At 49.6% G+C, this 54,977-nt stretch carries 70 protein-coding genes and 1 other annotated feature (1 of these 71 running past the window's edge); of the genes, 11 read left to right on the forward strand and 59 right to left on the reverse strand.

Annotated features, from left to right (window positions below; translation table 11 throughout):
• The first annotated feature begins 291 nt into the window (after positions 1-291).
• Complete coding sequence (locus AC0YNU_RS26890) at positions 292-621, forward strand: hypothetical protein (RefSeq protein ID WP_475762030.1); 330 nt, start codon at positions 292-294, stop codon at positions 619-621.
• A gap of 631 nt (positions 622-1,252) precedes the next feature.
• Here AC0YNU_RS26890 and AC0YNU_RS26895 read toward each other — a convergent pair.
• Together AC0YNU_RS26895 and AC0YNU_RS26900 are read right to left on the reverse strand one after the other, a co-directional pair.
• On the reverse strand, positions 1,253-1,762 hold the full coding sequence (locus AC0YNU_RS26895; RefSeq protein ID WP_475762032.1) for a DinB family protein: 510 nt from the start codon (positions 1,760-1,762) through the stop codon (positions 1,253-1,255).
• Positions 1,763-2,136: 374 nt separating this feature from the next.
• Positions 2,137-2,601, reverse strand: coding sequence for a hypothetical protein (locus AC0YNU_RS26900; protein ID WP_475762034.1), 465 nt, complete (start codon positions 2,599-2,601; stop codon positions 2,137-2,139).
• A 294-nt stretch (positions 2,602-2,895) separates the two neighbouring features.
• On the opposite strand from AC0YNU_RS26900, the gene AC0YNU_RS26905 reads away from it, so the two are divergent.
• The 3 genes from AC0YNU_RS26905 to AC0YNU_RS26915 are packed head-to-tail and all read left to right on the forward strand — an operon-like array spanning position 2,896 to position 6,038.
• On the forward strand, positions 2,896-4,272 hold the full coding sequence (locus tag AC0YNU_RS26905) for a hypothetical protein (protein WP_475762036.1): 1,377 nt from the start codon (positions 2,896-2,898) through the stop codon (positions 4,270-4,272).
• Positions 4,273-4,299: 27 nt separating this feature from the next.
• Positions 4,300-4,935: a hypothetical protein gene (locus tag AC0YNU_RS26910; protein ID WP_475762037.1), complete on the forward strand. Its 636-nt coding sequence runs from the start codon at positions 4,300-4,302 to the stop codon at positions 4,933-4,935.
• Positions 4,936-4,937: 2 nt separating this feature from the next.
• Entirely contained in the window at positions 4,938-6,038 is a 1,101-nt protein-coding gene (locus AC0YNU_RS26915; protein WP_475762039.1) for a hypothetical protein, read from the forward strand.
• Between the two features lie 45 nt (positions 6,039-6,083).
• Here the strand turns inward: AC0YNU_RS26915 and AC0YNU_RS26920 are convergent, their stop codons facing one another.
• From AC0YNU_RS26920 to AC0YNU_RS27040, 25 genes are all read right to left on the reverse strand, one after another.
• Positions 6,084-7,013 (reverse strand): GH25 family lysozyme, encoded by a 930-nt coding sequence (locus tag AC0YNU_RS26920; protein ID WP_475762041.1) that lies wholly within the window; start codon positions 7,011-7,013, stop codon positions 6,084-6,086.
• Positions 6,991-7,500, reverse strand: a complete 510-nt coding sequence (locus AC0YNU_RS26925) for a phage holin family protein (protein ID WP_475762043.1) — start codon at positions 7,498-7,500, stop codon at positions 6,991-6,993. The genes AC0YNU_RS26920 and AC0YNU_RS26925 overlap by 23 nt, the downstream gene beginning before the upstream one ends.
• 54 nt (positions 7,501-7,554) lie before the next feature.
• A complete protein-coding gene (locus AC0YNU_RS26930) occupies positions 7,555-7,692 on the reverse strand; it encodes a CD1375 family protein (protein WP_475762045.1) in 138 nt (45 codons plus the stop codon).
• Between the two features lie 53 nt (positions 7,693-7,745).
• The gene (locus AC0YNU_RS26935) at positions 7,746-7,886 is read right to left on the reverse strand and encodes a CD1375 family protein (protein WP_475762047.1); all 141 of its coding nucleotides are present in this window, start codon (positions 7,884-7,886) and stop codon (positions 7,746-7,748) included.
• Positions 7,883-8,206: a hypothetical protein gene (locus AC0YNU_RS26940; protein WP_475762049.1), complete on the reverse strand. Its 324-nt coding sequence runs from the start codon at positions 8,204-8,206 to the stop codon at positions 7,883-7,885. The genes AC0YNU_RS26935 and AC0YNU_RS26940 overlap by 4 nt, the downstream gene beginning before the upstream one ends.
• 1 nt (position 8,207) lies before the next feature.
• Positions 8,208-9,911 (reverse strand): hypothetical protein, encoded by a 1,704-nt coding sequence (locus AC0YNU_RS26945; protein WP_475762051.1) that lies wholly within the window; start codon positions 9,909-9,911, stop codon positions 8,208-8,210.
• A gap of 11 nt (positions 9,912-9,922) precedes the next feature.
• The gene (locus AC0YNU_RS26950; RefSeq protein ID WP_475762053.1) at positions 9,923-10,462 is read right to left on the reverse strand and encodes a putative phage tail protein; all 540 of its coding nucleotides are present in this window, start codon (positions 10,460-10,462) and stop codon (positions 9,923-9,925) included.
• Positions 10,455-11,513 (reverse strand): baseplate J/gp47 family protein, encoded by a 1,059-nt coding sequence (locus AC0YNU_RS26955; RefSeq protein WP_475762055.1) that lies wholly within the window; start codon positions 11,511-11,513, stop codon positions 10,455-10,457. The genes AC0YNU_RS26950 and AC0YNU_RS26955 overlap by 8 nt, the downstream gene beginning before the upstream one ends.
• On the reverse strand, positions 11,497-11,949 hold the full coding sequence (locus AC0YNU_RS26960) for a DUF2634 domain-containing protein (RefSeq protein ID WP_475762057.1): 453 nt from the start codon (positions 11,947-11,949) through the stop codon (positions 11,497-11,499). Before AC0YNU_RS26960 ends, AC0YNU_RS26955 begins: the two co-directional genes overlap by 17 nt.
• Entirely contained in the window at positions 11,949-12,209 is a 261-nt protein-coding gene (locus tag AC0YNU_RS26965; RefSeq protein WP_475762059.1) for a DUF2577 family protein, read from the reverse strand. The genes AC0YNU_RS26960 and AC0YNU_RS26965 overlap by 1 nt, the downstream gene beginning before the upstream one ends.
• Positions 12,206-13,195: an XkdQ/YqbQ family protein gene (locus tag AC0YNU_RS26970; protein WP_475762061.1), complete on the reverse strand. Its 990-nt coding sequence runs from the start codon at positions 13,193-13,195 to the stop codon at positions 12,206-12,208. The genes AC0YNU_RS26965 and AC0YNU_RS26970 overlap by 4 nt, the downstream gene beginning before the upstream one ends.
• Entirely contained in the window at positions 13,196-13,621 is a 426-nt protein-coding gene (locus AC0YNU_RS26975; RefSeq protein ID WP_475762063.1) for a hypothetical protein, read from the reverse strand.
• Between the two features lie 9 nt (positions 13,622-13,630).
• A complete protein-coding gene (locus tag AC0YNU_RS26980) occupies positions 13,631-15,805 on the reverse strand; it encodes a phage tail tape measure protein (protein ID WP_475762065.1) in 2,175 nt (724 codons plus the stop codon).
• Between the two features lie 185 nt (positions 15,806-15,990).
• On the reverse strand, positions 15,991-16,392 hold the full coding sequence (locus AC0YNU_RS26985; RefSeq protein ID WP_475762067.1) for a phage tail assembly chaperone: 402 nt from the start codon (positions 16,390-16,392) through the stop codon (positions 15,991-15,993).
• A gap of 45 nt (positions 16,393-16,437) precedes the next feature.
• Positions 16,438-16,863 (reverse strand): phage tail tube protein, encoded by a 426-nt coding sequence (locus tag AC0YNU_RS26990; RefSeq protein WP_475762068.1) that lies wholly within the window; start codon positions 16,861-16,863, stop codon positions 16,438-16,440.
• Between the two features lie 15 nt (positions 16,864-16,878).
• Positions 16,879-17,958, reverse strand: coding sequence for a phage tail sheath C-terminal domain-containing protein (locus tag AC0YNU_RS26995; RefSeq protein ID WP_475762070.1), 1,080 nt, complete (start codon positions 17,956-17,958; stop codon positions 16,879-16,881).
• Between the two features lie 5 nt (positions 17,959-17,963).
• Complete coding sequence (locus tag AC0YNU_RS27000; RefSeq protein WP_475762072.1) at positions 17,964-18,401, reverse strand: phage tail terminator family protein; 438 nt, start codon at positions 18,399-18,401, stop codon at positions 17,964-17,966.
• The gene (locus AC0YNU_RS27005) at positions 18,402-18,833 is read right to left on the reverse strand and encodes an HK97 gp10 family phage protein (protein WP_475762074.1); all 432 of its coding nucleotides are present in this window, start codon (positions 18,831-18,833) and stop codon (positions 18,402-18,404) included.
• Positions 18,830-19,162, reverse strand: a complete 333-nt coding sequence (locus tag AC0YNU_RS27010) for a phage head closure protein (RefSeq protein ID WP_475762076.1) — start codon at positions 19,160-19,162, stop codon at positions 18,830-18,832. Before AC0YNU_RS27010 ends, AC0YNU_RS27005 begins: the two co-directional genes overlap by 4 nt.
• Before the next feature lie 3 nt (positions 19,163-19,165).
• Positions 19,166-19,444: a head-tail connector protein gene (locus tag AC0YNU_RS27015; protein WP_475762078.1), complete on the reverse strand. Its 279-nt coding sequence runs from the start codon at positions 19,442-19,444 to the stop codon at positions 19,166-19,168.
• Entirely contained in the window at positions 19,434-19,718 is a 285-nt protein-coding gene (locus AC0YNU_RS27020; RefSeq protein WP_475762080.1) for a hypothetical protein, read from the reverse strand. Before AC0YNU_RS27020 ends, AC0YNU_RS27015 begins: the two co-directional genes overlap by 11 nt.
• A gap of 43 nt (positions 19,719-19,761) precedes the next feature.
• Positions 19,762-21,054, reverse strand: coding sequence for a phage major capsid protein (locus AC0YNU_RS27025; RefSeq protein ID WP_475762082.1), 1,293 nt, complete (start codon positions 21,052-21,054; stop codon positions 19,762-19,764).
• Between the two features lie 11 nt (positions 21,055-21,065).
• Complete coding sequence (locus AC0YNU_RS27030; RefSeq protein WP_475762084.1) at positions 21,066-21,713, reverse strand: HK97 family phage prohead protease; 648 nt, start codon at positions 21,711-21,713, stop codon at positions 21,066-21,068.
• Positions 21,703-22,944 carry a phage portal protein gene (locus AC0YNU_RS27035; RefSeq protein ID WP_475762086.1) on the reverse strand — a complete coding sequence of 414 codons (1,242 nt, stop codon included), beginning with the start codon at positions 22,942-22,944 and terminating at the stop codon, positions 21,703-21,705. Before AC0YNU_RS27035 ends, AC0YNU_RS27030 begins: the two co-directional genes overlap by 11 nt.
• A gap of 4 nt (positions 22,945-22,948) precedes the next feature.
• On the reverse strand, positions 22,949-24,436 hold the full coding sequence (locus AC0YNU_RS27040; RefSeq protein ID WP_475762088.1) for a terminase large subunit: 1,488 nt from the start codon (positions 24,434-24,436) through the stop codon (positions 22,949-22,951).
• Here AC0YNU_RS27040 and AC0YNU_RS27045 point away from each other — a divergent pair.
• Positions 24,353-24,643 (forward strand): hypothetical protein, encoded by a 291-nt coding sequence (locus AC0YNU_RS27045; protein ID WP_475762320.1) that lies wholly within the window; start codon positions 24,353-24,355, stop codon positions 24,641-24,643. The genes AC0YNU_RS27040 and AC0YNU_RS27045 overlap by 84 nt on opposite strands.
• Before the next feature lie 14 nt (positions 24,644-24,657).
• On the opposite strand, the gene AC0YNU_RS27050 is transcribed toward AC0YNU_RS27045, so the two are convergent.
• The 17 genes from AC0YNU_RS27050 to AC0YNU_RS27130 all read right to left on the reverse strand — a co-directional run bounded on the left by AC0YNU_RS27050 (position 24,658) and on the right by AC0YNU_RS27130 (position 35,314).
• A complete protein-coding gene (locus AC0YNU_RS27050) occupies positions 24,658-24,984 on the reverse strand; it encodes a hypothetical protein (protein ID WP_475762090.1) in 327 nt (108 codons plus the stop codon).
• Positions 24,985-25,104: 120 nt separating this feature from the next.
• Entirely contained in the window at positions 25,105-26,094 is a 990-nt protein-coding gene (locus AC0YNU_RS27055; protein ID WP_475762092.1) for an HNH endonuclease, read from the reverse strand.
• A gap of 1 nt (position 26,095) precedes the next feature.
• Positions 26,096-26,431, reverse strand: coding sequence for a nucleotide pyrophosphohydrolase (locus AC0YNU_RS27060; protein WP_475762094.1), 336 nt, complete (start codon positions 26,429-26,431; stop codon positions 26,096-26,098).
• Positions 26,432-27,084: 653 nt separating this feature from the next.
• On the reverse strand, positions 27,085-27,708 hold the full coding sequence (locus AC0YNU_RS27065) for an HNH endonuclease family protein (RefSeq protein ID WP_475762096.1): 624 nt from the start codon (positions 27,706-27,708) through the stop codon (positions 27,085-27,087).
• Positions 27,709-27,769: 61 nt separating this feature from the next.
• Positions 27,770-28,519, reverse strand: coding sequence for a phage terminase small subunit (gene terS / locus AC0YNU_RS27070; protein WP_475762098.1), 750 nt, complete (start codon positions 28,517-28,519; stop codon positions 27,770-27,772).
• A gap of 204 nt (positions 28,520-28,723) precedes the next feature.
• The gene (locus AC0YNU_RS27075) at positions 28,724-29,320 is read right to left on the reverse strand and encodes a tyrosine-type recombinase/integrase (protein ID WP_475762100.1); all 597 of its coding nucleotides are present in this window, start codon (positions 29,318-29,320) and stop codon (positions 28,724-28,726) included.
• Between the two features lie 551 nt (positions 29,321-29,871).
• Positions 29,872-30,258 (reverse strand): hypothetical protein, encoded by a 387-nt coding sequence (locus AC0YNU_RS27080; protein WP_475762102.1) that lies wholly within the window; start codon positions 30,256-30,258, stop codon positions 29,872-29,874.
• A gap of 142 nt (positions 30,259-30,400) precedes the next feature.
• The gene (locus AC0YNU_RS27085; RefSeq protein ID WP_475762104.1) at positions 30,401-31,090 is read right to left on the reverse strand and encodes a DNA cytosine methyltransferase; all 690 of its coding nucleotides are present in this window, start codon (positions 31,088-31,090) and stop codon (positions 30,401-30,403) included.
• A 13-nt stretch (positions 31,091-31,103) separates the two neighbouring features.
• Complete coding sequence (locus tag AC0YNU_RS27090) at positions 31,104-31,379, reverse strand: hypothetical protein (protein ID WP_475762106.1); 276 nt, start codon at positions 31,377-31,379, stop codon at positions 31,104-31,106.
• Positions 31,366-31,671, reverse strand: a complete 306-nt coding sequence (locus AC0YNU_RS27095) for a helix-turn-helix domain containing protein (RefSeq protein ID WP_475762108.1) — start codon at positions 31,669-31,671, stop codon at positions 31,366-31,368. The genes AC0YNU_RS27090 and AC0YNU_RS27095 overlap by 14 nt, the downstream gene beginning before the upstream one ends.
• A 91-nt stretch (positions 31,672-31,762) precedes the next feature.
• On the reverse strand, positions 31,763-32,695 hold the full coding sequence (locus tag AC0YNU_RS27100) for a DnaA ATPase domain-containing protein (RefSeq protein ID WP_475762110.1): 933 nt from the start codon (positions 32,693-32,695) through the stop codon (positions 31,763-31,765).
• Positions 32,592-33,506: a hypothetical protein gene (locus tag AC0YNU_RS27105; protein WP_475762112.1), complete on the reverse strand. Its 915-nt coding sequence runs from the start codon at positions 33,504-33,506 to the stop codon at positions 32,592-32,594. Before AC0YNU_RS27105 ends, AC0YNU_RS27100 begins: the two co-directional genes overlap by 104 nt.
• A gap of 94 nt (positions 33,507-33,600) precedes the next feature.
• On the reverse strand, positions 33,601-33,852 hold the full coding sequence (locus AC0YNU_RS27110; RefSeq protein WP_475762114.1) for a hypothetical protein: 252 nt from the start codon (positions 33,850-33,852) through the stop codon (positions 33,601-33,603).
• 15 nt (positions 33,853-33,867) lie between these two features.
• Positions 33,868-34,374, reverse strand: a complete 507-nt coding sequence (locus tag AC0YNU_RS27115) for a helix-turn-helix domain-containing protein (protein WP_475762116.1) — start codon at positions 34,372-34,374, stop codon at positions 33,868-33,870.
• 111 nt (positions 34,375-34,485) lie between these two features.
• On the reverse strand, positions 34,486-34,629 hold the full coding sequence (locus AC0YNU_RS27120) for a hypothetical protein (protein ID WP_475762118.1): 144 nt from the start codon (positions 34,627-34,629) through the stop codon (positions 34,486-34,488).
• A 31-nt stretch (positions 34,630-34,660) separates the two neighbouring features.
• Positions 34,661-34,990, reverse strand: coding sequence for a DNA-binding protein (locus tag AC0YNU_RS27125; RefSeq protein ID WP_475762120.1), 330 nt, complete (start codon positions 34,988-34,990; stop codon positions 34,661-34,663).
• Between the two features lie 66 nt (positions 34,991-35,056).
• The gene (locus tag AC0YNU_RS27130; protein ID WP_475762122.1) at positions 35,057-35,314 is read right to left on the reverse strand and encodes a helix-turn-helix domain-containing protein; all 258 of its coding nucleotides are present in this window, start codon (positions 35,312-35,314) and stop codon (positions 35,057-35,059) included.
• Between the two features lie 164 nt (positions 35,315-35,478).
• Here AC0YNU_RS27130 and AC0YNU_RS27135 point away from each other — a divergent pair, with 164 nt between their 5' ends.
• The 5 genes from AC0YNU_RS27135 (at position 35,479) to AC0YNU_RS27155 (ending at position 38,479) form a co-directional block, all read left to right on the forward strand.
• Entirely contained in the window at positions 35,479-35,892 is a 414-nt protein-coding gene (locus AC0YNU_RS27135) for a helix-turn-helix domain-containing protein (RefSeq protein ID WP_475762123.1), read from the forward strand.
• Between the two features lie 39 nt (positions 35,893-35,931).
• Positions 35,932-36,174 (forward strand): hypothetical protein, encoded by a 243-nt coding sequence (locus AC0YNU_RS27140; RefSeq protein ID WP_475762125.1) that lies wholly within the window; start codon positions 35,932-35,934, stop codon positions 36,172-36,174.
• Between the two features lie 71 nt (positions 36,175-36,245).
• A complete protein-coding gene (locus tag AC0YNU_RS27145) occupies positions 36,246-36,863 on the forward strand; it encodes an ImmA/IrrE family metallo-endopeptidase (protein ID WP_475762127.1) in 618 nt (205 codons plus the stop codon).
• A complete protein-coding gene (locus AC0YNU_RS27150) occupies positions 36,856-37,257 on the forward strand; it encodes a hypothetical protein (protein ID WP_475762129.1) in 402 nt (133 codons plus the stop codon). Before AC0YNU_RS27145 ends, AC0YNU_RS27150 begins: the two co-directional genes overlap by 8 nt.
• A gap of 1 nt (position 37,258) precedes the next feature.
• Positions 37,259-38,479 (forward strand): tyrosine-type recombinase/integrase, encoded by a 1,221-nt coding sequence (locus AC0YNU_RS27155; protein WP_475762131.1) that lies wholly within the window; start codon positions 37,259-37,261, stop codon positions 38,477-38,479.
• A 79-nt stretch (positions 38,480-38,558) separates the two neighbouring features.
• Here AC0YNU_RS27155 and groL read toward each other — a convergent pair whose 3' ends face one another.
• The 8 genes from groL to AC0YNU_RS27195 form a co-directional block, all read right to left on the reverse strand.
• Positions 38,559-40,196: a chaperonin GroEL gene (gene groL, locus AC0YNU_RS27160; protein WP_475762133.1), complete on the reverse strand. Its 1,638-nt coding sequence runs from the start codon at positions 40,194-40,196 to the stop codon at positions 38,559-38,561.
• A gap of 70 nt (positions 40,197-40,266) precedes the next feature.
• Positions 40,267-40,548, reverse strand: a complete 282-nt coding sequence (gene groES, locus AC0YNU_RS27165; RefSeq protein ID WP_475762135.1) for a co-chaperone GroES — start codon at positions 40,546-40,548, stop codon at positions 40,267-40,269.
• Between the two features lie 201 nt (positions 40,549-40,749).
• Positions 40,750-41,490 carry a twin-arginine translocase subunit TatC gene (tatC, locus tag AC0YNU_RS27170; protein WP_475762314.1) on the reverse strand — a complete coding sequence of 247 codons (741 nt, stop codon included), beginning with the start codon at positions 41,488-41,490 and terminating at the stop codon, positions 40,750-40,752.
• 196 nt (positions 41,491-41,686) lie between these two features.
• Positions 41,687-41,917: a twin-arginine translocase TatA/TatE family subunit gene (locus tag AC0YNU_RS27175; RefSeq protein WP_161698580.1), complete on the reverse strand. Its 231-nt coding sequence runs from the start codon at positions 41,915-41,917 to the stop codon at positions 41,687-41,689.
• A gap of 64 nt (positions 41,918-41,981) precedes the next feature.
• Positions 41,982-43,049, reverse strand: a complete 1,068-nt coding sequence (locus AC0YNU_RS27180; protein WP_475762137.1) for a molybdopterin-binding protein — start codon at positions 43,047-43,049, stop codon at positions 41,982-41,984.
• Positions 43,046-43,540 (reverse strand): MogA/MoaB family molybdenum cofactor biosynthesis protein, encoded by a 495-nt coding sequence (locus AC0YNU_RS27185; RefSeq protein WP_475762139.1) that lies wholly within the window; start codon positions 43,538-43,540, stop codon positions 43,046-43,048. The genes AC0YNU_RS27180 and AC0YNU_RS27185 overlap by 4 nt, the downstream gene beginning before the upstream one ends.
• A 57-nt stretch (positions 43,541-43,597) precedes the next feature.
• Positions 43,598-44,074: a cyclic pyranopterin monophosphate synthase MoaC gene (gene moaC / locus AC0YNU_RS27190; RefSeq protein WP_475762141.1), complete on the reverse strand. Its 477-nt coding sequence runs from the start codon at positions 44,072-44,074 to the stop codon at positions 43,598-43,600.
• Positions 44,055-44,699 carry a 5-formyltetrahydrofolate cyclo-ligase gene (locus AC0YNU_RS27195; RefSeq protein WP_475762143.1) on the reverse strand — a complete coding sequence of 215 codons (645 nt, stop codon included), beginning with the start codon at positions 44,697-44,699 and terminating at the stop codon, positions 44,055-44,057. Before AC0YNU_RS27195 ends, moaC begins: the two co-directional genes overlap by 20 nt.
• A 207-nt stretch (positions 44,700-44,906) precedes the next feature.
• On the opposite strand from AC0YNU_RS27195, the gene AC0YNU_RS27200 reads away from it, so the two are divergent.
• The gene (locus AC0YNU_RS27200) at positions 44,907-46,847 is read left to right on the forward strand and encodes an ABC-F family ATP-binding cassette domain-containing protein (RefSeq protein WP_475762145.1); all 1,941 of its coding nucleotides are present in this window, start codon (positions 44,907-44,909) and stop codon (positions 46,845-46,847) included.
• Positions 46,848-47,953: 1,106 nt separating this feature from the next.
• On the opposite strand, the gene AC0YNU_RS27205 is transcribed toward AC0YNU_RS27200, so the two are convergent.
• The 7 genes from AC0YNU_RS27205 to AC0YNU_RS27235 form a co-directional block, all read right to left on the reverse strand.
• Entirely contained in the window at positions 47,954-48,436 is a 483-nt protein-coding gene (locus AC0YNU_RS27205) for an HIT family protein (RefSeq protein ID WP_475762147.1), read from the reverse strand.
• A 75-nt stretch (positions 48,437-48,511) separates the two neighbouring features.
• Complete coding sequence (locus AC0YNU_RS27210; protein WP_475762149.1) at positions 48,512-50,107, reverse strand: 2-isopropylmalate synthase; 1,596 nt, start codon at positions 50,105-50,107, stop codon at positions 48,512-48,514.
• 117 nt (positions 50,108-50,224) lie between these two features.
• Positions 50,225-50,529 (reverse strand) — a binding site (T-box leader).
• 542 nt (positions 50,530-51,071) lie between these two features.
• The gene (locus tag AC0YNU_RS27215) at positions 51,072-51,902 is read right to left on the reverse strand and encodes a protein kinase family protein (protein ID WP_475762151.1); all 831 of its coding nucleotides are present in this window, start codon (positions 51,900-51,902) and stop codon (positions 51,072-51,074) included.
• 274 nt (positions 51,903-52,176) lie between these two features.
• Positions 52,177-52,962: an MBL fold metallo-hydrolase gene (locus AC0YNU_RS27220; RefSeq protein ID WP_475762153.1), complete on the reverse strand. Its 786-nt coding sequence runs from the start codon at positions 52,960-52,962 to the stop codon at positions 52,177-52,179.
• A gap of 19 nt (positions 52,963-52,981) precedes the next feature.
• Entirely contained in the window at positions 52,982-53,755 is a 774-nt protein-coding gene (locus AC0YNU_RS27225) for an SDR family NAD(P)-dependent oxidoreductase (RefSeq protein ID WP_475762155.1), read from the reverse strand.
• Positions 53,756-53,783: 28 nt separating this feature from the next.
• A complete protein-coding gene (gene dgoD, locus AC0YNU_RS27230) occupies positions 53,784-54,902 on the reverse strand; it encodes a galactonate dehydratase (protein ID WP_475762157.1) in 1,119 nt (372 codons plus the stop codon).
• 17 nt (positions 54,903-54,919) lie between these two features.
• Positions 54,920-54,977 carry the final stretch of a carbohydrate ABC transporter permease gene (locus AC0YNU_RS27235; RefSeq protein ID WP_475762159.1) on the reverse strand. Its footprint extends 1,256 nt past the window's final position, so 58 of the gene's 1,314 nt are visible here — the last part of the coding sequence; the start codon falls outside the window, past its right edge; it ends in the stop codon at positions 54,920-54,922.

Below are 54,977 nucleotides of genomic sequence, written 5' to 3' on the forward strand. Positions count from 1 at the left end.
CCCATCTTGGAGCCTTTTTTGTTAGGCTTCACAGCCGTTCGTTCCGACCTATAAGACCAACGCTAACCATAAATAGAGGCCTGAACTTACCGCACATTTTCGGCGATGAACGAAATTTTTGTGAGTTTTTTCGTGAGGTTTGTGAGTTTTCTATAAAATCCAATACTTTTGTGGGGCATTGTTATTATAGAAGGAATAAAATCAGGCCTCAGTACTTTCCGATATCTTGGTTGATACAAGAACAATTGTTCGCATATAATAAGAGCATCTACTTTAAAGGGTGATAACTCAATGTATGATCCAATTATCGCTTTAAATGTGCATATTGCTTTGTTGGCAGTTTTGGAAAGCGCAAAGGAACGAATGGAAAAAACCAGAGGATTAACGCAAGCTATAGTTAAGCTAGTCGGGCAAACTATTGTTTCAGAACTCGAGAAGTCAAAACGGACAATGAAGGAGAATGGAATGTGGATTTCGGAAACACCGATATATGGGCAACGCTACCGTTATTCGCTAAGCGGGCGCCGCGCCGAACATGAAATTTCGCAAGCCGATTTGGACTTGCATGTGGGAATCGTTCTCCGCACTCTTGAGCACAAAATAGAGAAAGTCACCAAATAAAATTTTGAACATTGAAACAGTGGTAGCTTTTCACTGAAAAATAAAGTACTTGGCTACCGCAATGACGTTCCTTGAACTTTCGATCGAATTACCAACTACGAAGATACTTTCCCCAAGGACCCAATTCAGCAACTGCTCTTTCAATTAAATTAATGAAGTCCCAATCCACTTTCCTACAACCCTTGCACGGAATCGGATAGTACTTCGGATCATCATTTACAGAGAATAACGTTAAGAATTTTTTTGAATGATCCTCTGGATCAAAATAAAGTAAACAATGTTCATCATTATGAACGTATTGTTCAGAGCAATCAGCACAAACGAAGACCACGAAGTCTGCATGTCTGTTGAGGGGGGAATTGATATCAAATTTCCCGTTATCCACTCTTATTAAAGGCAAAATCTCACCCACTTATGTAGCAAATTTAAGTCGGCTGAATCGGTGTCTTTATTTAGCTAACGTTCCCCGTTAGCTGAATGACTTTTTCTTGTTTGAGATTATTATTTGCTATTCATTTTTAGACAAGACTCCAGTCAGCAACCAATCGCTGCTGTTTTTTTCAACCCGTCTTGTCCTCTCTTCATATCAGTCTATGAACGGGGCGGGAAGGGTGCCATAAAGTAAGGACGACTAATTCAAGTAACGATTTCGGATGACCCCCATGTGATGAAGCTCGTGTCCTGCGATGCCGTAAGCGAGGGCGCGCGCCGTAATGCTTACGTTGTTGGCTGTGCCCTTGCGGGACCACGCCTCCGTCGGTAACCCGCGCAGCAGTGTGATCGTCGATTGCCGTACGGCCCGGTAGTCTTCGGCCAATTGCGCGGTTGTCCAGCTTCCGAAAGGAGGAATGAACAATTCCTGGTCGAAACCGGGCAGAGGCGTCTGATCCCCTCTTGCAAATCGGAGCAGGCGGTAGGTCATGACGCGTTCACTGTCTGCGATGTGGCCCACGACTTCTTTCAGCGTCCACTTTCCTTCCGCATACCGATAGGCGCTCTGGCTTTCGGTCAACGATGCCAGCAGCTCGGTCATTTGCTTTTCCTGGGTGAGCAGAATGTCGATGATGTTGCCTTCCGGCACCAACCGGATATACTCGCCGGCGTCCCCGGCGTATTCTTCTTCTGACGGTCTTTGGTTCATGCGTAATCACCTTTCTATGAAGATATAGAAAACTAAAATGCTCTTTCCAATGCTTTACCGCGATTTTTTTACGAAATTCGTAACTTCGGCATGTCTAATGAATTCGCGAAAGAATAGAACTTTCCTTCCAACAATTGAGAGTAAGCAACCACTTAGTTGGTTGGCCGCCACGCTAAACTGCCCTTTAGCTTAATGAAAAATGGAGCAGCTGCCACCGGCAACCTGCTCCATGATTCGTTGAACTAACGTTCCCAGTTAGCGTAACTACAATTTCGTGAAAGCCTGAAGATAAAAGGTCTTTCTCGATCTGTTGTCCAACATCCTCGGTTCTAGGTGGAGAATGAATCCGGTTCCCTACTTCCTCCAAACATCACTTAAGCCTTCTTTACCAAAGCCAATGCTTTTGGGGCTCCCCAAACCGCCAAACCGAATGTCAACGCGATGACAATGGTCGTAGACCACCTTCCCCTACCACTCTCCGACGTCGCATCGTTCTTTGTTTCCTTTGAATAGTCCTTATGCTCACGAGATGCTTCTGAGTGCATTTGATGATACCTATTTATTTCTTCGATCAACTGCATTCGCTCTTCATAGCTATCAGCTTTGCTGTAGGTCTCTCGCAGCATTTTCAACGTCTCCGCATGCTGTTCCATTTCCATTTCCGTTACAGCCTTATGTGATTCCAAGTTCTTTTCAAGGTTTTTGAGCAGCTCATTCAAATGTTCATACGTACCCTCTACGTATGCCTTTGAGACATCCATCTTCTTTTTTTGCATTTCATTAAATTGCTTGAAGAACTCAATCTGACGTGATAATTCATTTTGATCTTTGCCGCCCATAGTCATGTCATCCTCCCCTCCACGCAGTGAAGTAGTATTAGTTTAAATTTAACATTAAATCAAATATTAAAATATAAAAAAATTGTTCCACTATCCTGCCAGTTACTTCAATGAAAAATTGTAGCAGTTGCCTGCGGGAACTGCTACATGGTGCGTTGAACTATCGTTCCAAGATAGCTTAATGATTACTAAAGCCTACCCATATATATGATGACAGCACGTTCTTACTCAGATATAATATTTTTTGGAAGAAAGTGGTTATACTAATGGTTCTATTAATAGGAGGGTGGCTTAATGGTAAACGTTGCAGGCGTACTTGGTCGAGTTTTAAAACGCATACCTCTTGAAAATGCGATTGAAATTGTTTTTGAAAAGACTGGTTGGGTTCCAGCAAAGAAACCTAAGAAGAAAGATGATATTAAAGATAAATTCTTAGAACTAGCTCAGATCATTAGAGAAAATGAAATCGAAGATTTTGTTCAGATGGCTGTAATGAAAAAAAATATTGGTCTTCCAGCTTATACTTATAATGTTGCGAACACAAAATTTATTGATGATTTATCACCAGAAGAAATAAAAGATAAATTTTCCAAAGAGGATATATCCTTCAAAGATATTTATACTATTACTAGTAACGCTATTAATATCGCAGAGAAAAATATTGAATTAAATTTTCGTTTAAAAGAATACGAAAATACATGGCTCGCTGGCAGCAATAACATTAACGGGCTTTCAGCAGTCTTCACCTCTAAAGTCACGTTAGATGTAAATCGAAAAGTTTTGACTGTTTATACAGGCAATCATAATGTTCAAGAGGTACTTGTCGAATTTATGGCACACTGTTTTAACATGCCACTTCACTCATATAGAATTAAAGATTACCCCAACCAAGTCAATGAAATCGGAAGCGTCAGCTTTAAAACAGCACTTTTACTTGATTTCGTTACCAACAGATTGAGTAGCCGAGCTATCTCTTCTACATTTAAAGAAATAAAATTCTACACTGGTAGTAAAAGAAGAAAAGATGGAATACGTGATGTAGCTATAGGCGGACAAGCCCTCCTATCATCACAACTTGCTTGTGAATACATTACAATGGGAAGTAACATTGTCTTCTTTAAAACAGATATGGTATTTGAAGGTGTAGAATTTTCCACAAAAGTCTACCTTAAAGGCCCTAATTTGGATATACTGAAGATTGTTATTGTTGAAACAGATGACGAAGAAATTCGTAGTAAAGCGATGGACATTATTCAAAGTGAATATATAGATATGTGTAACCAGGGTATCAACAAATTACCCGAAACAAAAGTGCAACTTGATTTAATTGCACAAAAATATTTTAATAAAGATCAACTAATCGTTAGAGCAATTGAAGAAAACACCAAATATTCTCTTGCGATGATTTCAAAATTGTTACCCCACATAAATGAATCGGACGAAGTACTTGATTTGTTAGGTGAGATTATTAAATCAAACCAAACGATATTGGATTCAATTGGATTTGATGAACCATTAAATGAACTCCAAACATTAATTTCCTTCGCGGGCATTACTAATGAGGTTGTTATTGACGAGGAAGATTACTCGGAAGAAGAAGTAGAAGAAGAAGAAGAAGAAGAAGAAGAAGAAGAAGAAGTAGAAGAAGTAGCAGCTTCTAGGGAAGAATAACACAATTAGATGTTGGGGGGGAGTTCGTTGCTGTTGTGGTCTGAAGACTGTATCTTGTTTAAATTTGATGATATTTCAAAACTCCATTCTGCTCACAACGAACTCTATAACTCTACGTTATATGAAGAAATAAAGATAATTCCTGTGAATGAAAACGTAGATGAAATCAGTATTAGTTGGCTAGATCCTGTAAGGGTACGAGATAAGTTGTACTCAAGAGAACAAAGAAATGTTTCTTGTTGGTTATTCAAAAAAGAGAATATTATTTGTCCTTTTGCGAGCTCTGAAAGTGCCATCTCATACGTAATCAATAAATTTTCATTAATAAATTCATCCAATTATTCTAAAATAAATCCATTTCTTCATTGGCTACACAATCATAAGAAAAATAATGATTGGTTTGCGAAACTAATAAGTGTCCACATTAATAAGATCGGATCTGCGTTTGATGAAAGAGAGATAAAAAAGGTTAACTTGAAGAAGTTGGATGCAAATGAATACAAAGAACTGTTTGAACAGAATAATGTAACTAACCTTACTCTCTCGTTTGGAGATTTCATCTTTTATCTTGATTCTGCTTCAGTTATTTCTTTTCCAAGCACATCCAACGAACAAGTTATATTCACAATAATACAAAAACTGATTGAGGAGCTCACTCAGTAATTATGAAAAAGAAAAAGGCATCGCTTTTATATATTTTAGTACCTATTCTCCTACTGATTTTTACTGATTTTAATACTACCCTTTCAGAACATCAATCTAATTTGATCAAAGATCAAATCGAACTTATTAGCTGGATTTTCTCGGGCGTAATGGCATTAGTATCTTTTTTTGCTCTTTTTCTTGGATATGTGTATGAGAATAAGCTAATAGCAGCTTCTAAAGATCTTAAGCTTTTTTACCGCCCCTACACACTTAACACTTCGGACATTCGACAGTTACTTATCAATTATGAAGCAAATACTTCAGCCGATAGAATAATGTATTACCTATATTGGATATATCTTATCGTTTGTTGCAGTACCATATATATTTGGGGTGCAGCTGTTGGTTTCTATACCCATTTTAATTTTTCATTATATCCTGATTTCTCACTTTCCTCGGCAGTCAATGTAGGCGTGTATCTCTTTTATTTTGTATTATGCGGTTTATTGATTATTCTAACCTTTATGTTGAATCAAATTAGGAACTCAAAGGACCCCTTGGGTAAAGGTTATTTACCTACAGTTCAAGAAATCTGTGATATAGCCTACATCTCAAAAAGAGATGCTGATCTAGATGAAATATTAATTAAAAACAGTCCTTCACTGAATTTTTTTGTTAACCCTCCCCTCGACAATCCGAAATATGAAATGCATTTCAGCATTCCAATTAAACTCACAAATTTACGATTTGTGATAAGAACATATGATAAATATAAAGTACCAGTCCTAAAATGTTATGGTTTTGTTAACGATCTACATATATTAGGTCATAAATATATTTGTACATTAGAACGTAACTTAGATCCCACCTATTACAAATCCTTGACTGATAATGGGTCAGCAGAAATAAAAATATATGACCAAGATAATATTGTAATCTCAAGACTATTTATGAAATTGGAGATAGATATTAACGATAACTTTTCTTTCGTACCAGTAAAAAGTATCACCGAGAGGGAAAAAAACGAGATAGACCATGGACTTATTAAAAATTTAGCTAGTGAGCAAATTAATATATTAATTGAAGCTTCAAATCCCCAGGCTCGAGATAATCTATTATAAACAAACCCCCGATTGGAAAGCAGTCAGGGGTTTGTTTTTTATATTTCAATTATAATAATAGACCTTCTTTGTCGCTCCATTAAAAAAAACTTGTCCACCGAGCAAGTCAGCTGCTGACCGAACGCAGATATATGTCTTATTTCCGATCAGCTTAAACGAAGCAACTGGCTTTCCAGCAATGTAAGGCTTTGCTTCAGAAGTATTCCATTGAACGGGTACATCAAGCGCCTCACCAAGTTCTTGAAGCGGCAGATAAACGTGTCCGTCGATAATTCTGCCATATCCGCCAAGTTTATCATTTACCACGACTTTGATATTATTTTCTGCAGTCGGCTGAGGCGTCGTTGGAACGCCTGCAAATTTTTCGAAGAAGGCCTTTTCCATCGCATTCACATCAACGTTTCCTGTCACTCCGGCGACAATTCCTTCCGACGTAAATTGAAAGACAGCCCATTCATTCCAAGTACTATTTCCGATTGGCGTCGTCGCGTTGTAATGCGCAATCCATAGCGGCCACTTGCCAAGTGCTTTGCCAAGATAAGATCGCGCAAAGCTTGCACCTGAATAAATCATCGTCGGATGCCCTGTAAGATGCTCAACCGTCTCCAGCCACTCGATACACCAAGCCGTCAACACATCGGCTGTCACACTGGCAGCATTCCCTTCGACGTCCAGCACATGAGGAAAATCAGCTTTTAATCCATTGACGATTCTTGCGAAGCTGGATGCCTCTGTCTCCGCCGTATTAAGCTCAGGATGCGCATAATGGTAATAGCCCCGTTTCAAGCCCGCTGCTGCTGCCCCTGCGGCGTTAGAGGCAAAGGCGGCATCTGCTATTGTTGCGCCTTCTGACGCCTTAATGAAAGTTCCAGCTACGCCGTCAGACTTCACTGCTACCCAGTTGATCGCACCACGGTCAGATTGGTGATGTGATACGTCGATGACCTTTACATTATTCGCTGATTTTGCTTGCATCGCTTTTCTCACCTTCCTTGAACATCGAGGTCGTTCTTCCGGTCGCCCGCTGGATCTTTTGCTCTAATTCACTGCGCACCCATTTCAAAATTGGCTGAATGACCCAGTTCGGAAAGTAATCCGCCCATCCAGCTCGTAAAGCATTCGCCGTCATGCTCTGTAGCGTGTTATACAGTACTCCGAAGGCGAAGACGCCGAAAATAATTCCGCTAGCTCCAAGAACCTCATCTAGCAGGTGTCCACCGGCAGGCAGAAGCAAGATAAAGAATGTACGGAATAAACCATCCAGGCCATACTTGCTGGCATAGGACAGATCTTTTTTCGCTGCCCGTGTTCCAGAGAGCCAATCCATGGCGATAAAAAACAATAGTGCGGCGACGATTCCACTAACTGTCTTTCCACTTCCGTAAAGAAATTCGAATGCCGGTACGCCGAAAGCTCCAACCAATGCTGCGAAACCAGTTTGAACTTTTACCAATTTTCCCATCCCCTTAAAAATAATCAGACCCTGCCACAGAGCAGGGCCTGAATGCCATTTTCTCTACACTTCCAACGGTTTTCCGTCTGTACCAAGTCCCAGTGCTTCCAATTCCTCTTTTACTTTAGGCTGCAGCTGAGCAGGAACTTGAGCAAACGTACGGCGGTTATTAATGATAAGCGCGACATATACATCGACCATGAGTGTTTCACCTCCTCTCAGGCAATAAAAAAGGAACCGTATGATCAGCGCGATCATTGTACGGTTCCTTCAGCTTCACTATTCAATTTGGCTTGGACGGCAACCCGTATTCCGTTTTGTTCAGGAACCGATTCAATGCTTCGAATACCGGCCTTGACCAGCTCATAGTAAACGTCAACCATGCTTTTTATCATGCGCTACCCCCATCCTGCAACGCGAGCACCAATTCGAAGACGTCAGCCAGTGCGGACATTGTTGTTAAATTTGCGTCCCTTGCTTCGGCAAGTTCTTGCTTGAGTAGCGCTATGTCATCGACTGGGGGTTCGGGTGGATCAGGGAGAGTTAGCAGCTTGAACTCCCCATCCTTGTACACGGCAATCTTGTTAACGGGAATGCCAATGAGAATATCGGGAAGAGTTTGAACAACAACGAACTCTCTGCCGATTGGAATGTCCTCCGTGTAGTCAGGCAGGATACCGATAACTTGATCGTTATCCAATATGATAGCGAACATTCTAGCTCCCCCCTCCCCCTGAAATGTCGTATTTGATTGCCAAGTTTTTTACGCCAGCCCCGGCGCCTGGTCCGTTACCATTAACACCGCCGCTCCTTCCACGAACACATAGGAAGATAGGTCCTGGCTCCAATACTTTCAGGACTACGCTGTATGATGAGTAAGCCGAGCCAGAGGCAGTCGTATATGTGAGTTGAGCGCAGTCGTAATAGCTCGTACCAACATTGCCGTTGTCAGATAACCCGGCCCATGATGTATCGCTGATAACATATGTGTCCGCAAATTCCGTTCCGATTGGGGTCAATGTGTCCAACGGTAGACCGCCAGCGTTCCCATTTTTTACGAACGTTGAAATGAGTTGCGCGTTTGGATAGAACTGTGTGGTGCTCCCGCCCTTCACCATTTGTCCCGTACTCTTAATGGCGTAGACTCCCGACGTTGGCGAAGAGAGACCCGTGGTAGGTTTAAAGTCAAATGTGATCTTAACCTCACCCGCATATGCTGCATAAAACTTAGCAAGTAATTTCAGTTGACCAACGCCCGACGTAAGTCTCTCCGTTGCGTCAGAGTATTGGACGGTATCACTTGCTTTATATACTGCGCCTCCCACTGGTAACCACCCCGATCCGTTGTAATATTCTATCACGCCTGCGTTCAACCGCGTTTGGGCCAGGGCTGTACCTTTGTAGTTGATATTTCCGCTGAACGACTGGTCCTGCGTGAAGGTGTTCACTGCATTCGTTTTGGCACCGTTCGCAGCCGCCGCCACAACGAATGCGGTTGTTGCAATCTGCGCAGTATTCGTGCCCGCAGACGCTGTAGGTGCCGCCGGGGTACCTGTGAATGTAGGTGAAGCCAAGTTAGCCTTCAGATTGTCAGCTGACGTCACAAAAGCCGTTGTGGCAATCTGCGTGCTGTTTGCTCCTGCGGAAGCTGTTGGTGCAGTTGGCGTACCCGTCAATGTTGGGGACGCTAAGGGTGCCTTTAGATTGTCAGCTGCCGTCACAAAAGCCGTTGTGGCTATCTGTGTGCTGCTTGCTCCTGCGGAAGCTGTCGGTGCAGTCGGCGTCCCCGTCAATGCCGGGGACGCTAAGGGTGCCTTGGAACTGACCGCTTCCTGAACAAAGGACGTGGTAGCGATTTGTGGAGAATTCGTACCTGATACCGCCGTAGGAGCAGTAGGCGTACCGGTTAGCACTGGAGATGCAAGAGGCGCCTTTAGTGCATCGGCTGCGTTCACAAAGGCTGTCGTCGCGATTTGAGTCGTATTGGTTCCCGCGGCCGCTGTCGGCGCAGTTGGCTCTCCTGTAAGAGCTGGCGAGGCTAAAGCAGCCTTATTCGTACTCAACGTTTCAATGGACGTCGATGGAGCCGTATACCAATTCGCTTTTCCGGTTATCGCCTTGATCATATTTGCGATCTTGGACCAAAGCCTTGTCGGTGTATCGGCGCCAGCAACGGCCGGAATCGCGTCATCTATGGTTCGATTACCGATTTTTGCATCTGTAACCGATCCGTCGGGATGATCAAGCACATTGCTCGTTTTATGCACGGTAAGGCTCGCCTGAGCCGCATTAACTGAATCGGCATTTGCCTTTAACTGCGTATCAACGATGTCCATATTCCCGTTAATGACATCAATATCTGCACTATCCGTAGCCTTATTAGGCTTAACAAGATGATAGTTCGTTGTATCCGTCGCCACGCGCGCACCTCCTAGAAGATTTTACTGCTCATGACTTGACCCCAAGTAAAGACGGCCAATTGATTCCATGTTTTTGATGAGGCTTGGAGCCAAGTATTGTAAAGAAGCACATAGATAAGCGCCAAATGAGCAGGTTTTATTTTTTCGAGCGCCAGCTTTACATCATCCAAATTTGAAGGAACCCCTACAATATCATTGAATGTAACGGTGATGGTCCCATCCGAAAAGGCGACATCTACATGCCCATTCGTCCAACTCGCGACGACAAGTCTGATGAGCATGACGTCCGCTTTACCTGCACCGCGCATCTTAGACTTAATTACCGCCCGCCGATCGGCGTATGGCTTGGAGATGTCCCGCTTGATTCCGTATTCCTTCTCATAGATGTCAAGGCCCCATGTCGCGGTATCGACGTCAAGTTGCTTTTCGAAGTCAATCAGTGCGGCTTCTCCATTGTCCGCCCTCCCGCCAATGGAAGCGCAAATCTCCTGAATGAGCGGATCATACCGCATGATCTTATGCAGATTCAGGACCATCCTGTCCTTAAACAAGCACAACCCCTCCCACAATCGCGACATGCTTATCTGGGATCGCCACATTCACGCTGCCGCCATTGACGGTTAAGTTCGCATAATCGTCGACGCCTTCGCTATTCAATACCGCTTCTCCAACTTTTGCATAGGAGACATAGTCCAATTTAAAAGCGATGCTTTTCAAGTAATTGCCGACCGATGTTTTGATGTTTTGGATAACATCCGCGTCGGTATAACCTAGATCCTTTTGGACATGGACGGAGAGGTTAATCGAAAGACCGTCCGCACTCAGCACATAACAATGCGCACCGATTGGCGCTTGTCCGTTCCCAAGACCCGCGCTATCAGGATCAATATAGGACTGGACCTGATTTACAAGCGCGCTGCTGGCCGGTTGCTTATTCTGATCGATAATGACGACATCCACGGTATTCGGTCCGCGTGCGAGTGGGAAGACATCCACGTCACCAACGCCGCTGACCTCTTTTGCCCACTGGATATAATGATAGATATTTCCGCTCGTAACCGGAGATTGCGTGGCGGTGTAGTAGCGCTCCCGCAAGCTGTCGTCGGTCTCGGCTTCATATCCATCATGCGTTGGTGCAATGTTATTGACACTCGTGATCCCCGCGATTGTGACGGGTATTTGAATGATTTGATTGGCTGGCACGTTCCCGATTTGACCAGGAGTCATGCATTGTACGGAAACCTCCCCCGATCCAGTGATGGTGACCGTCTCTGACGACGCAAACTGCACACCGCTCTTCGTCTCAAACAGATCGCCGGTATGAATGACGCCATTCCCATTCACCACAACGACACCAACTGCAAATGTCCATGGTCTTCGGCTCATTCCCTTGCGCTGCAGAACGAATTTTGCCAGCAGATCGCCCGTTAGGTAATCAACATCAAGCAGCTGCGCGGTATCGCTTTGACTTTGCTCCAGCTTAGCAAGCTCAATGGCGGCAGACTTCAGTACGTCATAGATCAAATAGCCTGGCGTCTTATCGTAGCTGTCTCCAACGGCTTCAAGCAGCGACTTCAAAATAGCTTCAATACGTTCGTCCATCGACCATCACCTCGCTTTCCAAGCCTTCGACCATGCCCCGAAGCGTTTGAACTTGAAAGGAGAAGTGTGCTTTATTATCCACACGTGTCACGGTCATATTGTCGATGCCCGTGATTTCCGGGTGCTGCAAAGCTTTCTCTTCCAGCTGACGCCGCAATTCAGAATTGACGACGCCGATCGGGAGATCGCGGCGGCCAATGAAATGCTTGAATTGCATGCCGAAATCGGTGCCGGTATAGATTGGATATTGGTCGAGCTCAGTAATGAGCAGAAGCGTCACCCATTGCTGAGTGGCCTGTTCATATGTTGCTTCAACGGGTTTCCCATCGACTAGCACATATCGGCGATTTTTGAAATCAAACAAAAACACTTTACCAAGCGAATGGCTCGGTAAAGTGTTCGCTCCCTCAGGAGGTAACGTAATATCCGGAAACATCAGCTTCCCACCTTATCCATGACAGCATAGATTTGCCCGCCCGCCGCGGGAAAGAGAATAACCTGGTCCCCTGCCAGCAGTGTAAGCTCGCTGATCCGACTCGAAAGAATCAGATCCTCCTCATCCAGGATGATCTCATCTGATAAAGCAATGCTGATCTCCGGCAGCGGCGTAATAACCGTGGCGACGGCCATGCCGGATAAAGGTTCGTTCTCCCGGTCTTTGAACAATTTCCCGAGATCTACCGCCCATGGTTTCATAGGACCGCCTCCAGTTCAACATTGACTTTGTGTACGCCTTTTGATTCTGTGTGGTTGGCACTCTTAATGAGATACCGACCCACAATCCCGGTTATCGGCTCATTCAGATCGATGAGGCGACCGGCTTTTATGTCATCGTGACCAAGCAGTGTCAGCGAGCAATCTTCCTTCATCCGGTTCAATTCCGCAAGCGTCGTTTTCGCAATCTGCCTCGCCTGCGCGGCATTCTTGCTGTCCACGGTCATCACCTTGGTTAGCAGCCCGTAACGATTTATACTCGCGCCATCGGTTGCTTCTGCGAACACCTTGACCGACTTTTCATTATCGCTTACGACGGTCACCTTGTTTTTCATGTCGTCGATGCTTGTTGACCGGCTTGGCTCGGAAATAAAGTTCGTTACCCGCTGCAACGGACCGTCATCGCTTATACGAACCATAGGATTTATTAACAAACCGGCTTGCGGCCGTATGGTTAAGACATCGCCTAGCATCTCCATGTAATAGGAAACGCCGGACTCCTGAGTCGCCTGCGTTAGTAAATCCTTAATGATGTCGCTGACGACCTCACCCTTATATATCTTCGTTACCGCCGTTTTGATAGTGACGATGTTGTGTTTGACGTCGAATCGATCGCATAGTTTTCCGATCGCGCTACTCACGCTGATTTTTTTGAACTGAATGACTGTTTCGCTTTTATTCAAATACCACGCAAAGTCATAACAGGTCACATTTTTTCCGAAGCGCCCGGAAGGTTCAGAACCCGTCACGATGTAATGATGGATCACTTGGCCATAGTTCAAGAGTGCGATGACGTCGCCCTCTTGAATAAAATCGCGCGAGGGGAAGCCTGCCGCATCATTCGCTGCGTAACTGAACGTTAGCTCTTCCCCCAGGGTATCCATATGACTGGACCAGGCTACGTTTCCGGCAATGGCCGTGAAATTCGAATAGCGACCGCTTTTTAGCAAGGCAAGTTGATGCGCCATTCACTTCACCACAGGAAACGGGAATTCTTTCAGGTCAAGCGTATAGGGAATGTCCCCAGCCCGATCGACGCCATAGGTGAAGTTCTCAATCAGACAGGCCATGTTCAGGAGCTCCAGTCCTTCCTTGTTCGTCACAATGATCCGAATCGGCTCCCGATTGGCCCGCCAACGATTGACGATATTCACGCATCGCCAACCGATGGTCGAGACGGACACATAGGAATACTTCCGGGTCGGAAAGAATGAAACCAGGGAAAGGCTCTTTAAATCGCGAAGCCCTGGCAAGTTTAGCTTGCCAACCCCGTTCACGCCGCCGATCGTTTCGAATTCCTCATTCATCCATGGAATAGGCAGGGTGAACTCGGAGGGAATGACAGGAAGCGTCATGATTTCCTTCATGTTTTTTGCACTCAATACAATGTTCATGGGCCCCTCCTACATGTTCGCCATGGCAGCCTTGACATGACCATAAATTTTCTCCCCGAGCTCGTCTATGAATTGCTCATTTCCGATGACGTTCCCTTCGATCGTAAGGTGCAAGCTGAATTCACCCCGGCTGTTGTCGATCATCTTTTCAGACTTGTCGGCTGGAATGATCTGTGAACCGTTCGGCAGGTTCATAATTTCGCCGCCGCGTTCGTTGACCTGTGCGAGACCGCCCTGGAAGTAGCTCGTGCCCAGCGCGAAGGAAGGAAGCTTCGGGATATTAATGCCGAAGGATTGCCCACCAAACTTGGGTACCCACTTGGGAATGTCGATCTTGATCCTATTCAACTGTTCGATGAGCATGTTCACGAGGCCGATGATGCCGTTAATGGGTGCTTTCGCATACGTTTCCAGCAAGCCAAAGGTTCCCTTGAATACTTGAACAATACCGTCCCAAGCGCCTTGCCAGTCGCCCGTGAAGACCGACTTGAAGAACGTTATCAAGCCTCCGAAAACCAGCTTCACGTTCACAATGGCATCCTTAAAGCTCTGCACAATGCTTTGACCAAGCGGAAACGTCTCCAGCCATGAAGCAATGCGCGTCACCGTGCCGATGACGTAGGCCGTAATCATTCCCCATACCTGGGCAATATTCGTCCGAAGCCATTTGGCGCTCGCGACAACCTTGTCCCAGTTCTTATAAAGCAAGATACCCGCCGCCACCGCGACACCGATCGCAATAGCAATCAGGCCGAACGGGTTCGCCTTCATGACCACATTCAGCGCAACTTGTGCAAATGTAAGTCCTTTTGTCGCTTTCTTATATAGATCCGTATACTTGGTAATTTTACTCACAACTTGTTGGGCGATGTAAGCAGCTGTCAGCGCACTAACGACCGGGATAAGCCAATCGGCATTATCCTTTGCCCATGAAAGGCCAACCGCAAAGTCATGAATCATGGAAGTCCCCACAGCAAAGGCCTGTTTGATGCCCGCTTCAATGGCCGGAGAATGGTCGTTGAACCATTGACCAAATTCGTTCAACTTGGGCAGCAGCAGATTGGATATGGGAACAAGCACTGACATTTCCAGCATGCGCCCGATTCCTTTGAAGGCTTGCCCGGCGTTGTTGTACTTGATTTTATTGATGTCATCCATGGTCTTCTTCGACATGTCAAACTGCTTGTTTGTAGTCCCAAGCGCGGCGATGACGTCTTTCTCCATATCTTCGAACTGTGTGCCGAATAATGATACACCGATCGTATTCTTCTTGACGGGATCTTTAATCGAAGAGATGGACTGCACAATTTGTTTAAATGCTTTCTGCGCTGCCGGGCCGCCCTTCGCGAAGGTCTGCGACATCTGCTTCCCGTTGTAGCCTAGCGCCTTGAAGGCCTGCAACGAATTTTTAGACATATCTTTCGATCGGATCTCGAATTCTTTCACCGCATCGCCGACCTTGTCCAAATTGAATGCGCCGCTCTTCAAGCCCGAGTCAAACATGTTAAACATGTCATTCGCGCCAAACCCCAGGTTCTTGAAGTACACACTGTATTCGTTCGCCGAATCCAGCAGCTCACCCGACTTGTTCAATCCCTTTTGTGCGCCTTGTGCCATCAGGTTATAGGCTTGCGTAGAGGTAATGCCGAAGTTTCGCATCATGGTATCCGCAGTCTTCACCGAGTCAGCGACTTCTTCACCGAACACGTCCCGGTACGTCACGGCCATCGCCGTCGTCCGCTTCAACTCGTCTCCTACTTGCCCTGTGAATTGCTTCGCTGTCGTCATTGACGTCACTAGATCCTGAAAGCTTTCACCCATTCCCTTCCGGTACAAGCTGGAGACGCTTTTTCGCATCTCCTCGACCTCTTCTCTGCTCGCGCCCGTGGAGGCTTGAAACTCCGCCATTGTGGAGGAATAGTCTTTAATGAAATCTACAGCGCCTTTCACAGTTTCGATCGCCGTGTGAATGCCAATGAAGGCGGTTGCCGTTAACGCCGCGTGTTTCGCTACCTTCGTGAAGCTAGTAACCGCATTTTGCTTGAACGCATCCACGTTGTTATTAAGCAACTTTACGGTCCGCGCTTGCTTTTTCGTCTCCTGGCCTACTTGCTGCATCTTGCCGGAAAACTTATCTTGCAGGTTCAGGACGGTATTGATGGTTTTGGTTGACAGTTTGTTCACCCCCGAGCCGGAAGGCTACTTGCCCCCGAAGAGACGCCTTAGCTTCTCTTCCTCTTCTTCGCGATGTTGATTCATCCATTGAATGAATACGGCCTTCTCAACCTGGGACAGATTGACCAGTCGTTCATGGTCATGGCCACGAACGACATAGAAGCCAATCATACGCAGTTCAACATCGCGATCAATTAGTTTTTTGTGCTTTCCTCGATTGCCTCCGGCTTTGTGAACCCGGCGAGTTTCATTACAATTCCAGCGACTTCGTTAATTTCAAACGGCTCCAGAAGCTTGCCGACGATTTCGATATTATCTTTCACGTCATAAGCTTCAAGCAGCCCCGGATCGCGGAATAGCGGCACAGCATGATAGACCAGGAAGGCATTGGCGTAAACGACATCCGCCATATTGCTGCCGTCCCCCTGCATGTCGATCATCTTATACACGGTATCCCTAGTCGGGATTTCCAAGGTGATATTGCCTTCTAGGCTATGCACGTAAACATCTTTCGTTTGCGTGGATCGTGCTTCTTTTGCAGCTTTCTTGGCCACCAAGTCAGCAAGCGTTAATTTCGTGTCGCGGGAAATACCCATGATTCCATTCCTCCAAGAGGGGAGCGATGCTCCCCGTTATTATGATTACAAGGTTTCTAGCACGTCATAATCGCTGAACGTAAACGGCAGTTCCTCCGTCGCAATCGATTTGGCTTCTGTATTGGAACCAAATTCAGTAAAGATAACCCCCGACAGAACGACGCGTTCGGCCTTTCCAGTAGATCGATTTGCGATTTTAATGACGATCTTAATGTCGGGCATTTGCCCTGTCTTGAAGGCTTCCGCAAGGATTGTCGCTCCGCGGCTATGCATCTTGTTCAGATTCAACGTGCCTTCGCCAGCGAAGCCCATATATTTCTTATAGGTTCGTGGATCGCCGAGGAACGTGACATCTTCAAAATCCCCGGTCATTTTATATTCGACGGACTTGATATCTTCCCAAATCGAATCATTGATCCAAACCAGCGTATCATTACCACTGACGACGTTATTGCCTTTGTAATCCGGCATCGTGTAATCGCTCCTTTACTGCAGGTTAATATCGAATGCCAGGTCTTCCATGGCATCCGTAATTTTGACATTGCCACCAAGAAACAGTTTGCTACCATAGGCATTGTTCTTGACCTGCTGGTCACTCCAGCCCGCAGCTTCGGCTTTCCCGCTCGCGATCCACGCCTGCCGCTGGGATTCGACGTCTACGTCTGCTTTATTGGCGTACGCATCATCCAGGATGTCATCCGCGGCAAGACCGGCGAAGTAGGCATTCACCGAAGAGAGAAACAAGACCTGATTGTCGTATTTGTTCTTGAATTTCCCTAGATAGTTGTCCTTGAAGGCCGTGGAAATATCGGTACGCATGAGATCCATTGTCTCGATAATAAGGATCTTCTTGAAATCTTCAGAGACATCAGCCGTTAACGTCGTGAGGGAATTCACCCCGCGCGCAATACGAATGACGCCGTCATCGTTGAAAAGGACGAATTCACCGTCGCCAATGGCCGCCTCGACGTCGGTAGGCTCTTCAACGCCTTCAAGATCGGAGAGGACGACATACGTGCTGGAGCGTGTCAGCGGCAGTCCAGCCAGTAAACCCAGCAAGCGCGCAACGTACTTTTCTCCGCTTACAGTCGTGCCACCGACATACGTCACGCTTGTGTTCGTGAAATTCACGATACGCTGCGAATCTGGAGCCAAAGCCTTATGGACGACGGCCTTGATGCCTTTCTTCATCGTCTCTTGTTCCTTCACAAACGCGGCAAGATCCGCTTGTTCATCTGGCGCACCATCCGCAAGGCCGATCCAGTGGTATTTCCGCGATCCCAAAGCCTCAATAGCGTCACCTACTACCGATTCGCTGGCCGTCGCCACGGGAACCACGATGACCTTGCTTCCGCCTCCGGCCAGCACTTGCTTGATATAAGCGACATTCGCCGGAGTAAAGAGCGCCGCATTGATGGACAAGACTGAACTGTACTCCTTGATCGCGTGAGTTGCGTCTGAATTGTCCTTAATAATGAGAACGGCAATTTGTTCCGAGGATCGTGCAATCGCTGACACGGCCAGCTTTTTAAACAGTATTTCAATCGTTGGTAGTCCGATTGTCAATGGAATCACTCTCCCAGTTCGATACTTAATTCCAACATATCCGGCCCCGATTCTCCGACATCGTCCTTCACTTCCAAGGTGTAGATGTCAAAGGAAACCTGCAGCACACCATCCACCTTTACGCTGCTGACGTCGAAGATCTGAACGACAACCCCATCTGCTATCGCGAAGTGGCCGACAAACGCTGATTCCAGCGTCTCCTGAACATCAAGAAGCTCGATCTTATACTTGTTTCGTTCGGTCGGGAAATAATAGATGATGACGGGAACTGTTCGTTCCCGCAGCATCGCCCCGCTTGCGGCGGTATGCACGTCATCGAAATCCACATACAAGCACGGCCGCGGGTAACCTTCGTTAATGTCTTTGCTTTGGATCTGAACGTTCGGTAGGACGGCATGCAGCTTCTCATTGATCGCGAGCGCGATCTGCTTAAGCGTGACCACCTATCTCAGCCCCTTTTCAAGCAGCTCGTCAATAAATGCATCACAATCTTGGGCAAAGACGTCTTCAAATTCTTTACGGGTTCGCTCAAAGACTCGAACCCCCTTGGTGAATCCAACTTCTTCCCCGCTCTTCGTCACGTTTCGATGCCCGTATTCGATAAGATGGGCATGCGGCGAAGAACCGTAGACGCGCACGGCCGTCGCATCCCCTTCGTATTTGTACACTTTGCCGCGCTTGATGCCTTCGATATAGTTGCCGGTCTTATGTTTCGTCAGAAGCTTTGCCTTGGCGAGCGTAGCCCGCCGCAGCTTATTCCCTTCCGCTTGAATGAATTTCCGGGTTTCCTTAGGCATCTTTTTTTCTGCCATTCCGAGCATCTGGTCAGCAAAGCCAAATAGTTCCGTCACGTCAAAATCTTCCCCGCGGCTCATTCAATCACTTCCTCGCAAAAGATTTCAAGCTTCTCGTTTCGGAAATACGGGTTCAAAATAAAGCGGATGTTAAATCGCTGGCCGCGATACCTAAACCACATGTCTGGCGTGATGAAGGCGCCCGACAAATACCGAACATTGACCTTATGGGTGACTTGGCTAAGGACCGTTTCAACTCCTTGCTGGCGCTGCAGGTTACCCGTCTGAGGGATGATCTCCGCTTGGATGCTTTTCAGCAGCCCTTCGGCATAATCGATTTCCTTCAGCTCGTTTTCCAGCTTCACTTTGCCCCACACTTCAATCCTGTGCCGTTGCTTACCCGCATCCATCGGTTATGCCCCCTGACTGGAGACGCAGAGTTGCGTGACGAATACCATGATGACAGGTGGGATCTTCAGTTCCCCATCCGCGACATTGCGATTTTCATAGAACAACGAAACGAGCATATTGACCACGAGCTTGTACAACTCATCGTCCGGCTGCTCCGTAACGCCTGCTTTGAGTAAAAACCGTTTCGCAGCGCCTAAGAAACCGCCGATAAGACTATCGTCGTCATCATAATCGATGCGAAGATAGCCTTTGACTGCTTCGATAGCCGGATCACTGCTCATCGGTTTTATCTACGGCAGGCTTTTCGCCAGTAGCCTGGCCGTTCTGATCCGGCTCCCCCGCTTCGTCGGCAGCGTCTATTGCGACTTCAACGGAATACGGTACAAGCACGATTTTAATGCCGCTGTGCTCTTCCTCAGTTCGAATCTTGTTTGCCAAATCGGCATGCTCTTCCTCATTCAGTGGTACTTTGACCTTGAAGAAGATCACGGTTTCACCGGATGCGTTCATCGCTTGCAGCGCGTCGAGCTTCTCTGCTTTCGTTTTCCTTGCCATGTCCATCCTCACCTTTCATTAGGGGCCTTCCGGCCCCGCTGGATTAGCTTGCCGCGCCTTTCTTAACAATGACCACGCCGTTTGGATCAATGAGCTTTCCGTCCGCAATCAGAATGGCCTTGTCGACCCACTCGTTGGTGTCATGGTCGAAATACCGGAACATCGTCATTTGCATGTTCGAGTTGAAGCCGTAATTGTTCAAGTTGCAATAGATGGCTACGACGTCGCCAGTTGCAGCGTCAGCGAACGGGGTGATGACGTCATCCTCGACCTGAATGACAGTCTTGCCCGCAAACCGCTCTTGCGGCCCTTCCGTAATGCCATAATTGACCCGGCCGATTGGTTGCCCGGCGTCATCCACCATGCCGTTGATATAGCCGTCAAACGTGCCGGAGGCCATCAGGAACGTTGCGCCTGCTTTATATGCTAATGGCATTTTGGCAAGCACTTTCTTCGCCCATTGTTCCCAGCTCGCAAATTCGGTTGGCGACATCGTAATGACTTGTGCAACCGGTACGCGAGGATCGGCTGTAATCCCGAGCATCTTGCCCGTGCCGTTTCCCTTAATGACCGCGAGATCAATGGCTTTCACCATCGCTTCGACAATCAGGTCCGTAATGGTTGTTTCAAAGCCGTCCAGCGTCACGGTGTCCGCGAGCAGGGATACCGACACCTTGCATTCGAGGCCGAAATACGAGAACGAAACTTTCGTATTGGCCTGCACCTTCTGCTTATCCGACACCGCGCCTTCGCCGATCCACGTCGCGACCGGTTTAAGCGAGAGAATCGGAACATCCACGCCTCCCTTGATATTCAGCTTGCGGACCTTGGCGAATACTTGGCCGTAAACCGTGATTTTGCGAATGACTTCGTTCAGGATCGTCGTCGGAATGACCGCCGACACGTCCGCCGTCGTCGTCGTGGCATTCGCACGCAGTTCCGGACGAATTTCCCCAGTCTTTGCAAATGCCATAAACGCGCTGCGGTATTCCGGTGTGCTATGGTAGTCAGCCGGTTCTTGCGAACGTTGCTGCTGTTGCTGACCGCTCATACCGTATGACGCCAATACCTGCGCATGTCCGGGATGCTGGCCGCGCTGTTCCGTGCTGTTTGCTCCTGGCACTTGAAAAGTAGGCTGATTGCGTTGCTCGTCCGGCTGATCTTCCGGAAGCGCATCGATCATGCTGTTCAGTTCCGTAATTTCGCTGTTCAAGGTTTCGAGCTCCGCGTTGATGCTTCGCAGCTCCGCAATTTCCGTTGCCGCTCCCGATCTCGTGACCAGTTCTGCCTTCCGCGCAGCCTTCTTCGCCAGCATTTCTTTCAATTTCTTCTTCATGTGTGTTCACCTTAACCTTTCAATAAGATTTGATTGCGTAGACGCATGATTTCGAGCTCGCTTTCCAAGTTATCCAACTTGGAGGACCGGGCATTTTCCAATGCGGATCGGGCGTTATCCAACGCGCCTTGATCACGAGCATTTATGTCAGTTCCCATATAAGCAGGGAAGTTGACCGCGCTGACTTCAATGACACGATTGATCTTCGAGATGCGACGGGTTGGCATTTTGCTGTCCAGGTCTTCCCACGATTCCGCGCCGATGAAAAAAATAAAAGACATCCCGTCGATGTCTCCCCGCTGCACTGCACTATATAAAGACCGAGACTCCGAATTGTTCTCGACGTCCAGGTTCGCTCGGATATAAAGGCCCGTTTCGTCCGTCTGCAGCTGCATGGTCGAATTCGCATTGTTGCGCCTGCTTCGCGCAAGCGGAATCTTCTGCAAATCGTGATTCGTGCAGAACAGCACGTCGTCAAAGTTGCAGCCGTCAAACGCACTACGCTCGATGACTTCATAAAACCAATCCCCGATCGCGGTCCACTGGTCATAGACCGCGGCATGCCCTTCTATGTTTGTGCCTTCCTCAATAGCCCGAATATCCTTCACGCCGAAGCTGCGCTTCACAGCGCCGGGCGGCAGCTTCAATTTATCCGACATCGTCGTCCCCTCCTTTTGCCGTTGTGCTCTTGCCGGACATTTGATACGCGTTAATGATTCGCGTGTCCGCGTAGTTCAGCGATTGCGTCCGCCGATCGCCGCCTTCTATCGGCGGATAGCCGAGGATCGCAAGCTTCTGATTGTCCGTCAGCAAACCTTGTTCCCCGGCCGTCTTCAGCAGATTCAACTTTGCCATCGTGGACAGGTACATCATGTCCTTGCCATAGAAGATGATCTCGTTTCCGACATCGAGCTCCCGCGGCGTGAAAATCGTCTTGCTGAAGGCCTGCCCGAGACCGAGTACGATCGGCTCCAACGTCTTCTCGTAGAAGGCCTGGTACTGCTCGTCCGTGTAATCGCCGGAGATAATCGCGAGCGAAACGCCGTACCACCGCAAAATCTTACTGTCCAGGAAGTTAAGCGTGTCCTTGTCGATCATCTTCGGGTCAATGGTAAGTGGCGTATAGTCGCCTTTCAGATCCAACGTCAGAATGCCGGACTTCCCGTCCTCGATGGCCGCTTCCAGGCGTAAGCGCTCCGCTTTCTGCCCGTCGGTATCCATCATCGTGTTCACCTTCATGATGCCTCGCACGGACATGCTGGTCTTAACGCCCTTCTCCAGTCCCTGCAGGACGGCGTCATTAATCTGCAGCACCTTTAGCAGCGCAGCATTGTCGGGGTTTCCGTTTGCACCGCCGCCCATGAGATCGTTCGCCGCGAATTTCTTGCGCACATGAATGATGTCCGAATAGAGCAGCGTGAAATCTACGCCGGAGCTGAAGTAAAACTTAATGAGCAGGTTTCCGAGCTCGTCGTTTAGGAACTCGACCCGCGTCGGATTCAGCGGGTACAACGCCCGATAATGTCGCTTGTCGCCCGGCAGACTGTCATAGACCGGGAACACGAATGCGTTGTCGTTGAAGTAAAGCAACCAAACAACCTTTTCAAGGAATTCCCGCGTCGTCATCAAATCATTCGGCGCGAAGCGAAACAGGCGGTTTAGCGGGCCATTCGGCATCGTCTGCATGCCTTGTTCATCCGTTCGAATATGCCGCGGCTGCAATTTACTAATTTCCGTTGCGATTGCGCCGATACAGTTTTGAACAACATCGGATAAATAAATATCCTGGCCGAATTGACTGAAGATCGGGATATACCCGTTCATCATCTTGGCTCGCATGGCTTCTTTGCCCTTCCAGAACAGCCCTTTAAAGTTATCGATAAATGCCATTTCATCACCTCGATTCGTTAACGAGCTGCAGGAACTCCGTGCGGTTGTCCATGTAGACCTTGTACACGAAGATGAGCGTCAGCGTGCCGTCGATTTTCTTGTCATCCTTGCCTTGAATCTTCACGGGCCGGATTTCCATCTTGCCGTTCATTTCAAGCGCCGTATTCTCCAAGCACCACCGGTCAATCGGATGTTGGTTATAGTTAATGAGCTTGCTCTGCAGATCGGTCCGAACCATCTTCATGGGTTCGCTCAGGCTGCCCCAATCCTGACTGATCCGCACCATCTCGAAGCCCGTTTCCTCCATCTCTTTGACCCAATAGATTGCCGACCACTTGTCATACCCGACTTTATAGAACCGAATGCCATAGTCTTTGAACAAACGGTAATACCAGGCGGTAACGTGGCGGAAATCATTCTCGTTGCCGTCAGAAACGGTTATTAATCCCTTGGCCAGCCATGCTTCATATTTTTCCCGATCCTCTTTCGAGAGGTTCGGGATTTTCGATTCCGGAATGAAGTATTGTTGCATGGTGTATTTCTTCCCGTTCTTCATCAGCAGCGCCCTGGCGGAAGCAAGGTCACCGGACTTGGACAAATCGACGCCGCCGATCGCGAACGCCCCGCGGAATTCTTCAATGTCGAAGACGTCTTCGCTGGAAATGTCCTCGTCTGTTAGCCACGCCGCGGCATTGTTCTGCTTGATGTTGAAGTCCTTGGCAAGAACGAACGCCCGCATTTCCTGATTTGTCCGTGCTTCATCGAGCATTCGCCTAGTGAAGCTCCATTTCTTTATGGTTCCAAGCCCAGGGTTACTCTTCACATGCGTTTTCTCGTCCTGCCAAACCTCTTTTTCACTGTCCTGCGTATACAGCCAAATCAGCCACCGTGGCCGCTCCAGTTCCCCGTTCAATACCTGGCGTGCTTCCTTCATTCGACCGTCGAGATAGCCGTCATTTGTGAATCCTTCCGTCGTCAGTTCAAAATAAAGAGGCTCATCCTGAGTGGACAGAGCCTGACGGATCGGCATGACCGATGTATTGTCTTTCATCTCATGGACCTCGTCGACGGCGCCAACGCCGATGTTTCGGCCTTCCTTCGCGCCGGTCTTCGCGGATATCTTCCGGATGCTGCCTTTGTTGCGGTAACTGAATTTCCCTTTGCGAGTCACCCGTTTCCGGTTTCCGAAGTAGATCCCTTTAATGTTGACCCGCGTTACTTTTTCTAAGGCTGGACTTTCTTCCCGCATGGCATTGATGGCTTGGAACATGAGATCCGCTTGTTCGTAGTCGTTACTGGAACAAAGGATCTTAATGCCCTCCGGCCCGCAGAAGTACTCAGCTAAATTGATTGCGCTGACTAGAGGCGTCTTTCCATTCTTCCGGCCAACCAAGTAGAGCACGTCCTGATGCAGGCGAACCCACCGCCCGACCTCCTCGTCGTAAATCTTGAACGAGTAAATTGCTTCAATGAATGCTTTTTGGAAGAGCATAAGAATGAATGGCTTTCCGGAAAACGGGGCTTCGTAGTGCTTGCACCGCTCTTCGATGAATCTGATCCGCTTGTGCGCTTCTTCAGTTTCAAACTTAATTTCCGGATTTCTAAAATGAGCCTGGAGGAGCTCGAACGTTTGCAGCAACTCTTGCCCGACAAGGATCTCGCCGGATTGGCACTTGGCCATGTATTCGTGCAGGTATGACGTATACGGAGCACTCATTCAAAATCACTCAATTCATCATCCTCTTCGATTTCATTCTTCGACAGGATTCCATTCAGCGTCTTAATGATAACCGCGTACGAGTTAATATTTTTCAAATACTGGCGTGCTGCCTCAACTGGCTTTTGCAAATCGGGGTTGCTCGGATGAATCTTTACCATCCCCGTGATTTCAAGCGCCTGCCGAAGGACGAAATTCTCAGTAGACAAAAAAGCCGCGTCCTCAATCAGGCCCGCGACTAACTTGCTTTTGGAGGGATCAACATCGGCGAAGATTTCGAGTAATTTCGAACGTTCTTGCCGGAATACTTCGGTTTTTTCCAACGTATTTTTCACCTCGACGGATTTCAAAATTTAAGGCGTGTACCAAAATCGTGTCCCCTATACGGTAGTGAACGATATGAATAAAAAAAGACCCCGGGGGGGGGTCTTTTCGTTATATTTTTATGTTAACGCACTAGATATTTTTAAATGAAAATTACTATGCCATTCGAAATACTTTTTCGAACTATTATTCCAGTGCTTTATGTTTAACCCCGCTATATTAGCAATATAACGATCTATCACCATAGTCGTATTCATCTTGCTTGGACTTTTTTCAACTTTACCATTATTTATGGTAATGTAACCTTTCTCGAATAGCTCATCGCATCCGAACTTACACATTGGCATCACGATGTTTTTGTAATCAAGCTTCTCAACATTACTGCATTTAGATCTTTTTTTAATATGTGCTGCCACAAGGACATCAACCGGATACTCGTGACTACAAATTCCGCAATGACCGACTTTTTTGTTATTGAACAACTTTCTTCTCAAAAAGGCTTGTTCTTTTCTCGCCGTTGCTTTTACCTTATTGTCTAAGTTATCTTCGGGGTTAAATATTACATCATAATACTCATCTTCATTTATATTAGGATAATATGTAAGACTCTCTAACTCGAATGATTCAAAACATAATTGACTTTTCTCCTCATCCAAAACTGTGAATCCTTGAATAACATTATTTGCTGCATAACCAACTGCCACATTAAACTCCTCGTACGGAATAGTTACATTTTTAATTTCATCTAAAAAATAAATGTATTCCCATGTTTGTCCCGAATCATCATAATTCCACAACTCAGCAGCAAGTTCTTTATTATGTAGCTTCTTTGAGACAACACCAGAAGCAAAAATCTCGCCTTTTCTAGAAAACAGGGTAACATCACCAGCGCTTATCTTTTCCCATCTCTTATAGTTGCCACCATTTTTACCTGGTGTCACACCCCAAGTTGGAACTTTTCCATCAGGGTACATCTGTGAAAGTTCTTCCATATCTTCTACCGAAAGATGCTTCCTTAGCCTACTTACATGTACCGGATCAGAAATCGTATTCGAATAATGCTCCCTTGCTCCGCTGTTTCCTGCTGGTTGTAAAATTATACGATTCAAGCTAATCCCCCAATTCAGTGTATTTCATTTTATTACCGTACGATTTTTCTACCGGATATTTCTGATTGTTTTTTTCAAGCTTAGATAAGACTGCTTTATTGAGGTCAATCTCTAGACCATTGCTTAGCAATAATAGGTACACCATTATATCTGCTATTTCATCAGATAATTTTTCTTTATCTATTGTCTCGATTTCTAATTCATTTTTCCACTGAAATAACTCAAGCAACTCACTTGCTTCTAAATTAATAGAAATAGCGAGATCTTTGGGATTATGAAACTGTTTCCAATTTCGTTCATCTCGAAAAGCAATTATTTTTTCGAGCAATTCCTCCAAAGTAATCTCCCACCTTCTATTTAAATTAGGACCATTATACCAAATTTCATTTTCAGAATCATTCTCTTTTAAGGAAGAGTATTGTACAAACCCTTATTAATATAGCCTCTCCTTTCAGTCTTAACTTCGATCCTCATCTACTTCAAGCACATTAGCTGCGCTAAGTATAAGGTCTAATATTTTTTATAATCTGATGCTTTATTATTTATTGCTTCCCTCCGATAAAATAGATAATTAACATGTCAAGCAACGAAAGAGGAAATGATATGGTTAAACAAGTAGTTCAAACCGTCTATAAGCAAACTAGAACAGATTTCTGTAAACATTGTAAGAAGCGGCTTCAAGAGGCACAAGAAGTTAGTTTAATGATATTTCATGGCTCTGGAAAGAAAAGAGTCCACTCTGGCTCGATAGATATAACTGCTCATAAATGCACGACCTGTGATGATTGGATTATAAGTGATAAGGTCTATAACTCTGTTAAGAAAAGGGTGGAAGCTCCTCATCGAATATTAGTAATTCTCAAAAGGACTTATGTTCCAATAAAACCCGCCTCTCACATTATTCCCGGCTTTAACAAGTACGGAAAGTTTTTGCATGGAAAAAGTCATAATGATACTAACCAGTAAGTAAGGCGGCTTCCGCCTTTTTCTTTATGGTCGATATTGATCAAACCATTTTTCAATGTAACTTCTCCATTCAACTTTTCTCTGCACTCGATCCTTATCCGCATAGAGAGTAGTTAGACATTCTTCCCTGCTCATTTCACAATAAACTAACTCAGCACCAAGATCATCGGCTAATCTTTCACGCTTAAATTTATCCGCGAAACCTCCAATTATCCAGGCCGTTCCCCACTTACCCAGCCTCGTCCGTATGTTATCTATTAATAGGTTATGCACACCGATAACATTTCCAAAAAGATTGTCGGGCTTGTCATAGTAAGGAAGACCGGAAATTGCTTCATATAGTCTGTCCACATCTACTACAAGATCGCCATGTGCGAGATGCTGTCGAACGAACTCTTGCATCCCAGCAAAAGGTGGACCGTATACGAGAAACACTTCTTTATTTCCCTGATAGCCGAAGCGCTTGTGCGCTTTGTTGTGGCAATCGTGGCATATCAATTCGACTTTGTCTGGGTTCAAACAAATGCTGTAATCATGCACATTTTCCGGCGTCAGCTCGATCTTGTGATGACCAATAATATCGACCGCTCGCAGTATCATATGCCCGCATCGTTCGCACTTGCTGCCGCGCTCTAGAATCAGTCCCATTCGAAAATTGCGCCATTTCAATGAGGTATAGAATTTATGAAGGATAGCATACCTTGCCATATCACCACGCCTGTTCTTCCATGTTTTTAATCTCAAGTTGCTGCTTCTTGATGCGAAGCGCCGCTTCTTCTTCAGACAACGCCTTCGTTCTCAGCTTCAACTTCATGTCGATTAGCTTGGCCTTCTTATCTTGCATACGCGTTATCGCTTCTTCAATCGACAGGACACGTTCAAGCACTGGATGCTTCTTTGCCTTCCGTTCGACTTCCATCATGATTGGTTCGAGAACCGGCACCATTGTGAGATTGCCTTCAGCATCAAACTCTGGAATCTCCCCACGTTTCTTCTGACGAACAACTTGGCTTGTCGTCTGGACAGAGTCACCGCCCCATCCCTCGAGCGCCTTTTCCCGATACTGAAGTGCCCGGCGAATCCGTAGGTCTAGGAACCGAATCTCATTGTTGAGCTGGCCGACAGGGTCCGTATCGACTTGAAAGAACAGCTCTCGTTCAAGGTCCTCCAGTGTGTCATTCCAAATGGTCACGTAGTCGCCATGTTTAACAGCATTCTCGTTTCGCTTCGGCGCTCCCGGCCCGCCCTTGTTCCCTTTTGCATTCTTACTTCCCTTTGGAGCCCCCGGCTTTCTCAGCTCTTTGGGGAGTGCCTCCCATTTGTCTATACACTTCCACTTTCGCACTTGCCCGCTAGACGTCCCCAACGCTCGCGCAATGGCCGCAGGCTTAAGTGTGCGGTTACTATCCAGCCATAGCTTCAGGGCGCGTTTACGCAGCGGACTTCGCTCTCTAGACATAACAACAACCCACCGCCACGATAATTAAGTTTGTTTTCACAATTTGGAGCAATGAGGAACGCGCTTCGCCCGCTCTACCATCTGCAAATGAAGCCCGTTCATCCCTCTGTTCCCCCAATAACTGGTTTTGGAGTGAACCACAATGAATATTCTGTTGCACTCGTTAAAATCGTGATTTCCTTGTCCTGTCAAGCTTCTTCCCGCTTACAGAAAATGAGTGCGACTCAGTACATTTTGTGGAGCACCCAAACGCATAATTGCAGCGTCCATCATGTCCTGAGTGACACCGATATAGCGTAATGTGATGGCCGGATCGCTATGTCCGTACATCTCCATTAGTAACGCGAGGTTCCTTGGATCTTGCATATACAATTGGTAGCCCCAAGTCTTCCGCATCGTATGACAACCGATCTCTAGGAGATCAAACTGCCGAGCAGCTTGGTTCAGCATTTTATAAGCTGTACTCCTATCAAATGGCTGATCCTTAAGCCTGGTCTTCTTCTTTCGTTGCCTGCTTGGGAAGAGGAAATCATCGTCGATCATATCAGCAACGTATCGATCAAGGTCTTCACGAATACCTGGATGTATGATGAATCTCTTCCTGTGTTTGTTCTTTTGTTCCTTCATGTTCACATGGGTTCCGCGAACCATTCCAGCTCGTAGCAAACGCAAATCGCTTACCCGAAGACCGCTATAAATACCAAAGCAGAAGAACAGATAGTTTCTAATGCTTCGCGCCTTTAAATAAACCTTAATTCCCTCAATTACCGATGGATTTCGAATGGGTTGAACGAAGTTCATGACGTCACCATTTTAGTCCGTGTCTAAACTCTTTCCGGTTACGCGGATACCTCTTGGGAGAAAAAGGCGCTATTTTTTTCGCGAACCAGTAACAAGCGATATAGATCATGATTCTTCACCTTCCTTCGGACACTTCGGCTTAAGGCAAAACTGCTTTGACGCTTCCCAGCGACCCCACAAGCATCCTATGCACTTAGCCGGTTGCATCTTTGTATTATCGATTGGTTTTCTTTTCGTTGAGTATCGCAACCGACTAAGCCCCCTTAAAATAAAAATGCCGCAATGCGGCCAATAATGTAAGTCGTTCATAACAACACATGAATGTATTCATGTGCTGTTATAAAAAACTTAAGGGCATCAAACCCAACCTCACACCACACGCTTGGCGATTAACGCCTAAGGTCAACTGACCCACCGCATGGCCGAGTCCTACATATAATAAGGGTACAGTAGGTATCACCCGGAGCTCTTGCTTGAGCTCCTTTATGATCCAACTGTACCCTGCAGGCACTCTTATTTTTGACGCTGCTTTCGCGCCAATCACACGCATTTTAGCCCCATAAAATCAATGTATTTGCGATGGACTCAATTCCTTTGTTAATTTTCCGATCCACCGTCGACGGGTGCCATAGTTCAAAGCGTGCGATCGTTACATGATGCGGCTGGCCTTTGATGTACCGCAGTTCAATCATTCGCCGTATTTCGTCTTCTGTAATCAGGTTCACCGCGCGCTCAATTTTTTGCAGTTGCTTCTTATAAGCAGAGTAAAGCGCTTGTTGTTTTGGAGCAACCAGGTCGGTGCCGTTCCGATCGAAGTCATCCACGATCATTTTCATACGCCGATAGCGAGAGAGTAACGACTTTGCGACCTTCAGGTCATCCTTTTGTGCGGTCGGAAATAATTCCATTTGATTCTCATTCTCTGCCAATGCCAACATTCCCCTCGTCCTCTCTCTATGCTATATTTAAGAGTGACGAGTAACCCAGTGCCCCGGAGGCAGTTCCCCAACAGATTCCGGGGTATTTCTTATTCCTTGGCCATATTTACGATCAGTCTTCCCCTCCCATTTATTTCTGTATTCAGACCTGCACTTCAAGAAGTTCCCGAACCTGGCCTCCGAGAAACTCTGTATATGCCGGAGGTATTGCTTCGGCCAGTTCATCCCGCGTCATCCAATCTATTCCTCCCATAGCAAACCCCCAATAAAGAGTTATCTGTTTTGCGTTGAGACCCCGCACTCCTCCACTTCCGCAAATGGATATGCTGCCATCTTCGCCAATCCCATTACCTGCGCTAGGCGTCTTCATCTTCATTCGATCTATGTCCGGCTCTACAAGAGGCAAGTTACTTTCGAACCAACGTTCCCGCTGCGTATATAGATTCTTGAATTGTGAGCCGAACAGTTTTACCGGATTAATCAATGGGGCTCCTGCAACGTTCTCGATGATGTACGGCTTCCCGGTTGCATTCAGTAGTTCGCGGGTTGCCGGAATAAGATCCACGTGATTGCCATATGCGCCGTTGTTTCTGGCTTTAGCTAGTAACCTAGCTTTGCTATGAACCTGGCATGGAGGGCTAGCAGCGAAAAATGTAAATTGGCTTATAAAGTCCTTATCTTTCAGAATCTCAAGTGCATCTGCTTGTATGAATTCAAACGGATAATTAGGCTGCGGTTTAATATCCACTCCGACCACTTCGAATCCTGCTCTCGCATATCCAGCCGAACAACCTCCAGCCTTACAGAATAAGTCCAACATCTTAGGTTTCATTCTTGGTTCCTCCTTAAAAATTCAATTCCAGTTGCCCGCCAACCACGTCCTCTACAAAGTGAAACGGCTCAGAGATGCATTCCAATCCGCCGCGTTCCAGGATGCTGCCTGCCGAGCTGCTCCAAGTATAGGCAGCGTTGCAGTATGATGTGACGACAAAGGATTTGAGTCGGCCTTCATGTATGCCAGCGAAACGATTATCATCGGTTAATGCAATAATTTCGATGTCGACTTGGCAGTTTTGAATAGCTTTTTTCACAAGTGCGTGCTTTTGTTCATATTGATTCATACGTTTCCCTCCTGACAGATCGTCGACTCTTTCGATTACGACTTGCCTGTTCTCGCAATTCGAAATACTCTTCTCCCCATATGCCTCCTTTGCGCGGAGAAATCATCTTTTTTCTCGATCTATCGATGATCAAAAGCGCAACCTCATCGGGCTCGCGGTTTAGTTCCTGAGAGATTTCAAAGACTGGCATTCCGTCTAACCATAATTGCTCAAAGCGTTCTACCTCTCGTTCGTCCCATGAAAAATCCATCTCTTCACAGGCGAGGTATAAGTTTAGCCGCGCTTTTTGCATTGTCATTCCTCCTTCCCTGGTTATTCTTCGTAAAAATTCCTCAGGCGTTCGCGAAGCATCTCTTGATATTCAAATTCCATATCGTCGCGAATTAGTCGACAAACCTCTTCTGCATCGAATTCGAAGTTTTCCACCGGTGCCCCTCCATTCTCTGTTGTCTGCGTCGATCCTTTCCGATCATCTCGGCAAGAATCGCATTCCCGAGAATACGACTGCTTATAGCGTTGCCTGTCTTCGGGCATACAAGTTCAATGCGGTTAGGTGCATAATTGCTATTGATGATCGTCACTTTGCCTGAGCCAAGCCGATTGTTCAGCAAATGGAACAACTTGTCCTCTGTCCAATCCGTCGTCTTGCTTTTGAACAAATCATCAATCAGCAGTATGGGCACCTCCTGATAGCGGTACATAACGTCCGTCTCGCTTTCCTCGGAGTCGCGCTGGTACGTTGCTTTGATTTCTCTGAATAGCTTATCCTCTGTGACGTAGATCGCTTTTTGCTTCAGGCGTGTGAGCTCGTTGCCGATGCAATGCGTGAGATATGATTTTCCAGTTCCCACTTCGCTCATCCCTTGCTTCCTCGCCCGTTCGGCATCCCCGAAAATATATAGCCAAGTTCCGGTCTGCAGGTGACTTTCAATCTGTTCGACGAATGCACGTGCCAAAGCGTATTTCGATTCATTCTCCTCGTCGATCGTCGCCGTATCGAAATATCTTGTACGCTCATCTGGATTCATGCCCGCAGCAGCGTTGTATTTCTCGAAGAGCGTCGCCTTATAGCACTCGCAGAGCGGTAATTGCTTCGTCACTGGGTCGGTCTGTACAACCTCGTGCATTATTGGTTCGCCCTTTGAATTGATCATGCCGGATTCCACTTGAACCAGGATGTTAATGGTGCCCGTACCGTGACACCTTGGACAATCAGACGATAAGGGCGTCGAGCTCGTCGTCTGAGAACGCAGGAGTTCGGCCCTTCGTCGGAGCTCTTCCAGATCCAGGCTGTTTAGCATTACCTTGCGCAGCATCCCGTCTACCTCCTGATCGCATTAATTGTTCGTCTTCCCAGGCGTCGATAATGGCGGATTCGAAATAGGCAAAGCCCGATGGCTTACGGTACTTCGAACCTTCTCGCTCCTTCTTCCGTGCGACCATTCCGTTCATCACACGGATGGCAAATTCACTTGGAATACCGGCATTGATTATTTTCTGGACAGAGGTTACGTTCAATGCCCCCATGGTCCATTCACCTATCCCTTGTTCTTGACAGAATGCGTTAGCAAGCTGCCTATACTGGTTCTCGGATTCTTCCGTTTCACCTGAGTCCGTGCCCGTAGTAGTAGTAGTATTTTGGTTAGGTAAGGTTAGGTTAGGTAGCCCCTGCACATGCGCATTGTGTGCATTATCTGTGCATTGCACGTGCAGTGCACGTTCCTCGCTTTTTGGTTGTACATCCGGTGCACGTTCTTGACTGGTGCCACCTTCGCGTGTTGCACGTGCTTTTTGCATGCGTTGTTTGTTCGCTTTCTTCTTCTCAATAAGACGACCAGCATAATCATGCCAATCATGGATTATCGACCTATCTTCCAGACGCTCTATCCAACCAGCAGCTACCAGTGCCTCGACAAACTTGTCGGCATCACCTTGCCATCCAGCGCCGAATGCAATCACGAGATTAGGCAGCCCGGTTAGGTCGCCGTCTGGAGCATTATCAAGCGCCCAGGTCCAAAAACGTGACAAATGGCCGCCGGCATAGGTTTCATTGATTTGTAGCGTAGCAGCCAGTATTAGCGTCTTGCGATGGGTCCATAAGGACTGGTGCAGTTCGATCCATGCCAAAGTGTTTCCACCTCCTCCACTCGCTTCTGATGCATGCCTTGCCTGCTCGTCGGCAGCCCGATCCACTCGAGAGGCCGACGACAAAGGCAATCGCCTATGTCGCAAATCTCTCGCTTGTTAAATCAGTTGTAGGAATATATACTGGAATTAATTCAAATGCTGCATTGACCCAAGAGTGATCGCCCTGGCCGGCGGTCATTTTTATTTTTATCCGAAGCAGCTCCGCCTCAATTTCCTCGATCTCCTGTATAATCCACCAATCCCAAGTGCCGCTTGCCGATTGAAAATGCATGAGTCTGCGATAAAATGTTCTGAGCTCTTCGATTCGGTTTCTTAATTCGAACATGGACACGCCCCTCTTTTATCGAATATAGTGATTCGCCTTCAATTGCCTTCGATGTTCCTTCCAGACTCCAATCCAACTAAATCCATAATCCTTGCACAGGACCGCTGCATGATGAATTAGCGCGGTGATAGCTTCGAGGCTTTCAAAGACTGCTTGCTTAATCTGTTCCAGCTCCGCAGTAGTCAATTGATCGCGTCGCTTGGTCACGCGCGCGCTCTTGATTGCAATCAAAGCTTCTTCGATTTCTTCAATGGACTTCAGCGTCGTCGACGCTCGATTAAGTTCTGTGTTATTCAGAATAGGGATACTAGCTTCGCCCGCCGCTTCGTTCCATGCAGCGAGCGAAAGCATAGGATCGTCATATCTTGCTGTTGCCTCTCGCATAAAATCCTTGGTTGGTTTTCGCCGACCAGTCGTTATCTTACTAATTGCTGAATTGCTGATATGCATGGCCTCGGCAACTTGCAGCTGTGTTTCGTTGTTGTTTTCCATTAAAGCGCCGAGGGCTTGTCCAAAATCCATGGTAATCCCCCTCAATTTGTCCAAATTAGAGCCTGACCTTGTCCAGTCAGGCGTGATAAGATTATTTTAGGAATTGATGTTGCCAAGCCCATTCCCCTTATCCCGACATCTCTATTTGGAGTCGGGACCTTTTTTTATAGCAAACCACTGAAGATCATCAAAAATTACTTCCGGCTCAGTAATGATTAATTCCGGCTCAAGATGATCACCATCATAAAATGGTTCTCTTTCCAACTCACAAATGATTTTCTGCATGGTCTAACTCCCTTTTATTATTGATTAAATATTAAAGTTTCTCCGCTCTCCGAAGTTTCAGTGTCCAGTTATTTGCAGAAGTCCCGGTATTATTTTGAATCCAATCTGTATGATCTTCACACCATTGAAGCAACAGATGAGTGAGAACTCTCGGATGACCAAACTCTCTGATAACTGGGAAATCTTCGCGATTCAACAGCTCCGCAGCTTTCGTTGAGCCAATATCCAGAAGCTCCATGAACTGAGTGCGGTTCAAAAGCGGAGGCAAGCTGCTTGACAGTGAATGCCGTTCTAGCGCTGAATCAATCGCCGAGTTGATCATTCCTTGCAGCTGCTCATAATCGAATTCAAATTTCAACATAGATGTCACTTCCCTTCGCATGGTTTGCCCAATGCCATCTGCGAAATTTCGACGATCTGCTCCACTTTAAGCCGAATCAATTTTCGCAGAAATTGAGCTTTGCTCAACTAAATTTCGAAAAAAAATGACTTCTGTCAATTGGTTCAGTTCTACCTCGAACTTATCCGCGATAGCTGGCAAGTGTTTTGCTTTTAGTTCATTCTCACCAGATTCTATACGAGAATACCCACCTGGAGTATGGAGTCCTAGAGCTTCAGCCATCTCAATAAGCGTAAGCTTTTTATCAATTCTCATATTGCGAAGTTTCTCGTAATTGATTAACATTGTGTCCACCTCCAAATTTGATGTTTAATCAACTTATGAATTAATATTATTTGATGTTAGATCAACTGTCAATAAAAATTTGCTATTTGCTCAACATTGTTTAATGGATATGTCTTTGATGATAGAATATTTGATGAATAATCAAAATTGGGGAGGGGTGAACCGTGTCCCTAGGAACTCGTTTGAGGGATCTTCGTCGAGCAAATAAATTAACACAAAAAGAAGTAGCTACTCGACTCAAAATTGACAACACGACTATTTCAAAGTGGGAAGCCGACATATATGAGCCTAATGCAGATACTTTAAACAAGTTGGCTACTCTGTATGACACCTCTGTCGACCAACTACTTGGTCGGGAGAACCTGACTGTACTACATGGGGGTATTAAGAGAAACGCCCAGCTTGTGAAGCAAGAATCTGCGATTAAGGAACAAAACGCAGATTCTGACACGGATGTCGGACGAGCCTTCTTTGGCGGCGCTGACAAGTACACCGAGGAAGAAATCGAGGTCGCCCGTGCAGCTGCCAAAGCGGCAATTGAGGCTATGAGGAAAGCAAGAAAGCCCAAAGATACGTAGCAAATCCCCCAGCCGATGGGGAGTTGAAAAGGATATTTCATGCAATCGAATTTCATTATTTCTGCTTCTCTTACTGCTCTCCTTGCTATATTCTTGACATTCCTCGCCTATCGGAAGCACCGCGCCATGGAGAACGCTCTCCGCCGCCAGCTTCCCGTTGAAGCCTGGCAGGACGGCATCATGCATGACCGAGGCACAATTGAGCGCCACACGCGCGAAAAGGTCGTCATCAACGGTATGCATTATCCGAAGCAGTCATTCAAATTTCGGATTAAAAAATAGCCCAGCACTAACAGGGCTATTATTTTCCACCACAAACCGAACATACATTCGTATAATTGGAGGTTAGCAGCATGATCGACCTAGCGCTGTACAGGGAAACGGACTTGGAGAAGTGGATTAACCGCACATATCAGGAGAATGGGATTCGTTGCGCTGGCGATATGGACCTTGATCGCATTGCATCGATCTGGGGAGTGGAGATCCGAACGTATACCGGGCCGTCCTTTGCGGAATGGCGAGAGGAAGAATACAGCTTCATCTTTTTAAATGAATTTCTGTCGGAGAAGCAACGCCGCGAGGTCTTCTTTCACGAGGTATGTCACCCGCTGCAGCATACTGGTTGCCAGGACGAGGCAATGCCCATGCTGTTCCGCGAGCTTCAAGAGACTCAGGCCGGATTGTTCCAGCTCTACGCAGGCATGCCGGTCTACATGCTGGGAGAATTTAGGACTATCCAAGATCGTGATTATTACCTTAAGGTTTTATCAGAAGAGTTTGCTCTGCCGTTGAGAATCGTGGGACGACGAATTGACCAAATCATTCGGCGAATCCAGCAGGAACGAGCAGACCGCAAACAGATCGCGCTACAGTGCCCGGCCGCCCCACCGCCCTATAGTAAGCCTACCCTTGACTTATTGGACAAGCTGCACAGGCAGCTGTGCGGGAAACAGGTAGCCACAAATGGTTAACGTCGCAGTTATCTATACAGAGCACGAATTCTTCGGCGAACCTATGCCTTACTGGCTCGTCGTGGACTGCCGTGGGCTACAAGCGGACGACTGGGGCCGGTCCCTGTACATACCAATGGTCGGCCCCTTTGAAAGCCTGGAGATCGATGACAATGATCCGAGTGCGGCCGTCACTGTGCCGGCCAGCGCCATTATACGACACCCGGACAAGCCGGAACAGATCGGCATCTACCTACCCACAGTCACTGCGTTCGTGGAGGCTCGGGCCCGCCAAATCTCTAGCTACATTATTGAAAACAGCTTGATCAGACGGCTCGTGCTCCGCATCGCGGACGTCGAGGACCTGCTGCAGATCGATATTCGATACCGTATTCAGAATGGAGGAGATTCATGAAATGGCATCGTTTAAGAAAATACCGTCCAACAACAAGCAAGGGTATAAATGGGTTTGCATCAAAGATGGTCCGATTGATCCCGTAACTGGCAAGCGCAATCAGATTGAAAGACGTGGGGACACGAAAAAGGAAGCCGAGGCGCGCGTAGAAACCGCCATAAACTCGCTGAAGGACGGCGGAATCAATGCCAAACGGATTAAGAATCTCCATTTTGCCGAAGTAGCCGCTGAATGGATTGTCGAATACGCACGCGGACAGGTTAAGAAGGGAACGGTCCGATTGAGGAGCAACTCCATCGCCATCTTGAACCGCTATATCGCTGCGACAAACATAGATAAGATCACGCACCGGATGCATCAAAATATATTGAACGATCTTCATGAAAAGGGGTACTCTCGCTCTCATATCGAAGGTGTGCATGTCACCGCCAACCTGATATATAAGCATGGCTTAAAGGAGAAATACCGAAAAGACAATCCCGCTGCAGGAGCGATGATTCCAACGAGAAAGATGACGGTTGAGGAAATTGAAAATAACCCGATCGAGGAGAAATATTTTGAGAAGAGTGAATTAACGGAGTTCCTTGAAGCAGTGGAACAGCATGGTTTGCAGGACGACAAGGAAATGTTCTACCTGATGGCCTTCTCTGGTATGAGGAGCGGCGAGATGTGCGCCTTAAAGGAAACGGACTTCGACTACGAATCAAATGAATTTCGCATTACGAAGACGCTATACAACCCAGACAATAACTCGAAGAAATATTCGCTCGAGCCACCGAAGACAAAAGGCTCCATCCGAGATGTCGATCTGGACGAGAGCATAATGAATCTGATCCACGAGCATATCAAGCGCCAGAAAAAAATTCGCCTATCGGTTAAACTCTTTAACCCTGAGTACCACGATGAGAAATTCGTCTTTTGCAACGAGGACGGCTATCCGATTATTCAAAAGACCGTGAACCGGCGCCTCGAACGATTAATTTCGAAGACAAATATAAGCAAGAAAGCTACTTCGCATATATTCCGCCATACGCACGTCAGCATGCTTGCGGAAGCTGGCGTTGATCTTCCGACGATCATGAAGCGCGTAGGACACGACGATCCGAAGACCACGCTGCAGATCTATACCCACATCACTGAGAAAATGAAAAAGGATGCCAGTGTGAAGGTAAACATCCACTTCAAGGACATCCTTCCAGGCACCCGTATGCAAGAAATGTGAGTTTTTTGTGGGTTTATAACAAAAAAGAGGCCCCTAGAGGCCTCTTTTTCCTTGATATTGCTGGGTTTTTCAAAGCAGCTTACATCATGCCACCCATGCCGCCCATTCCACCCATGCCGCCCATATCAGGCATGCCTGGTTTGTTAGCTTCTGGCTTGTCAGCTACGACTGCTTCGGTCGTCAGGAACATCGCCGCTACGGAAGCTGCGTTTTGCAGAGCGGAACGCGTTACTTTCGCAGGGTCAACGATACCGGCTTCGAACATGTTCACCCATTCGCCGGAAGCTGCGTTGTAGCCTACGCCGATCGCTTCTTTTTTCAGACGCTCAACGATAACGGAGCCTTCTTGGCCTGCGTTAGCCGCGATTGTACGAACCGGCTCTTCCAACGCGCGAAGCACGATGTTTACGCCTGTTTTCTCGTCGCCCGTTGCATTTACAGCCGCTACTGCTGCATATACGTTCACGAGTGCAGTACCGCCGCCGGATACGATGCCTTCTTCCACGGCTGCGCGCGTGGAGTTCAGTGCATCTTCGATGCGGAGCTTGCGCTCTTTCAATTCGGTTTCGGTCGCTGCGCCGACTTTGATTACGGCTACGCCGCCAGCTAATTTAGCCAGACGCTCTTGCAGCTTCTCGCGGTCGAAGTCGGAAGTCGTTTCTTCCAGCTGCGCGCGGATTTGGTTGATGCGAACGTCGATGTCGGATTTCACGCCGGCACCGTCGACCACGATCGTGTTTTCTTTCGTTACGCGGATTTGACGCGCGGAACCGAGTTGATCCACGGTCGTTGCTTTCAGCTCAAGGCCCAGCTCTTCCGTGATTACTTGGCCGCCGGTCAAGGCAGCGATATCGCCCAGCATCGCTTTGCGGCGGTCGCCGAAGCCTGGAGCTTTGACAGCCACGCAAGTGAACGTGCCGCGCAGACGGTTAACGAGCAGCGTTGCAAGTGCTTCGCCTTCAACGTCTTCGGCGATGATCAGCAATTGCTTGCCGGATTGAACGACTTTCTCCAGTACGGGAAGAATCTCTTGGATGTTGGAGATCTTCTTGTCCGTGATCAGGATGAATGGATTGTCGAGGACAGCTTCCATTTTGTCCGTGTCCGTGATCATGTACGGGGAAAGGTATCCGCGGTCGAACTGCATGCCTTCAACCACTTCAAGCTCCGTTACGAAGCCCTTGGATTCTTCGACCGTGATAACGCCGTCGTTGCCGACTTTCTCCATCGCTTCCGCGATCAGTTGACCCACTTCTTCGTCAGCGGAAGAGATGGAAGCCACTTGCGCGATCGATTGTTTGCCTTCGATCGGTTTCGCGATGACTTTCAGCTCTTCGATTGCCGCGCGAACGGCTTTCTCGATGCCTTTGCGGATAACCATCGGGTTAGCGCCCGCAGTTACGTTCTTCAGACCTTCGCGGATCATTGCTTGCGCAAGAACCGTTGCAGTCGTCGTTCCGTCACCGGCAACGTCATTCGTTTTGGTCGCGACTTCTTTAACCAGCTGCGCGCCCATGTTTTCGAATGCGTCTTCCAGTTCGATTTCTTTCGCAATGGATACGCCGTCGTTCGTGATCAGCGGGCTGCCGAATTTCTTCTCGAGCACCACGTTGCGGCCTTTAGGACCGAGTGTAACTTTAACTGCGTTCGCAAGCGCGTCTACGCCGCGAAGCATCGCGCGACGAGCGTCTTCGCCGAATTTAATTTCTTTCGCCATCGTTGATAACCTCCTGGTTTAATAAATTAAGTAAAAAGCTGACCATGTATGTGGAGATAAGCGCTGCGGCTTAGCCCAAAATCGCGTGGATGTCGCTTTCTTTCATAATCAAAAGCTCTTTGCCTTCGTACTTTACTTCGGTACCGGCATATTTGGAGAACAACACGCGGTCGCCTTCCTTGACTTCAAGCGCAACGCGCGAGCCGTCTTTAAGAGCACCGCTGCCTACAGCGATTACTTTGCCTTCTTGCGGTTTTTCTTTAGCCGTGTCAGGCAGCAAAATGCCGCTTGCAGTCGTTTCTTCTTTCGCGATTGGTTCGATCAATACGCGTTCACCCAAAGGTCTGATCATGAAAATAGCCTCCTTTAAATAGTTGTGCATCTTTGTTAGCACTCACACTCGTTAAGTGCTAATAACCATTTCTAATAATACCGATTTCCAGGATGGATTTCAAGTCTTTCGCCGCCTTTTTCATAGGAAATTTACATGCCGCCCCGCTTGTCCGCCTCTTGATTCCATGGCAGCAAAAAAGCCGGCGTCGCCGCCGGCTTCTTAGTTTCCGTATTCTTCTTCCCAAGCCTCGTCTGCCAGAAGCTGCTTCTTGTACACGACGCTCGACAGCAAGACGCTGATTTCATAGAGCAGGATAAGCGGCGCGGCCACCAAGGAATCCGAGATGAAATCCGGCGGCGTCACGACGACCCCGATAATGATGAGCACGAAATACGCCAGCTTCCGCATTTTCCGCAGCCGCTTCGGATTCAGAATCCGCAGCTTCGTCAGAAACATGATGACGATCGGCAGCTCGAACAGCAGGGAGATCGGGATGAGAATGTTGAACAGGAACGTAAAATATTGAATGACCCCGTATGTCTCGACGAGGTTCAAATGCTTCGCGACGTCCGTCGTAAAATTGAACGCCATCGGGAACACGACGTAATAGGAGAAGGCTAGTCCGATCAGGAACATGATCAATACGAAGGGCACGAATTTGAGCGCAGCCCGCTGTTCCTTACGTCCGAGCGCCGGCTTCACGAACGCCCACAGCTGGTAAGCCCCGGCTGGCAGCGCGAAGATCAGCGCAATGACGAGCGCGAACTTCATGTACAAGCCGATTCCGTCCCAGAGGGAAAATGCATTCAGTTCCATGCCTTTTACCGGCTCTTGGTTCACCATATAGTTGTACACCGGATCCGCAAGAAGCAGCCCGATAATCATGCCCGCGACCAAGAAGACGAGGATGAAAATGATTCTGCGTCGCAGCTCGCCGATGTGATCGAAGATCGACATCATGCTGTCGCCGCGCTGGGTTTCTTTCGAATCGGCCGAATCCACGTTAGACACTGGTTGTTGCCACCTCTATTCGACACAGAATAAACCGGCTGCAGCCTGCCTTGCGGCGGCGCTGCGCGTATCTCTTCTCTGCGGCATGCATGGGAACGCCTCCGCGGGAGAACAGCTCCCAATCAAGAAAAAAAGCGGGCCCCACTTACTCTGGGAGCCGCTTGTCTTCGCCGCGATCTTCCGAACGGCTCACTTCGACCCGTTTGGATTCTTTGCGATCCTGATGATCGTCATCCATAATATCTCTTGCGCCAGCTTTGAACTCCTTCAGCGTGCGGCCGAATGCCCGGCCGAGCTCCGGAAGCTTATTCGGTCCGAACAGCAGCAGCGCCACCAATGCGATCAACAGAAAACCTGTTACGCCTATTCCACCCATGGTACATACCTCCTTCTTGTTGTGCTTGCCATAGAAATAAATCCGCTTCGAAAGCAGAGGTTCATCATGATCGTTGCTTGCCGATTCCAGTATCCCATGTCATGGCTGTATGCAAGCCGCCATAGCCCATGGTCACGATGTCTTCCCTTGTAATGGTGTCGCCGGCGAGAATTCTCGGCAGCAGCACATTAAACGAAGTGTACGGATCGTGCATGACGCATCCGGGAAGCCCCATGATCGGAGTCCCTTGCAAATAACCCATCAGCAGCATCGAGCCCGGAAGCATCGGCGTCCCGTAGCTGACGATTTCCGCGCCGGTATCCGCAATGGCCGCAGGCGTGCGGTCGTCGGGGTCGACGGACATTCCGCCAGTTACGACTATCATATCATAGGACTGTTGCTTCAAATAGTGTATTTCCTTGACAATTGTTTGTCGATCGTCCGGAGCAAACCGCTGTTCGGCGACCTCCGAACCGAGCGATTCCACGATGCGCCGCACGGCAGGGCCGAATTTATCCTCGATCCGTCCGGAGAACACCTCGCCGCCTGTCGTCAGCAATCCGATTCTGAACTTCCGCAAGGGCGTTAGGCCGATCGGGCCCCGCCCCTCATGCCGGGAACGATAATCGCGGACAAGCTGCTCTACGGCCGCGACCTTCGTCTCCTGCACGACCAGCGGGATGACCCGCGTCGCCGCTAGCTGCCCGCCCGGCAGGACGACGGCGTTCGTCCGCAGCGTCGCCAGGGCGATCTCGCCCAGCTCATTAATGGCATGAACGATGGAAGGCTCGATGACGGCCAGCGCAGGAACGTCGAGCGCGGATTTGATCGCGACCTTGCCTTCATGCGGTTCCGTCAGCAGGAGACCTTCGCCTTGCAGCGAAGCGGCCATCCTTCCCGCTGCATCGTCTTCATGTAGCTCGTCTTCGCCGAGCTCCAGGATATAGATATGCTCCTTGCCGATATCGAGGAGCTTCGGAATATCGGATTCCGCGACGACATGCCCTTTCTTGAAGAGCCGTCCTTTGAACTGTCCCGGGATAATCTGCGTCAAATCATGCGCCAGCACAAGGCCGACCGCTTCGTTGACCGGCACTTCCTTCAGCACCGTGCCATGCTTCCGGCCGCTCATTCCGCGTGATCTCCCGTGCGCCCGGACAAGATGCTCAGCGCATGCGGCAGCTGATCCATGATCGCCAGCAGATTCTCGTGCACGCCCTTCGGGCTGCCCGGCAGGTTAATGATAAGGGAACGCCCGCGAATGCCGCATACGCCGCGGGATAGCATGGCCCGGCGCGTCCGCTGCATAGCGCCGAGGCGCATCGCTTCGGCGAGTCCGGGAACCTCGCGGTCGATTACCTTAAGCGTCGCCTCCGGCGTCAAGTCCCGGGGAGCGAGGCCGGTTCCGCCCGTCGTAATGACGAGATCGGCTTGGAAATAGTCCGTCATTTCAATTAAAGCGGCCATAATCTCATCCTGCTCGTCAGGTACGATCCGATAATCGACGATTTCGCCTTGAAGCTCTTCCTCAACAAGCTCGCGGATGACCTGCGCGCTCGTATCCTCGCGTTCGCCGCGCGATCCTTTGTCGCTGGCCGTAAGCAGCGCCACTTTCCACTGCATTCGCTTCTCCCCCAATCCGATTTGTTTTATGTCGAAATGCCGATTACGGCATGAACGTTAAACGCCGTTAATGGAATAATCGCCGTTCTTGCCTCCGCTCTTGGAGGTCAGATAGGTTGGACCGATCACCATATCCTTCTGAAGCGCCTTGCACATGTCATAGACGGTAAGAGCCGCGGCGGAAACCGCAGTCAAGGCTTCCATTTCCACGCCTGTTTTGCCGGTCGTCTTCACCGTTCCTTCTATATATAACTCATTGGTTCCGTTGTCGCCGAATACCAGGTTTACGCCGGTCAGCGGAAGCGGATGGCACATCGGAATCCAGCTCGACGTATTCTTCGCCGCCATGATGCCGGCGACCTGGGCTACCGCAAGCACATCGCCTTTGCCGATCGTTCCTTCCTTGATGCGCCGCAGCGTCTCCTCCGCCATCGTGACGCTCGTGCGGGCGACGGCAACGCGAGCCGTTACTTCCTTGTCCGACACGTCCACCATGCGCGCGCGGCCCTGATCGTTAAAATGGGTCAGATCCATTGGTTTCCCCTCCCCGATATCCTAGCTCGGTCATCACTCCGTCGACATAGACATCGTGTTCGTCCATCGGAACCCGTTCCTCCAGCTGCGCCTCGAAGCCAAGGCCGATCCAGCTGGGCATCGCGGATCCCGTAAGCCCTGCGGCAGCGGACAGCCGTTCATGAAACCGATCGTAGTAACCGCCGCCGTAGCCGAGCCTGCCGCCGTTATGATCGAAAGCCAGTCCAGGAACGAAAACGACATCCGGCACGAATGCCGCTTTGAAGCGCCGCGCCACAGCCGGATCCGGTTCTCGAATGCCGTAGGCGCCGGGCGAAAGCTCATCCCACGCGCGAACGGCGTAGAGCTCCAGCGACCGGTCGATGCGGACGCAGCGAGGGACGATGACCGTCAATCCCATCCGCCAGCACCATTCGATGAGCAGCGTCGTATCGAGCTCGGAACGGAAGGGCACGTAGATCATGACGTTTCGAACCGGTATCCCCTGCTCGATTCGGCGACGCAGCCACTCCACTGCATGTTGGCATACCGCATCCGACCATTCCATGCGGCTGCTCTCCGGCAGCTCGTCCCGCTTCAGCATCGCCGACCTGCGGGCTGCCTGCTTTTCCTCCGACCGAATCATTCCATTCCCCGCCCTGCTTCAAGGTTCTTCGTCCTGCTGTTTCCTGCCCCTAATAGTTGTTATTTAGTTTACCACTGTTGCCCATATTTCGCCAACAGGACCGAATCGAAGCGCAGAGGCTTCACGGACGAACATGGTCGCGCGCCGTCCTGTTTTCATGTAAACTGATACAAAGGCATTTTCTTAAAGTTGGAGGTAACAAGAATCATGCTTCTTCAAGTTTCCGATGTATCCAAAAGCTATGGCGTCAGCAGCGTGCTCTCATCCGTCACCTTCCAGGTGCTGCCCCGCGAACGGGTCGGCTTGGTCGGGGTGAACGGCGCCGGCAAATCGACGCTGCTCCGGATTATCGCAGGCGAGATTTCGGCGGACTCCGGTACGGTGTATAAATCGAAAGAAACGACGATCGGCTACCTGGCCCAATCCAGCGGGCTGCAGTCGGACAAAACCATCGACGCGGAGATGCGGGCCGTATTCGCCCACTTGACCGATGCCGAGCGCGAGCTCCGTTCGCTGGAGCAGCAAATCGCCGATCCGGCGCTGCATGGCGACGAGAAGCAGTACGAAGCCGTACTGGAGCGATATGCCAGGCTGTCGGACTGGTTCAGGGCCAAAGGCGGCTTCGAAATGGAAACCAGGATCCGCAGCGTGGTGCATGGAATGGGCTTCGGCCAGTTCCCTCCGGATACGGTCATTTCCACCTTAAGCGGCGGTCAGAAGACGCGCCTGGCGCTGGCCAGAATCCTGCTCCAAGCGCCGGACCTGCTCATGCTCGACGAACCGACGAACTATCTCGACATCGAGACGCTGACCTGGCTGGAGGATTACCTTCGCGGCTACGAAGGGGGCATTCTCGTCGTCTCCCATGACCGCTACTTCCTGGATGCCGTCGTGGGCACCATCGTGGAGATCGAACGCCATAACGCCAGGCGTTATACGGGTAACTACAGCCGCTTCATCGAGATCAAAGCCGCCGAATTCGAGGCGCAAATGAAGCAGTACGACAAGCAGCAGGACGAAATCGCGAAGCTGGAGGATTTCGTGCAGCGGAACATCGTTCGCGCCTCCACGACCAAACGCGCGCAAAGCAGACGCAAAGCGCTCGAGAAGATGGACCGCCTAGACAAGCCGCTCGGCGATTTGAAGAAGGCGCATTTCTCCTTCGAGATCGAGCGCCAAAGCGGCAATGACGTGCTAGACGTGCGCGAGCTGTCGATCAAGTTCGCCGAGAAATCGACGCCTTTGTTTCGTAATGTGACCTTCCGCCTCGAAAGGGGAGAGAACGTGGCGCTCGTCGGTCCGAACGGGATCGGCAAGTCGACGCTCCTCAAGTCGCTCGTGGGGCAGCAAAACTACGAGCAAGGCACGATTCGCTGGGGTACGAATGTCAAAATCGGCTATTACGATCAGGAACATACCGGACTGAACAAAGCCAACACGGTTCTTGAGGAGCTGTGGAGCACCTATCCTCACCTCGAGGAAGCGCGAATTCGGACCGTTCTAGGCAACTTCCTGTTCAGCGGAGAAGACGTGAAGAAGCGTGTTAGCACGCTGAGCGGCGGCGAACGCGCGCGCGTCTCGCTGTCGAAGCTGATGCTGGCGCAAGCCAATATGCTTATTTTGGACGAACCGACGAACCATTTGGACCTGTACAGCAAGGAAGTGCTGGAGGCCGCTCTCATGGATTATGACGGCACGCTGCTCTTCATCTCCCATGACCGCTATTTCTTGAACAAGATGGCGGAGCGCATTGTCGAACTGCATCCGGAGGGCACGGAGCATTTCCTGGGAAATTATGACGAAATGATCCAGAAAAAGCGAGAAATCGAAGAGCTCCTGCTGGAAACGCTGTCAGCTTCGCAAGGAAAACAGAGCAAATCCGCGCCGGTTGCTGAAGCAGCGCCTGTCACCGCCTATGAAGCCGACAAACAAGCGAAGCGTGACGAACGGAACAGACAGCGCAAGCAGGAACAGCTCGAAAACGACATCGCGCGCCTGGAAGGCGAAATTTCGTCGCTGGAGCAGCAGCTGACCGATCCCGAGGTCTACAATGACTACGTGCTGGTCGGTACCATTCAAAGCGATATCGATACGCGGAAAGCTCAACTGCAAGAAGTCTACGACGCGTGGGAGGAACTGCTCGCCTAAGCCAGCTTCGGGCAGCCTGCTCCTTCGTATCCGTTGCCGACAAGATTTTCAGATTGTTTCATTTCATTAATATACCTCGTTAATCAATACCGAATCCGGACCGCGCCTGCGCGGTCCGGATTTTTTCGTTTAATGGTAGGACTGAGCAGGGGAATAGTCAGCCTGATGCCAGGCAGGTTTGGACCAAGCAAGAAAATCGACCAAGGCGTCAAATGACGTTTTGAGCGCGCCAATAGACGACACACAGCTTCGACTCTTCATCTCCCGAATCATTAAGGACTTTAAAGTCATTTCGACAACCTTCTAATAACAGAACGTGCAATTGCCAGCATTGTTCGATAGCCTCGTCCTTGTCCTGTACTAGTTATCCTCTCTGTCCGTGTCCCTGCCTTGAAAATTCGCAGCTTTCACACTCATCCTCATCGGCCGTGATCGGCATCTCTGCACTACATTGCATTGCAAGAAAAATGGTGAGTTTCGAGCAGTAGTGCACGCCGTGCACTACTTTGCAATAAAAGCGGCGAATCCCAAGCAAGTGGTGTACCCAGTACACTACATTGCCGGGAACGCGGCGACTTCCGTGCATGTGCTGCACCCCGTGCACTTCATTGCCGGGAAATGCGGCGAATTCCGGGCATGTGCTGCACTTAGTGAACTACATGGGAAGAAAGGCACCGAGCTTTTCTGGGATGAATCCAAAAAAACTTTATTTTTTTAAAGTTAACGCGATCGAGGCGCCTATCGACGATCTATCCCCGTTTTCCACAGGTTTATCCACAACAGTGGATGAATTGTGCGGCAATTCTGGCACCTATACGATTGAAAAAGCCGAATAAATTTACCGTTTCTTTAAGATTCCCCTTTTCAGCTAGTGGAAGCTAACAAGTTTATTCCCATTATCCACATTATCCACAGGTTGGCTGTGAAAAACTTATCCGACTTTTATTCACATCGCATTCGCGCATAAATGGCGGGTTTTTTACAGTTATACACAGTTTATTTCCAAGCTGTGGATAGCGCTGTGAATAAGGAAAAAGCAGGGGATCTCCCTGCTTTTCTCGTACATCTATATCCGTTGCCGATATCACGAGACCCGACTATAACGGTTATGCACCTGCAAGATCGTAGCGATCGCCTTGCTGCCCATTCATCTTCGCCTGCAGCGCTTTCCGAATCACCCGCAGCGCATCATGTCCGCCGCGCGGCGCATCCGGCCAATGCACGAGGTTCATCGGATGTCGATACTCCGCCGGCGTTCCCGCGTACCGGGGGACCAGATGGATGTGAAAATGCGGAACGCCGTCGCCCTGCACGAAGGCATACACATGCTCGGCGGACAAAGCTTCTCGCAGCGCGGCGCTCACCCGGTTGATCGTCTCGCCGACCGCCCTGGCTTCCTCCGTGCTCAGATCGCCGAGACCTGGCACATGCCGTTTGGTTTCCACCACGGCGTATCCCAAGTACGCAAGCTGCTCTTCCGCCCCGGCTGTCATCAGACTCGCGCTGACAACCGCATCCTCGTAAATGACGTCTGCCTCAGACGCGGCGCTGCCATGCTTCCCGCAAATAAAACACGATGCAATGGACATCGGCTACCCCCTATGACATTGGCTTCGGGCTTAACCGGACTTTGCTTCGGACTCTGTTTGTTTAGGTGCTTCTGCTTAACTAGACTTCGCTTCCTTACGCGACTCGCCGCTTGCCTGCACGCTCATGATCAGCTGATTGCAAGCTGCCACATAAGCCTGAGCCGATGCCAAAATAATATCGTTGTGCACGGCCGTGCCGCTGTAGCGCTTATTGTTATGCACCACGCTCACGACCGCTTCGCCGCGCGCGTCTTCGCCCGTAGACAAGGAATGCAGCTCCAGATCGTCGAATTCCGCTCCTACCGGGATCGCCTGCTGCAAGCAGTGGATGACGGCTTCAAGCGGCCCCGTGCCCGTTCCTGTAAACGTGCCTTCTTCCTGCGTTTCGCGTTCGCGGATCGTGACGGACGCGATGCGCGAACGCTGCGTGCCGGCCAATACCTGCAGATCGACGAGCACGTACGGATCATGCTGCTGATCCGTCGATTCGCTGGCGAGGCGTACCAGCACATCGTCCGGCACGATTTTGAGCTCGTCGGCTTTCGCCTTGAAACGATCGTAAACGTCCTGCATTTGCTCCTCGTTCAGCTCGATGCCGAACTCCGACAGGCGGTGCTTGATGGCATGGCGGCCGGAATGCTTGCCCAGAACGATCATGCTGCGCGGAATGCCCATCGCTTCGGGATCCATGATTTCGTACGTGTTGCGGTTCTTGAGCAGGCCATCCTGATGGATGCCGGATTCATGCTGGAACGCGTTGCGTCCGACGATCGGCTTGTTGTACGCAATCGGAAAGTTCATCGCGCGGCTCACCATGCGGGACGTCTCGTAAATCTCGCCCATGACGATGCCGGTTTCAGCGCCGACAGCGGATTTGCGCGTCTCGATCGCCATGACCAGCTCCTCGAGCGAACAGTTGCCGGCGCGTTCGCCGATGCCGTTGACCGTCACCTCGATTTGATCCGCGCCGGCTGCGATGGCAGCCAGGCTGTTCGCGACCGCCAGGCCGAGATCATTATGGCAGTGCGCGCTGAACTGCACCTTGTCGGCACCTCGGGCTCCGGCTCTTACGGCCCGGAACATGGCGCCGTATTCTTCGGGAAGCGCGAAGCCGAGCGTATCCGGCAGATTGATGACCGTTGCGCCTTCCGCGATGACGGCTTCCACCATCTCGATGACGAATTCACGGCCGGTGCGGCTGGAATCCATCGCGGAGAACTCGATTTCGTCGACGAACTGCTTGCCGTATGCGACCATTTGGCGGGCGATATCCACAACCTGCTCGCGGGATTTCTTCAGCTGGAAATCCAGATGAATGTCCGAGGAGGAGATGAACAGATGCAGACGTCTGCGCGTCGCATCCATCGTTGCCTTCACGGCCGCGTCGATATCGCCGCGAATTGCGCGGGCGAAGCCGGCGATTTCCACGCCTTGCAGCTCGCGGGAAATTTGCTGCACGGCCGCGAATTCGCCCGGGCTCGAGATCGGGAAGCCCGGCTCGATGACGTCGATGCCCAGCTTGGCGAGCTGACGGGCGATGACGATTTTCTGTTCCGGACGCAGGGTCGCGCCAGGGGACTGCTCGCCATCGCGCAATGTTGTATCGAAAATGCGGATGATGCGATTGGATGGTTCCTGCGTTTGATTGGCATTTGCTTGAGTTTGGTTCATGTCTAATTCCTCCTGATTTCGGTTTGGGTTTGGTTATGTTTTCGCGTCTTCCGTCTCTCGGTTCACGGCTCCCTGTCCTTGCCGAACAATAGAAAAAGCCCGCCGTCTCTTCTGAATACAAGAGACGACAGGCTTCTTAGGCATGCCGCGGTACCACTCTAGTTGCCCGGACGATGCCGTCCGGACCCGCTTACGCAGTTAACGCCCGGCAAGCATGCCGGTCATTCGCTGCACCCGATGACGGTGGTTAACCGTAACGAGATAGGATCAAGGCCGTTCATCGCGTCGTCCGCTCGGACGTTGCCTCGACATTCTCTCGTTCCGCTCCCAGGCGAGTTCGGACGTCCTTCGTCTGCGTCGCACCATACCGCAGCTCTCTGATCCCGGACTTGCTTCCTACTACTCCTGTTCAACGCGTTGTTCTGCTATATGTGTATGTCTTCGTTCGTTGTTCGTCGCTGCGTCTCTCTCTTACTCATCAACTTGCTCATCATCTGACTCTTTCCATCATCAGCCACTTCACTGCTCGAAGCCGCACGACCGAAAGCCGCCTGAAAAATCAAAAAAGCCTGCCGTCTCTTTATTCAAGAGACGACAGACTGTGAAGTCCGGCGCGGTACCACCCTTGTTGACGATTCTCTCGGATAAGAGCAACCGTCCACCTTAAGCATGACGACCGACTCTAGAAATCGAAGGTCATGCACCCGATCACGGAGGTTAACCGTAAGGACGTACGCGAGTTTCCTTCAGCCTTGGCCTTCGGCCGTTACTGAAACCCGTTCCGCCGCTCCGCTCCCAGGCGAGGTTCAAGCTGCCTTCGACTGCGTTGCACCATCCCGCAGCTCTCTGTTCCCGGCATTTGCTTTACTGCTCCTGTTCGTCGCGTTTCGTTGTGTGAAGTATTGTTGCTTATTATATGCCGACCTTAATCGTCTGTCAATTCAGAATGACAAAAAGTTGAAAATCATTGCGACAACGCATCCCGCCATGCGGCGTTGAACTCGCCGATGCTGCCATAACGCTTCTCCCGGTCAGGGGAGGCAGCCTTCAATGCGACGCGGTACAGCGGCTCGGACGCACGCCATTTGCCGAGGTCACGGCTTCCTTCCTCCGCCAGGAATACGAATGAAGCGGCGCCTAACGCATGGACATTCGTGACATGGTCGATCCGGCTGCCCTTGACGAATTCCTCCGGAGCCATGAAACGGCTCGATCCGAATAACCGATCCATCTCGAGCACGAAGGCGCCTTTCGTATAATGGTCAAAATCGCACAGATGCAATGCTTGCCGTTCAAAATCGTAAATCATGCAGCCGTCGTACAAATCGACCGCTACATAGCCTAGGCGCTCCAAGTAGACATGCACGTCGTACAAAACCGTCAGCGCAGCGATAATTGCGCGGATCGGCAGCTGTCTGAACCGAAAATGCGGGGAATCCGGATGATTTCGGCCTGCTTGACCCGGGAACGCCGGCGTACCCAGCACTTCGCCGTCCACCCACTCATAGACGAGCGCCAATCCCATGGAAGGCTGGAACGAATGGAGCAGCTTGGGAATGCGGGGATGCTGCACGTCTTGATGAAAAGCAACGGCATTACGCAGGAAAGCGACAGCTTCCGGGCACTCCGCATGCTTCACGAACCAGTTGCGCCCCGCTGCTTCTACGCTGTATGAAATGCAACCGGAATCTTGCTGGTCGAACACCTTGAAGACGTTCCCGATTCGAGCCAAGTAAGCAGCGATATCCTCATCCACCTGCTGAACCGTTAGGAGCGGAAAGTCATTTGCGTGCATGCGCGGTCTCCTTTGTTCTTGGAATAGGTCATTTTCATGCCGGCCGGCATCCCTTACTTTAGCCAAAAAATGACTGTTCGCCTAGACTTATAATTTCGGGGATGATACACTATTATTATGAGGAGCCTGGTAGGGGCATCTCTGTTTGCTAACACCCAGTTCGACCCCTCTCAATGACATTCAAGACACCCGTTGCGGTGTCTTTTTTATTGCCGGCGTATATGAAAAACGGGACGGAGCAGATCGTGATCTGCTCCGTCCCGTTGCTATTTCCTTACTCCCCGCGGCTAACGGCTTGCACGCGTCCAAGCTCGGGAATCCGAATCTCGGCCTTCGCCGCATCCGCGTCCTGCATCGCATCCACGAACGATTGCGGATCCGCCGTATTCTCGGCAAACATTCCGAAGTGCATCGGAATGGCCATGCCTGCGCCGGATCGCACCGTCAGCGCTGCCGCTTCCTGCGCGCTCATATTGCCCCAGCGGCCGTTGATCGGAAGCGCGATGCAATCCGCCTTCAGCTCGCCGGCGATGCGCAGCAGCTCGTCCGTCAGCTCCGAATCCCCGACATGGTAGACGCGGGTTCCTTCGTAGTCGAGCACGAATCCGACGGCGTCGAATTCGCCGTCGCCCGAGCTGTGCTCGGCGTAGACCGCGCCGATGCGGACGCCGCCGAACGAGATTTCCTCGCCTTGATCGATGCGCACGAAAGCGTTCTCGGGCAATCCCAGCTTCAGGTAATGCTTCTGCACCGATCCCGGTCCGGCCACTTTCATGCCGGCGTGCCGCACCGCGTGAATAACCGACGGCTCGTCGAAATGATCCAGGTGATCATGCGTGATCAGCAGCAAGTCACCTTGCATTTGATCAGGCGAAATCGGCGCCGGGGCCAGACGGGTCAGCCCGTCCTGCTTCTCGACCGTATCGGATAGATACGGATCGATGACGATCGTCGCGCGGCTGCCGAAGCGCCAAGCGAAGCCGCCCTGTCCCAGCCACACCCACGCCGATTCGCGTTCCGATATCGAAGCCGCTTCTAATTGCTGCAGGCAATTGCTCATAGTCGCCCTCCTTCGAACGTTATCTCCAAGACAGATGGCTCGATTCGCCGCCGTCCACAACCAAGGTGGAGCCCGTAATGAACGAGGCGCGATCACTAGCTAGGAACGCGACCGCTTCCCCGATCTCCGAAGCTTCCGCGATGCGGCCGAGAGGAATATTCTTCGCCATCTTGCGCTCCAGTTCTTCCCGCTCCCGCTCGTTCAGCGGAGCCATCAGACGATCCACGTTGCTGTTGCGCGTCATTCCCGGGAGCACCGTGTTGACTCGGATGCCTCGCGATGCGTACTCCAGCGCAATGCTTCTCGACATGGAGACGACGCCGCCCTTGACTGCTGCATAGACGGAGAAGTGCGGCTGCGTCTGCATCGCATGAACGGAAGCGATATTAATGATCGATCCCCGTCCCTGCTCCTTCATGAAGGGAAGCACTTTCTGAATGGCGAGAAAATGTCCTCTCAAATCCGTCGTCAGCACCTTGTCGAAGTCGTCCGCGGTCGTTTTTTCCACCGAATTATGATAATGAGTGCCCACGTTATTGACCAATATATCGACAGTGCCCCATCTGGCAACCGTCTGCTCGACGGCATGGATGATGTCGGATTCCATCGAGACATCCGTTCGGATGAATCGGACGCGATCGCGTTCCTCCGTCATCTCCAGAACGGCCTGATTGCCTATCTCTTCATTCCAGTCGAGCACCGAGACGCGGCAGCCTTCCTTTAACAGGACCTCCGCAATGCCTTTGCCGATTCCGCTCGCCGCTCCGGTCACGATCGCTACTCTATCCTGCATCTGTCCATTCTCCTCAACTGCCGTAATTCTACCAGTCCGCCACCGATCCGTCATCTTCATGGAACCAGCGCGGCGTATCCCAATCGCCGTCGTAGAGCTTGTCCTGAATGGCGTCTTCGTCGACTTCGATGCCAAGTCCCGGAGCCGTCGGAATGTCCACGTAGCCGTCCTTGATCACGAATGGATTCTTCAAGTATCCGTGTCCCAGCTCCGCATGCTCCTGAGAGACGAAGTTCGGTACATTCGCCGACAATTGAATGCTCGCGGCAAGATTGATCGGTCCGAGCGGGTTATGCGGCGCGAAACCGGCATAGTACACCTCGGCCATCGCGGCGATCTTCTTGCCTTCCAGGATGCCGCCGCAATGCGCCAGATCCGGCTGCACGATCGCGGCCGCCTGTTTCTCCAGCACTTCGCGGAACGCCCATTTGGAGAACAGCCGCTCTCCCGTGGCGATCGGAGTCGTCGTCGAGCGGGCGATCGTCACCATCGTATCGACGTTCTCCGGCAGGCACGGCTCCTCGATGAACGCGAGATTGAAGCGCTCCAGCTCCTTGCATAGGCGTACCGCCAGCGCCGGGCTGATCCGGCCGTGGAAGTCGATGCCGAAATCGCAGTCCGGGCCGATCGCGTCGCGGATCGCTTCGACGCGCTCCACTTGCTTATTGACCCAAGCCGGCGTCTCGATGACATGCGCCATCGCCTCGATGCCGGTTTTCATCATTTTGAAGCCTTGCTCTTTCAAACGTTTGGCATTGGCGCTGGATTCTTCCGCAGTCGATCCGCCGATGCCCCGGTACATCTTGATGCGGTCGCGGACGGCGCCGCCGAGCAGCTGATACACCGGCACGCCCAGCGATTTGCCGAGAATGTCCCACATCGCCTGCTCCAGTCCGCTGATGGCGCTCGTCAGAATCGGACCTCCGCGGTAGAACGTTCCGCGGTACATCGCTTGCCACAGATGCTCGATGCGGCGCGGGTCTTGGCCGATCAGATGCGGCTCAAGCTCCTTGATCGCCATTTCGACCGTGCGCGACCGTCCTTCGACAATCGCCTCTCCCCAGCCGACGATGCCTTCGTCGGTCGACATTTTCAGAAACGTGAAGCGGGGCTTCAAATGGAACAATTCGATTTTGCTGATACGCATGGACAATGTGGCCTCCTTTAGCCTTTGACGCCCGTGAACGAGACGCCTTTCTCAATGTACTTCTGCGATACAATG

It is taken from the genome of Paenibacillus sp. J31P316 (genome assembly GCF_056269105.1).

Coding starts and splice junctions, on each gene's coding strand:
- AC0YNU_RS27195 (WP_475762143.1), bottom strand. CDS start 44,699: ATGATTCGGTCGGAGGAAAAGCAGGCAGCCCGCAGGTCGGCGATGCTG.
- AC0YNU_RS26985 (WP_475762067.1), bottom strand. CDS start 16,392: ATGGGTATTTCCCGCGACACGAAATTAACGCTTGCTGACTTGGTGGCC.
- AC0YNU_RS27185 (WP_475762139.1), bottom strand. CDS start 43,540: ATGCAGTGGAAAGTGGCGCTGCTTACGGCCAGCGACAAAGGATCGCGC.
- AC0YNU_RS27095 (WP_475762108.1), bottom strand. CDS start 31,671: ATGCAAAAAGCGCGGCTAAACTTATACCTCGCCTGTGAAGAGATGGAT.
- moaC (WP_475762141.1), bottom strand. CDS start 44,074: ATGGATCTGACCCATTTTAACGATCAGGGCCGCGCGCGCATGGTGGAC.
- AC0YNU_RS27045 (WP_475762320.1), top strand. CDS start 24,353: ATGCAGGCGAACCCACCGCCCGACCTCCTCGTCGTAAATCTTGAACGA.
- AC0YNU_RS26930 (WP_475762045.1), bottom strand. CDS start 7,692: ATGGTCGATGTATATGTCGCGCTTATCATTAATAACCGCCGTACGTTT.
- AC0YNU_RS26900 (WP_475762034.1), bottom strand. CDS start 2,601: ATGGGCGGCAAAGATCAAAATGAATTATCACGTCAGATTGAGTTCTTC.
- AC0YNU_RS26970 (WP_475762061.1), bottom strand. CDS start 13,195: ATGGCGCATCAACTTGCCTTGCTAAAAAGCGGTCGCTATTCGAATTTC.
- AC0YNU_RS27225 (WP_475762155.1), bottom strand. CDS start 53,755: ATGCAGGATAGAGTAGCGATCGTGACCGGAGCGGCGAGCGGAATCGGC.
- AC0YNU_RS27175 (WP_161698580.1), bottom strand. CDS start 41,917: ATGGGTGGAATAGGCGTAACAGGTTTTCTGTTGATCGCATTGGTGGCG.
- AC0YNU_RS27155 (WP_475762131.1), top strand. CDS start 37,259: ATGGCATCGTTTAAGAAAATACCGTCCAACAACAAGCAAGGGTATAAA.
- AC0YNU_RS27080 (WP_475762102.1), bottom strand. CDS start 30,258: ATGTTGGCATTGGCAGAGAATGAGAATCAAATGGAATTATTTCCGACC.
- AC0YNU_RS27030 (WP_475762084.1), bottom strand. CDS start 21,713: ATGTCGGATAAATTGAAGCTGCCGCCCGGCGCTGTGAAGCGCAGCTTC.
- AC0YNU_RS27010 (WP_475762076.1), bottom strand. CDS start 19,162: ATGGATGCGGGTAAGCAACGGCACAGGATTGAAGTGTGGGGCAAAGTG.
- AC0YNU_RS27005 (WP_475762074.1), bottom strand. CDS start 18,833: ATGAGCCGCGGGGAAGATTTTGACGTGACGGAACTATTTGGCTTTGCT.
- AC0YNU_RS27215 (WP_475762151.1), bottom strand. CDS start 51,902: ATGCACGCAAATGACTTTCCGCTCCTAACGGTTCAGCAGGTGGATGAG.
- AC0YNU_RS27145 (WP_475762127.1), top strand. CDS start 36,246: ATGATCGACCTAGCGCTGTACAGGGAAACGGACTTGGAGAAGTGGATT.
- AC0YNU_RS27090 (WP_475762106.1), bottom strand. CDS start 31,379: ATGAATCAATATGAACAAAAGCACGCACTTGTGAAAAAAGCTATTCAA.
- AC0YNU_RS27075 (WP_475762100.1), bottom strand. CDS start 29,320: ATGAACTTCGTTCAACCCATTCGAAATCCATCGGTAATTGAGGGAATT.
- AC0YNU_RS26960 (WP_475762057.1), bottom strand. CDS start 11,949: ATGTTTCCGGATATTACGTTACCTCCTGAGGGAGCGAACACTTTACCG.
- AC0YNU_RS26925 (WP_475762043.1), bottom strand. CDS start 7,500: ATGGGAAAATTGGTAAAAGTTCAAACTGGTTTCGCAGCATTGGTTGGA.
- dgoD (WP_475762157.1), bottom strand. CDS start 54,902: ATGCGTATCAGCAAAATCGAATTGTTCCATTTGAAGCCCCGCTTCACG.
- AC0YNU_RS27065 (WP_475762096.1), bottom strand. CDS start 27,708: ATGGGACTGATTCTAGAGCGCGGCAGCAAGTGCGAACGATGCGGGCAT.
- AC0YNU_RS27150 (WP_475762129.1), top strand. CDS start 36,856: ATGGTTAACGTCGCAGTTATCTATACAGAGCACGAATTCTTCGGCGAA.
- groES (WP_475762135.1), bottom strand. CDS start 40,548: ATGATCAGACCTTTGGGTGAACGCGTATTGATCGAACCAATCGCGAAA.
- AC0YNU_RS27020 (WP_475762080.1), bottom strand. CDS start 19,718: ATGGCAAGGAAAACGAAAGCAGAGAAGCTCGACGCGCTGCAAGCGATG.
- AC0YNU_RS27035 (WP_475762086.1), bottom strand. CDS start 22,944: ATGGCATTTATCGATAACTTTAAAGGGCTGTTCTGGAAGGGCAAAGAA.
- AC0YNU_RS27130 (WP_475762122.1), bottom strand. CDS start 35,314: ATGTTAATCAATTACGAGAAACTTCGCAATATGAGAATTGATAAAAAG.
- AC0YNU_RS26935 (WP_475762047.1), bottom strand. CDS start 7,886: ATGATAAAAAGCATGGTTGACGTTTACTATGAGCTGGTCAAGGCCGGT.
- AC0YNU_RS26905 (WP_475762036.1), top strand. CDS start 2,896: ATGGTAAACGTTGCAGGCGTACTTGGTCGAGTTTTAAAACGCATACCT.
- AC0YNU_RS26965 (WP_475762059.1), bottom strand. CDS start 12,209: ATGAAACCATGGGCGGTAGATCTCGGGAAATTGTTCAAAGACCGGGAG.
- tatC (WP_475762314.1), bottom strand. CDS start 41,490: ATGATGTCGATCTTCGATCACATCGGCGAGCTGCGACGCAGAATCATT.
- AC0YNU_RS26915 (WP_475762039.1), top strand. CDS start 4,938: ATGAAAAAGAAAAAGGCATCGCTTTTATATATTTTAGTACCTATTCTC.
- groL (WP_475762133.1), bottom strand. CDS start 40,196: ATGGCGAAAGAAATTAAATTCGGCGAAGACGCTCGTCGCGCGATGCTT.
- AC0YNU_RS26975 (WP_475762063.1), bottom strand. CDS start 13,621: ATGAACATTGTATTGAGTGCAAAAAACATGAAGGAAATCATGACGCTT.
- AC0YNU_RS27110 (WP_475762114.1), bottom strand. CDS start 33,852: ATGTTCGAATTAAGAAACCGAATCGAAGAGCTCAGAACATTTTATCGC.
- AC0YNU_RS27180 (WP_475762137.1), bottom strand. CDS start 43,049: ATGAGCGGCCGGAAGCATGGCACGGTGCTGAAGGAAGTGCCGGTCAAC.
- AC0YNU_RS27210 (WP_475762149.1), bottom strand. CDS start 50,107: ATGAACCAAACTCAAGCAAATGCCAATCAAACGCAGGAACCATCCAAT.
- terS (WP_475762098.1), bottom strand. CDS start 28,519: ATGTCTAGAGAGCGAAGTCCGCTGCGTAAACGCGCCCTGAAGCTATGG.
- AC0YNU_RS27200 (WP_475762145.1), top strand. CDS start 44,907: ATGCTTCTTCAAGTTTCCGATGTATCCAAAAGCTATGGCGTCAGCAGC.
- AC0YNU_RS26920 (WP_475762041.1), bottom strand. CDS start 7,013: ATGCAAGCAAAATCAGCGAATAATGTAAAGGTCATCGACGTATCACAT.
- AC0YNU_RS27115 (WP_475762116.1), bottom strand. CDS start 34,374: ATGGATTTTGGACAAGCCCTCGGCGCTTTAATGGAAAACAACAACGAA.
- AC0YNU_RS27100 (WP_475762110.1), bottom strand. CDS start 32,695: ATGCTGCGCAAGGTAATGCTAAACAGCCTGGATCTGGAAGAGCTCCGA.
- AC0YNU_RS27125 (WP_475762120.1), bottom strand. CDS start 34,990: ATGTTGAAATTTGAATTCGATTATGAGCAGCTGCAAGGAATGATCAAC.
- AC0YNU_RS27205 (WP_475762147.1), bottom strand. CDS start 48,436: ATGTCCATTGCATCGTGTTTTATTTGCGGGAAGCATGGCAGCGCCGCG.
- AC0YNU_RS26955 (WP_475762055.1), bottom strand. CDS start 11,513: ATGGACGAACGTATTGAAGCTATTTTGAAGTCGCTGCTTGAAGCCGTT.
- AC0YNU_RS27220 (WP_475762153.1), bottom strand. CDS start 52,962: ATGAGCAATTGCCTGCAGCAATTAGAAGCGGCTTCGATATCGGAACGC.
- AC0YNU_RS27040 (WP_475762088.1), bottom strand. CDS start 24,436: ATGCTCTTCCAAAAAGCATTCATTGAAGCAATTTACTCGTTCAAGATT.
- AC0YNU_RS27140 (WP_475762125.1), top strand. CDS start 35,932: ATGCAATCGAATTTCATTATTTCTGCTTCTCTTACTGCTCTCCTTGCT.
- AC0YNU_RS27015 (WP_475762078.1), bottom strand. CDS start 19,444: ATGAGCAGTGATCCGGCTATCGAAGCAGTCAAAGGCTATCTTCGCATC.
- AC0YNU_RS27120 (WP_475762118.1), bottom strand. CDS start 34,629: ATGCAGAAAATCATTTGTGAGTTGGAAAGAGAACCATTTTATGATGGT.
- AC0YNU_RS26890 (WP_475762030.1), top strand. CDS start 292: ATGTATGATCCAATTATCGCTTTAAATGTGCATATTGCTTTGTTGGCA.
- AC0YNU_RS26990 (WP_475762068.1), bottom strand. CDS start 16,863: ATGCCGGATTACAAAGGCAATAACGTCGTCAGTGGTAATGATACGCTG.
- AC0YNU_RS27025 (WP_475762082.1), bottom strand. CDS start 21,054: ATGAAGAAGAAATTGAAAGAAATGCTGGCGAAGAAGGCTGCGCGGAAG.
- AC0YNU_RS26895 (WP_475762032.1), bottom strand. CDS start 1,762: ATGAACCAAAGACCGTCAGAAGAAGAATACGCCGGGGACGCCGGCGAG.
- AC0YNU_RS27085 (WP_475762104.1), bottom strand. CDS start 31,090: ATGAAACCTAAGATGTTGGACTTATTCTGTAAGGCTGGAGGTTGTTCG.
- AC0YNU_RS26940 (WP_475762049.1), bottom strand. CDS start 8,206: ATGTTCGCTATCATATTGGATAACGATCAAGTTATCGGTATCCTGCCT.